This is a genomic window from Pantoea agglomerans (genome assembly GCF_020149765.1).
In the GTDB taxonomy this organism is placed as follows: Bacteria; Pseudomonadota; Gammaproteobacteria; order Enterobacterales; family Enterobacteriaceae; genus Pantoea; species Pantoea alvi.
In genome coordinates this window covers 3,983,909-4,041,018 of record NZ_CP083809.1, presented here as the reverse complement: position 1 = coordinate 4,041,018, position 57,110 = coordinate 3,983,909, and the positions used below count along the sequence as shown (strand labels likewise).

The following is a 57,110-nucleotide window of genomic DNA, read 5'->3' as shown; positions in this document are numbered from 1 at the left end:
GCAGTACCGCCGCGCTTACCGCCACGCCAAAGCTAATCGACAGCTGCTGCGTCACCGCCAGTACGCTGTTGCCGCCGCTGGCGTTCTCATCATTTAGATCGGCCAGCGTGATGGTGTTCATCGCGGTGAACTGCGTTGACATCGCCATGCCGAGAATAAACAGCGGCAGCAGTAGCAGAATGATACTTTCAGAAGGTGACTGCAGTGCAAAGCTGGCGATCAGAATGCCGATAACGACGGTGATGCCGACCAGCGTGCGGCGATAGCCGAACAGGCGCAGCACCCGGGTTACCGTCGACTTAGCCAGGATCGAGCCGATGGCCGTCGGCGCCATCATGCAGCCCGCCACCACCGCCGAGAAACCAAAACCGACCTGCAGCATTAACGGCATCAAAAAAGGAACGCAGCCGGTGCCGAGGCGCGACGCGATATTGCCGAGAATGCCGACCGAAAAGGTGCGGGTCTTAAACAGCGGCAGGCTGATCAGCGGTGCCGGGTGGCGGCGCGCATGAACGATATAAAGAAGCAGCAATATAATGCCCGTTGCCAGCACGCCCGACGCCAGCCAGGCGGAAACGATACGCTCGCCAAACAGCTCAATGCCGATCGACAGCAATACCAGCCCGGCGCCGAATAGCAGGAAACCGAGAAAATCGAAGCGACGTTTGGGCAAGGTAAAGTCCGGCATATATTTACGCGCATAGACAATGCCAAGAATGCCGACGGGAATGTTTATCAGGAATATCCAGTGCCATGTGGCGTAGGTGACCAGCAGCCCGCCAAGCAGCGGTCCCAGTATCGGCCCCACCAGGCCAGGCATGGTAACGAAGTTCAGCACCGGCAGGAGTTCACTGCGCGGATAGGCGCGCAGCAACGCCAGGCGCGCCACCGGCATCATCATTGCGCCGCCCACGCCCTGAACGATGCGCGAGATCACCAGCATCGTCAGCGATTGCGACAGGGCGCAGGCCAGCGAGCCAAGGGTAAAGAGTGACACCGCGATAATAAACACCTTACGCGTGCCGAAGCGGTCGGCAAGCCAGCCGCTGACGGGGATTAACATTGCGACGGTAAGGGTGTAGCTGATAACAGCGGACTGCATAGCCAGAGGAGAGCGATCGAGGCTGGTAGCGATAGCGGGTAGCGCAGTGTTGAGAATGGTGGCATCCAGTGCCTGCATAAAAAACGCCATGGCGGCTATCCATGGCAGACCGGCCATACTGCGCGCGGATCGTATCATCGAAAATCCTTCTATATAGGTGTCAGTAGCTGGCAAGGAATCGAAATGACAGCATAGCATCGACAAAAAATGTGACGTTGGCAATTTTCCACAATGAAAGGCTCTCTTTGCGCGCTTTTTCGCCCGGAAATGTCTGCTTTTAACTCGTTCGGTTAAAAAAAAAGCATCCGACAATTATTTTCAAAGAAATGCTTGTCAGCCTGAAAGAACTGCCTATAATGCGCCTCCACTGACACGGCACAACGGCTTACGGAATGCGGTGTTCAGGAGAGCCGGTTTACCGGGTCGCCGGATGAAATCACTGAAAAAAAGTGGTTGACTCCGAAGGAGAGTAGCGTAATATACGCCACCTCGCAGCAGCAGGCTCCGCCGCTGACTGCACCGCTCTTTAACAATTTATCAGACAATCTGTGTGGGCACTCGAGAGCAGATATCAAAAGCCTTCGGGCTTAAAAAATATCAAGCCTCACGAGTGGACACATAATGACATTCATTATGACGTTTTACAGATGAGCACCGCTTAACTTGTTTAAGCAAATCAAACTTAAATTGAAGAGTTTGATCATGGCTCAGATTGAACGCTGGCGGCAGGCCTAACACATGCAAGTCGAACGGTAGCACAGAGGAGCTTGCTCCTCGGGTGACGAGTGGCGGACGGGTGAGTAATGTCTGGGAAACTGCCCGATGGAGGGGGATAACTACTGGAAACGGTAGCTAATACCGCATAACGTCGCAAGACCAAAGTGGGGGACCTTCGGGCCTCACACCATCGGATGTGCCCAGATGGGATTAGCTAGTAGGTGGGGTAACGGCTCACCTAGGCGACGATCCCTAGCTGGTCTGAGAGGATGACCAGCCACACTGGAACTGAGACACGGTCCAGACTCCTACGGGAGGCAGCAGTGGGGAATATTGCACAATGGGCGCAAGCCTGATGCAGCCATGCCGCGTGTATGAAGAAGGCCTTCGGGTTGTAAAGTACTTTCAGCGGGGAGGAAGGCGATGTGGTTAATAACCGCGTCGATTGACGTTACCCGCAGAAGAAGCACCGGCTAACTCCGTGCCAGCAGCCGCGGTAATACGGAGGGTGCAAGCGTTAATCGGAATTACTGGGCGTAAAGCGCACGCAGGCGGTCTGTCAAGTCGGATGTGAAATCCCCGGGCTTAACCTGGGAACTGCATTCGAAACTGGCAGGCTAGAGTCTTGTAGAGGGGGGTAGAATTCCAGGTGTAGCGGTGAAATGCGTAGAGATCTGGAGGAATACCGGTGGCGAAGGCGGCCCCCTGGACAAAGACTGACGCTCAGGTGCGAAAGCGTGGGGAGCAAACAGGATTAGATACCCTGGTAGTCCACGCCGTAAACGATGTCGACTTGGAGGCTGTTTCCTTGAGAAGTGGCTTCCGGAGCTAACGCGTTAAGTCGACCGCCTGGGGAGTACGGCCGCAAGGTTAAAACTCAAATGAATTGACGGGGGCCCGCACAAGCGGTGGAGCATGTGGTTTAATTCGATGCAACGCGAAGAACCTTACCTACTCTTGACATCCAGAGAACTTTCCAGAGATGGATTGGTGCCTTCGGGAACTCTGAGACAGGTGCTGCATGGCTGTCGTCAGCTCGTGTTGTGAAATGTTGGGTTAAGTCCCGCAACGAGCGCAACCCTTATCCTTTGTTGCCAGCGATTCGGTCGGGAACTCAAAGGAGACTGCCGGTGATAAACCGGAGGAAGGTGGGGATGACGTCAAGTCATCATGGCCCTTACGAGTAGGGCTACACACGTGCTACAATGGCGCATACAAAGAGAAGCGACCTCGCGAGAGCAAGCGGACCTCATAAAGTGCGTCGTAGTCCGGATCGGAGTCTGCAACTCGACTCCGTGAAGTCGGAATCGCTAGTAATCGTGGATCAGAATGCCACGGTGAATACGTTCCCGGGCCTTGTACACACCGCCCGTCACACCATGGGAGTGGGTTGCAAAAGAAGTAGGTAGCTTAACCTTCGGGAGGGCGCTTACCACTTTGTGATTCATGACTGGGGTGAAGTCGTAACAAGGTAACCGTAGGGGAACCTGCGGTTGGATCACCTCCTTACCTGAAGATACTGCCTTTCGAAGTGCTCACACAGATTGTCTGATAGAAAGTAATGAGCAAGACGGCTGCGAAGTCGTGACGCGTTTTCGTGTCCCCTTCGTCTAGCGGTTAGGACTCCGCCCTTTCACGGCGGCAACAGGGGTTCGAATCCCCTAGGGGACGCCACTTGCTTGGTGACAGGTGAAAGGTGTCTCCACGAAATATCTCAAAACTGACGGCAACGTCGAGTTTGAGATATTGCTCTTTAACAATCCGGAACAAGCTGAAAATTGAAACGACGCCCTGCGTTCATTCCCCGTAAACAGGAATGAAAGGCAGCGCGTTCGAGTCTCTCAATAATCACATCCGCGACGTCGCAAGACGCCTGTGGGTTGTGAGGTTAAGCGACTAAGCGTACACGGTGGATGCCCTGGCAGTCAGAGGCGATGAAGGACGTGCTAATCTGCGAAAAGCGCCGGCAAGGTGATATGAACCGCTACAGCCGGCGATGTCCGAATGGGGAAACCCAGTGTGTTTCGACACACTATCGCAACATGAATACATAGTGTTGCGAGGCGAACCGGGGGAACTGAAACATCTAAGTACCCCGAGGAAAAGAAATCAACCGAGATTCCCCCAGTAGCGGCGAGCGAACGGGGAGCAGCCCAGAGTCTGAATCAGCTTGTGTGCTAGTGGAAGCGTCTGGAAAGTCGCAGGGTACAGGGTGACACTCCCGTACACGAAAGCACACATGCTGTGAACTCGAAGAGTAGGGCGGGACACGTGGTATCCTGTCTGAATATGGGGGGACCATCCTCCAAGGCTAAATACTCCTGACTGACCGATAGTGAACCAGTACCGTGAGGGAAAGGCGAAAAGAACCCCGGCGAGGGGAGTGAAACAGAACCTGAAACCGTGTACGTACAAGCAGTGGGAGCCTCTTTAATGGGGTGACTGCGTACCTTTTGTATAATGGGTCAGCGACTTATATTCTGTAGCAAGGTTAACCGTATAGGGGAGCCGCAGGGAAACCGAGTCTTAACTGGGCGTTAAGTTGCAGGGTATAGACCCGAAACCCGGTGATCTAGCCATGGGCAGGTTGAAGGTTGGGTAACACTAACTGGAGGACCGAACCGACTAATGTTGAAAAATTAGCGGATGACCTGTGGCTGGGGGTGAAAGGCCAATCAAACCGGGAGATAGCTGGTTCTCCCCGAAAGCTATTTAGGTAGCGCCTCGTGAACTCATCTCCGGGGGTAGAGCACTGTTTCGGCTAGGGGGCCATCCCGGCTTACCAACCCGATGCAAACTGCGAATACCGGAGAATGTTATCACGGGAGACACACGGCGGGTGCTAACGTCCGTCGTGAAGAGGGAAACAACCCAGACCGCCAGCTAAGGTCCCAAAGTCATGGTTAAGTGGGAAACGATGTGGGAAGGCCCAGACAGCCAGGATGTTGGCTTAGAAGCAGCCATCATTTAAAGAAAGCGTAATAGCTCACTGGTCGAGTCGGCCTGCGCGGAAGATGTAACGGGGCTAAACCATGCACCGAAGCTGCGGCAGCGACGCGTATGCGTTGTTGGGTAGGGGAGCGTTCTGTAAGCCGTCGAAGGTGTGCTGTGAGGCATGCTGGAGGTATCAGAAGTGCGAATGCTGACATAAGTAACGATAAAGCGGGTGAAAAGCCCGCTCGCCGGAAGACCAAGGGTTCCTGTCCAACGTTAATCGGGGCAGGGTGAGTCGACCCCTAAGGCGAGGCTGAAAAGCGTAGTCGATGGGAAACAGGTTAATATTCCTGTACTTGGTGTTGCTGCGAAGGGGGGACGGAGAAGGCTATGTTGGCCGGGCGACGGTTGTCCCGGTTTAAGCGTGTAGGTGTGTGTTCCAGGCAAATCCGGTTCACTTTACACTGAGGCGTGACGACGAGGCACTACGGTGCTGAAGCAACAAATGCCCTGCTTCCAGGAAAAGCCTCTAAGCTCCAGGCAACACGAAATCGTACCCCAAACCGACACAGGTGGTCAGGTAGAGAATACCAAGGCGCTTGAGAGAACTCGGGTGAAGGAACTAGGCAAAATGGTGCCGTAACTTCGGGAGAAGGCACGCTGGCGCGTAGGTGAAGGGACTTGCTCCCGGAGCTGAGGCCAGTCGAAGATACCAGCTGGCTGCAACTGTTTATTAAAAACACAGCACTGTGCAAACACGAAAGTGGACGTATACGGTGTGACGCCTGCCCGGTGCCGGAAGGTTAATTGATGGGGTTATCCGTAAGGAGAAGCTCTTGATCGAAGCCCCGGTAAACGGCGGCCGTAACTATAACGGTCCTAAGGTAGCGAAATTCCTTGTCGGGTAAGTTCCGACCTGCACGAATGGCGTAATGATGGCCAGGCTGTCTCCACCCGAGACTCAGTGAAATTGAAATCGCTGTGAAGATGCAGTGTACCCGCGGCAAGACGGAAAGACCCCGTGAACCTTTACTACAGCTTGACACTGAACACTGGTCCTTGATGTGTAGGATAGGTGGGAGGCTTCGAAGCGTGGACGCCAGTCTGCGTGGAGCCGTCCTTGAAATACCACCCTTTAATGGCTGGTGTTCTAACGTAGGCCCGTAATCCGGGCTGCGGACAGTGTCTGGTGGGTAGTTTGACTGGGGCGGTCTCCTCCCAAAGCGTAACGGAGGAGCACGAAGGTTGGCTAATCCTGGTCGGACATCAGGAGGTTAGTGCAATGGCATAAGCCAGCTTGACTGCGAGAGTGACGGCTCGAGCAGGTGCGAAAGCAGGTCATAGTGATCCGGTGGTTCTGAATGGAAGGGCCATCGCTCAACGGATAAAAGGTACTCCGGGGATAACAGGCTGATACCGCCCAAGAGTTCATATCGACGGCGGTGTTTGGCACCTCGATGTCGGCTCATCACATCCTGGGGCTGAAGTAGGTCCCAAGGGTACGGCTGTTCGCCGTTTAAAGTGGTACGCGAGCTGGGTTTAGAACGTCGTGAGACAGTTCGGTCCCTATCTGCCGTGGGCGCTGGAAAACTGAGGGGGGTTGCTCCTAGTACGAGAGGACCGGAGTGAACGCACCGCTGGTGTTCGGGTTGTCATGCCAATGGCACTGCCCGGTAGCTAAGTGCGGAAGAGATAAGTGCTGAAAGCATCTAAGCACGAAACTTGCCCCGAGATGAGTTTTCCCTGACCCCTTGAGGGTCCTGAAGGGACGTTGAAGACGACGACGTTGATAGGCCGGGTGTGTAAGCGCAGCGATGCGTTGAGCTAACCGGTACTAATGACCCGTGAGGCTTAACCTTACAACGCCAGAGGCGTTTTGTGAGACGCGAGATTTTCAGCTTGTGACGGATATATCTGCGCGGCCTGCGGGCGGCGCGGAAGACAGAATTTGCCTGGCGGCCTTAGCGCGGCGGTCCCACCTGACCCCATGCCGAACTCAGAAGTGAAACGCCGTAGCGCCGATGGTAGTGTGGGGTCTCCCCATGCGAGAGTAGGGAACTGCCAGGCATCCAACTGCGATAACCCTGACCTCACGGTCAGGGTTTTTTGCGTTTTCAGGCCCGTAAAAAGGTGCTGAGAGATCGCTCATTCAGCACGATAAATGGCGTTATGTCCTGCCTAACCAGCCGGCAATAAAGGCGGTAATCTCGTCGGGACGATTGAGATCCAGCAAGGGCACGTCGGTTTCAAAGTGGCTGTCGCTGGCGACAGCAATAACGTGCTCGTCTGTCAGCGGCAAAGCATCCCCTTTAACACCCGCACGCCACAGGATAATTTTCGGCACTGGCTCATCTTTGAATCCTTCAACCAGCACTACATCCAGCAAAGCGGGATCCATCCGACTCACCAGATAGCGTAGATCGAGGGGGGTATCCGGCGTTTCACACATCAGCGCCCAGCGCTGCGAACTGGCGACAATCACCTGATCCGCACCCGCTTTTCGCAGCAGATAGCTGTCTTTTCCCGGCGTATCGATCTCCATCTGGTGATGAGTATGCTTTATTAGCCCGGGCCGAATACCTCGCGCTTTCAACAGTGGAATCACCTGCTGCAGTAACGTGGTTTTTCCGGTGCCGCTCCAGGCGGCGATAGCCAGTAACGGCAGCGTCATAACGCGTTATCCTCAAGATCCTCAGGCGTATTCACGTTGCGAAAGGCGGCTTCATCCTGACTCAACGTCACCGCATGGCCACCCTGCTCGCGTAAAAATTGCATCAGGCGACGCTCCCCGCGCTGCAGGTAATCAGCCAGCGGCTGCGCCAGAGTGCGATGTAGTAAAGCCAGCGCAGGATGATCGCGCTCGCTTGAGCGCGCCCATACGCACAGTGTCTCTGCTCTCTGCCGCCTGAGCTGCTCCACGTAATCAGTCGGGACAAAGGGCGTATCGCAGGAACAGAAGGCTACCCATTCCGTTTGCGCGGCTTGCAGGCCGCTGAGCATGCCAGCCAGCGGCCCCGGATAGTCGGGTAAGGTATCTGAGATCACGCGACACCCGCTGGAATGATAACGATCAAGGTTACGGTTAGCGCTTATCATGACAATGTCGACTTGCGGCCTGAGCCGTTGAAGAACATGCTGATAAAGCGGGATGCCGCGAAACAGCACCAGCCCTTTATCCTGTCCGCCCATGCGACGCCCCTGTCCGCCGGCCAGAATAACGCCGGTTAATGCTGTCATGCCGATACTCCTGTTTAAAGGCTTATAACCAACCCGTTATGAGGAAAAACAGATGAATACCATCGCCTTAATGAACTGCTCGAGCTGCTGCGCCCTGCGTGGCAACAGGATCCCGACCTTAACCTGACGCAATTTTTACAAAAGCTGGCGCAGGAGTCGGGTTTCAGTGGCCCATTAAGTGAATTAACCGATGACGTATTGATTTACCATCTGAAAATGCGCGATGCCGACAAGTATGCGGAAATTCCCGGCCGACAAAAAGATTATGAAACGGATTTTAAAACTGCGCTGCTGCGCGCGCGCGGTGTGATTAAGGACGATAACTAATGCTATGCTTGGCGGCTTCCAGTAAAGACAGTAACGGATAATCCTATGGATGCCGCTTTTAACTTCCAGACGCTTAACCCTGACGCCATTCTTGATGCGCTATGGGAAACAGGACTCCGGGTTGAGTCTGGATTAACCGCGCTCAACAGTTATGAAAACCGCGTCTACCAGTTTAGTGATGAAGAGCGGCATCGCTACGTGGTGAAGTTTTATCGCCCGCAGCGCTGGAGCGCGGCGCAGATTGAAGAAGAGCATCGCTTCACGCGCGATCTGCAGACGGATGAGGTGCCGGTTGCCGCTCCTCTGCTGCTGCAGGGAAAAACGCTGCATACCCACGCGGGCTTCTTGTTCACCGTATTTCCCAGTCTTGGCGGCCGTCAGTATGAAACTGACAATGATGAGCACCTGGAGTGGGTCGGCCGCTTTCTGGGGCGCATACACCAGACCGGGCGCAAGCAGCGCTTTGAGCATCGCCCTACGATGGGGTTAGAGGAGTATCTGCATCAGCCGCGCGCCGAACTGGCGAGCAACGCTCTGGTGCCCGCTTCCCTGAAGCCAGCGCTATTGCAGGCCATCGATAAGCTTGGCGTTGCTCTTGAGCAGCGCTGGCATCACAGCTGGCAGCCGCTGCGCCTTCATGGCGATTGCCATCCAGGCAATATTCTGTGGCGCGACGGGCCGCTCTTTGTCGATCTCGACGATGCGCGTAACGGGCCGGCGGTGCAGGATCTCTGGATGCTGATCAACGGCGATCAGCAGGAGCAGCGCATCCAGTGGGATATTCTGCTGGAGGCTTATACTGAGTTCAGTGATTTTGATATTAATGAATTGTCACTGATTGAGCCTTTACGCGCCATGCGCATGGTTTATTATCTGGCCTGGGTTGCGCGCCGCTGGCAGGATCCCGCTTTCCCACGAGCGTTTCCATGGATGACGGATGAGGATTTCTGGCGCAGACAGATTTCGCAATTTACCGAGCAGGAGAAGCTGTTGCAGGAACCACCGCTACAGCTGACCCCGCAATTTTAAATAAAGAAGTCAGGAGAATTTTGCACAATGAAGAAAATTTGGTTTGCGCTGGTTGGTTTAATGCTGGCGTTCAGCGCCTCTGCTGCCCAGTTTACCGATGGTCAGCAATATGTCAGCCTGCCGAAACCGGTTGCTGGCGAACCGCAGGTGCTGGAGTTCTTCTCCTTCTTTTGCCCGCACTGCTATCAGTTCGAGCGTATTTACCATGTTGGCGAGGCTGTGAAAAAGAATCTGCCTGCTGACACCAAACTGGTTAGCTATCACGTCGACTTTTTAGGCGGCGATTTCGGTCCGGTTGTGACGCAAGCATGGGCGGTCGCAATGGCGCTGGGCGTCGAGGATAAAGTGACCGCGCCGCTTTTCGACGGCATTCAAAAAACGCAGACCATTACCGATGCCGCGAGCCTGAAAGCCGCCTTTATTAACGCGGCGGGCATTTCTTCACAGGAATATGACGCCGCCTGGAACAGCTTTGCTGTGAAAGCGCTGGTTGCGCAGCAGCAAAAAGCCGCTTCTGACCTCGATCTGCGCGGCGTGCCGGCGATGTTTATCAACGGCAAATATATGGTCAACAACGGCGGCCTCGACACCAGCTCCAAAGATAACTTTGTCGCGGACTACGCCAACGTGGTGAAATTCCTGGTCAGCCAGAAATAATAAACGCGTCTTACGCCTGAAAACGCCGACACTGTCGGCGTTTTTTTATAGTTGAAATCATTTAGCAAAATAGTCCATCTGCGTCCTTTCTAATTTAATATCCACATAAGCCACTGCCTGTGCAGAAAGGCACACCCTGTCACAGCAATAAATTAAGCTACTGATTTAAAATGACTTTATAAATCAAGCCGGCATTTTATAGCGCGGCCAGCAATACGTTATGATTTTTGCGCACAAAGTTATCCACAGAAAGATCCTTGCGATCCACGCTGGAAAAGCGTGAAAAAATCGCAGCACAGACGCCCTGCGTTCAACATTCTGCTCAAGCTGTGGCATCCTTATAGTCCAATCCCTGGCAACGAAGATTACACAGACTTATGGCGCAAATTGCAGAAAATCCCCTGATTCTGGTTGATGGCTCATCCTACCTTTACCGCGCTTACCATGCGTTTCCGCCGCTTACTAACAGCGCGGGCGAGCCTACCGGCGCTATGTATGGCGTGCTGAACATGCTGAAGAGTCTGCTGGCGCAATATAATCCAAGCCACGTTGCCGTGGTCTTTGATGCCAAAGGCAAAACCTTCAGGGATGAGCTGTTCGAGCATTACAAGTCGCATCGCCCGCCGATGCCGGACGATCTGCGCTCGCAAACTGCGCCGCTGCACGAAATGGTGAAGGCGATGGGCCTGCCGCTGCTGGCGGTAAGCGGCGTCGAGGCGGACGACGTAATCGGTACGCTGGCGCTGCAGGCGGAGAAAGAGGGCCGTCCCGTGCTTATCAGCACCGGCGATAAAGATATGGCGCAGCTGGTAACGCCCAATATCACCCTGATCAACACCATGACCAACACCATTCTCGGCCCTGAAGAGGTGGAGCAGAAGTATGGCGTGCCGCCAGCGCTGATTATCGACTTTCTGGCGATGATGGGTGACAGCTCGGATAACATTCCTGGCGTGCCGGGCGTTGGTGAGAAAACCGCGCAGGCGCTGCTGCAGGGACTGGGCGGCATGCAGTCGATTTATGACAATCTGGATAAGGTCGCAGAGCTTTCTTTTCGTGGTGCAAAAACCATGGCGGCGAAGCTGGAGCAAAACCGCGAGGTCGCCTTCCTCTCTTATCAGCTTGCCACCATTAAAACCGATGTCGAGCTTGAGCTTAGCTGCAGCGAGCTGACGGTTGCCGAGCCGGACGTCGCCGCTCTGCAGGCGTTATTCAGCCGTTACGAATTTAAACGCTGGCTGGCCGATCTGCAGGATGGCAAATGGCTGCAGGGCAAAAAGAGCAATCTGAAAGCGCAGCAGGCGCTGCCGGATGAGGCGCCTGTTAAGCCAGAGGCGACCAGCGTGCTCGCCTCTGACGGCTACGTTACTATTCTCGATCAGGCGACGTTAGACGCGTGGCTGGAGAAGCTCAAACAGAGCGATCTGTTTGCTTTTGATCTTGAAACCGACTCGCTTGATACCCTCAGCGCCAACATCGTCGGCATCGCGCTGGCCGTCGCGCCGGGCGAGGCAGCCTATCTGCCGGTAGGCCATGACTATCTTGATGCGCCAGATCAGCTCGATCGCCGCGAAGTGCTGGCGCAGCTCAAGCCGATCCTTGAGGACGGCAGCGCGCTGAAGGTGGGTCAAAATCTGAAGTACGACCGCGGCGTTCTGAAAAACTACGATATCGAGCTGGCCGGCATTAAGTTCGATACCATGCTTGAGTCCTATATTCTTAACAGCGTGGTGGGCAAGCACGATATGGACAGCCTGTCGGCGCGCTGGCTAAATCATAAAACCGTGACATTCGAAGAGATCGCCGGCAAGGGGAAAAACCAGCTGACGTTTAACCAAATCGCGCTGGAGCAGGCGGCGCACTACGCGGCGGAAGATGCCGACGTCACGCTACAGCTGCACCTGAAAATGTGGGCGGAGCTGGAAAAAGAGGCGGGGCCGAAGCACGTCTTTGAAGAAATTGAAATGCCGCTGGTTACGGTGATCTCACGCATCGAACGTAACGGCGTGCTTATCGATCAGAACATCCTGGCGCAGCACTCCAAAGAGCTGACGCTCAGGCTGGCGGAGCTGGAGCAGAAGGCGCATGAGCTGGCGGGCGAGCCTTTTAATCTCTCCTCTACCAAGCAGCTGCAGACCATTCTGTTTGAAAAGCAGGGCATCAAGCCGACCAAGAAAACGCCGGGCGGCGCGCCTTCTACCAGCGAAGAGGTGCTGGCCGAGCTGGCGCTCGATTACCCGCTGCCGAAAGTCATTCTCGAACATCGCGGCCTGTCGAAGCTCAAGTCTACCTACACCGATAAGCTGCCGCAGATGATCAACCCGCTTACCGGCCGTGTCCATACCTCCTATCACCAGGCGGTCACTGCAACAGGTCGACTCTCCTCTACCGATCCTAATCTACAGAACATTCCGGTGCGCAATGACGAGGGCCGCCGCATCCGTCAGGCGTTTATCGCTGGCAAAGGCAACCGCATCGTCGCGGCGGACTACTCGCAAATCGAGCTGCGCATCATGGCGCATCTGTCGCAGGACAAGGGGCTGCTGGACGCCTTCGCGCACGGTGAAGACATTCACCGCGCGACCGCCGCAGAAGTCTTTGGCGTTGCGCTGGATAAGGTAAGCGGCGAACAGCGCCGCAGCGCTAAGGCGATCAACTTCGGCCTGATTTACGGCATGAGCGCCTTTGGCCTGTCGCGCCAGCTCAATATCGGCGCGGGCGAAGCGAAGCGCTATATGGATCTCTATTTTGAACGCTATCCCGGCGTGCTGCGCTACATGGAAAACACGCGCGAGCTGGCGGCCAGCAAAGGCTATGTTGAAACGCTGGACGGGCGGCGCCTGTGGCTGCCGGACATTAAGTCCAGCAACGCTATCCGACGTAAAGCCGCTGAACGCGCGGCTATCAACGCGCCAATGCAGGGCACGGCGGCGGATATCATTAAGCGCGCAATGATTGCGGTGGACGACTGGCTGCAGCAGAGCAACGACGGCGCGGTCAGAATGATCATGCAGGTGCACGATGAACTGGTGTTTGAAGTGCAGGGCGATGCGGTGGAGTCCGCCAGCCAGCAGATCCGCGCGCTGATGGAAGGCAGCATGAAGCTGGACGTACCGCTGCAGGTTGAGGTTGGCGTCGGCGAAAACTGGGATGAGGCGCACTGATTGAGATCGCTCAGGCTGGCGACTAATCTTCGTCTCCAGCCCGATCTGGATATAAGAAAAAAGTTTGTTTAACCGATTCAGCGTGAGAGAAAAGCGCGCAGTTTCTAACTGCTTCTCGGTTAAGCATTTTTTTGGTAATTAAACTACAGTCAGAAGCGATTTTTGTGACGAACACATGAAAAATCATGTCGTTTGATGAAAGCTAACTACAAAAAACCCTTTGTCCGTCAGAAAAAATCAGGTAAAGTTCGAGGCGTAGGGTACAGAGGTAAGATGTTCTATCTTTCAGACCTTTTACTTCACGTAATCGGATTTGGCTGAATATTAGCCGCCCCAGTCATTTATGACTGGGGCGTTTTTTATTGGGCTTTTGCCAGACCTGCCGATGCCTTACGCCTCAGCGGAGTCGTCCTGCGCAGGCGCCAGTTCGTTAAACCAGATATCCAGTTTCTGACGCAGCTTGTCGACGCCCATCTTTTTCAGGGAGGAGAACATCTCCACCTGCACATCGCCCATAAAGGCCAATGCAGCTTCGCGCACCATATTGAGCTGCGCCTTGCGCGCGCCGGAGGCGAGCTTATCCGCCTTCGTCAGCAGCACCATCACCGGGATGCCGCTCTCTACCGCCCACTGGATCATCTGCTGGTCGAGATCTTTTAACGGATGACGGATATCCATCAGTACCACCAGGCCTTTTAGCGCTTCGCGCTTCTGCAGATATTCACCCAGCGCGCGCTGCCATTTGCGCTTCATCTCTTCCGGTACTTCGGCATAGCCGTAGCCGGGCAAATCCACCAGGCGTTTGCCGTCAGCGACTTCAAACAGGTTGATCAGCTGGGTGCGCCCTGGGGTTTTACTGGTGCGCGCCAGGCTTTTTTGGTTAGTCAGCGTGTTCAGCGCGCTGGATTTACCCGCATTAGAGCGCCCGGCGAAGGCGACCTCAATACCGGTATCGGCTGGCAAATGACGGATATCGGGGGCGCTGAGGATAAAGTGGGTAACGTGATAATTCAGTGCAGACAAAGTTTAACTCCAGAGACGAATGCGGGCATTGGCGCTGATTATACGCGTTATGGCGCAAAAGTGCCCGACAGCATCGATCGGCTGGCTTTTGTAAGATATCAGCTATAAAAGCTGCCAGTGATTACTGCTTTTATTAAAAAATTTGAAAATTTAAAATCATTATAATCAATGGCTTGAAGATATGGAGCCGTTTAAATGCGCAAATAACGCAGATGTCAGGTTGTGGGTTCCGCAGGTTGGTCTACATTATTGGGCAGTGCAGGGCAGCACCCATCAGGATGATGTGCTCAGGAGCGTCGGGACGACCGCGAGCAAAGGAAAGGATACGGTCAGGGATAGCAGACCGGACAGGGACAGGGATTCGCTCAGGAGTTGAGCAGGCGCGGGATCGACCGGGACGTTGCGAGCCAAAAGGGATTAAAAATATGATTCCTTCTGCGGAAGGTGCGAAATAAGGCGACAGCATTAGGCTGTCGCCTTTTTTCTTTGTCCGCTTTCTGCTAGATTTCGCCGCAATTCTGTTCCCTCTAGTGTCAGACGAGCTTGAGAAGAGGATACGTACATTAAGGTGCGCATCGCCGACAAAAAAGTAGCGTCAGGAGTGAGAGGGTTATACTGATACTGATTAAAACAGTGAGACCTAACATCATGAAGCAACCTGTACGCGGCGCGCACGCTAAACCGGCAAGCAAAACAAAGCGCAAATCGCGCGAAGAACTCAATGCGGCCGCACGCGATCGCAAGCGTGACAAAAAGCATCGCGGCAACGCATCTGGCAGCCGCGCCAATCCTGCTGCCAGCGCAGAAAAATCTGGCCAGGGCAGCAAAGCCAAAGATCCGCGCATCGGCAGTAAAAAGCCGATCCCGCTGGTGGCGGATGGCGCAACGGTAAGCTCGCCGGTAAAAAAAGCGGCGAAGCCGGCTGCGAAAAAAGTGCGCCTTAGCCCGGAAGAGGAACTGGCACAGCTGGAAAACAGCGAGCGTCTCGACGCGCTGCTGGATCGCATGGAGAGCGGCGATACGCTGTCAGCGGAAGAGCAGGCCTGGCTGGATGAAACCCTGGACCGCATCGATGAACTGATGGAGCAGCTCGGCATCAACATGGATGATGAGGCGGACGACGAGCAGGCAGAAGAAGATATGTATCGCCTGCTGAAAGGCAACTGAGTTTTTTGATCGGCATGCGTTCCGGCGCATGCCGCGCCAGACAGGTAAATCGTTATGTTTTGGCCTGGATCAATTTTAGCGCTGCTGCTGACATGTTATCTCATCTGGTTATTGGCTAAACTACGCCGCCTGTCGCGTCTGAAGTCTCGTTTACGTCGGGTTCAGTGCCGCCCACCTTTCCTCTCTTCTGCATCGCGACCTTCTCTCAGACGTCACCGGAAGGAGTAAGCATGTCTTTGCAACCTGTCTCCTGGGACCAGCGGCTTATTGAAAAGTACAACTACGCCGGTCCGCGCTATACCTCATACCCCACTGCGCTTGAATTCAGCGACAGCTACGGCGAGGCGGATTTTCAGCGTGCCGTGGCGCGCTATCCGGAGCGCCCGCTGTCGCTCTACGTGCATATCCCGTTCTGCCATAAGCTCTGCTATTTCTGCGGCTGCAATAAGATTGTAACGCGTCAGCTGCACAAAGCAGACCGCTATCTCGACGCGCTGGCGCAGGAGATTCGGCAGCGCGCGCCGCTGTTCCGCGATCGACGCGTCACGCAGCTGCACTGGGGCGGCGGCACGCCGACGTTTCTCAACCATGACCAGCTTTCACGGCTGGTGGCATTGCTAAGGGATCACTTCAGCCTGGCGGAGGATCTGGAGATGTCGATCGAGGTCGATCCGCGCGAAATCGATCCCGATACCATCTCGCACCTGCGTCAGCTCGGCTTTAACCGGCTGAGTATGGGCGTGCAGGACTTTAATAAAGCGGTGCAGGAGCGGGTGAATCGCGTTCAGGATGAAGAGGCGATCTTTGCGCTGATGGCGCGGGCGCGCGAGCAGGGATTTCACTCTACCAGCATCGATCTTATCTACGGGTTGCCGCTGCAAACGCCGGAGAGCTTCGCGTATACGCTGCAGCGGGTGATAGCGCTTAATCCAGACCGCATGAGCGTGTTCAACTACGCACATCTGCCGGCGCTGTTTGCGGCGCAGCGTAAAATCAAAGAGCAGGAGCTGCCGTCGGCGCAGCAGAAGCTGCAAATCTTGCAGCAGACCATCGCGACGCTGACGCAGCAGGGCTATGAATTTATCGGCATGGATCACTTTGCGAAGCCGCAGGACGAACTGGCTCAGGCGCAGCGCGCCGGGCTGCTGCATCGCAACTTCCAGGGCTATACCACGCAGGGCGACAGCGATCTGCTGGGGCTCGGCGTCTCCGCCATCAGCATGATCGGCGACAGTTACGCGCAGAACGAGAAAGAGCTAAACCGCTGGTACGACGCGGTGGCGACGCGCGGCGAGGCGCTCTGGCGCGGCGTCGCGCTTACCGCAGACGATTGCCTGCGTCGCGACGTGATCAAGACGCTTATTTGCAACTTCTCGCTCGATTTCAGCGCTATCGAAGCGCAGCACGGGATTCGCTTCTGCGACTATTTCGCGGAGGATTTAGCCCTGCTGCAGCCGCTGGTCGACGATGGGCTGGTGGAGCGGCGCGCGGGCGGTTTGCAGGTTACCGGCGCAGGCCGTTTGCTGATCCGCAACATCTGTATGTGCTTTGACGTTTATCTGCGCCAGAAGGCGCACCAGCAGCAGTTTTCACGCGTGATTTAGGCGAAAACGCGCTGGCGCGGTGTTCAGTTAAACAGGGTGACCATAATTGCGCACAGCACGGTCGCGAAGGCAGCCTGCGGCGAGTGGCCGAGGGCGCTGCCGATCGCGGCGGCATTTTGCGAAATCATGTGAAGAAAGGCATCTGTCATCGTTCATCTCCCGATAGCCGCCCGTATGATACTGAACGGCATCGGCATGTAAAGCGGGGCAAGGCGACGCTTCATGTAAAGGTCGCCCTGACCGATCGCCTGTTACTCCATGCCCAGCTCTTTCAGCTTGCGCGTGAGGGTATTACGTCCCCAGCCCAGCAGCCTTGCCGCTTCCTGCTTGTGTCCCTGCGTATGACGCAGGGCGGTAGTCAGCAGCGTACGCTCCATCTCCGGCTGCGCTTCAGAGAGCAAGTTTTGATGACCGGAACGCAGCGCGCGGTCGGCCCACTGCGCCAGCAGGGTCGCCCAGCTGTCCGGCAGCGACTGCACCGGATTTTCCGGCGTGCTGGACTCAAAGAGTTCAGGCGGCAGATCCTGAATCAGCACCTCCTGACCGGCCGCCATCACCGTCAGCCAGCGACAGGTGTTCTCCAGCTGCCGCACGTTGCCGGACCAGTGCAGTCGGGTCAGCGCCGCTTCGGTTTCCGGATGGAGGATTTTCGCCTCGACGCCCAGCTCGCGGGCCGCCACCTGCAGGAAGTAGCGCGCCAGGCGAGGAATATCCTCACGGCGCTCGCGCAGCGGCGGCAGATGCACGCGGATCACGTTCAGACGATGGAATAGATCCTCGCGGAATTTGCCTTCCTGCACCCGCAGCTCGAGATTCTGATGCGTCGCCGCAATAATGCGCACGTCGACTTTGACCGGCGCATAGCCGCCGACGCGGTAAAACTGTCCGTCGGCCAGCACGCGCAGCAGGCGCGTCTGCACGTCGAGCGGCATATCGCCGATCTCATCCAGAAACAGCGTGCCGCCGTCCGCCTGCTCGAAACGCCCCTGACGAATCTGATTCGCGCCGGTAAAGGCCCCTTTTTCATGGCCAAACAGCTCTGACTCGATCAGATCTTTTGGGATGGCCGCCATATTAAGCGCGATAAAAGGCGCTTTGGCGCGCGGGCTGTGACGATGCAGCGCGTGCGCGACCAGCTCTTTCCCGGTGCCCGATTCGCCGTTGATCAGCACGCTGATCGACGAGCGCGACAAACGGCCAATAATGCGGAACACATCCTGCATTGCCGGCGCTTCGCCGATGATATCGGTGGTTGGGCCGCTGACCGGCTGATTACGCGGCTGCTGCTGCTCCTGATAGTGGCTGATGGCGCGCTCGACCAGCGCTACCGCTTCATCAATATCGAAAGGCTTGGGCAGATAGTCGAACGCCCCTTGCTGATAAGCGCTGACGGCCGCGTCCAGGTCGGAATGCGCCGTCATAATGATGACCGGAAGCATCGGATGACGCTGTTTAATCTGTTTCAGCAGCGCCAGCCCATCCATGCCCGGCATGCGAATATCTGACAGTAAAACGTCTGGGGTTTTGCTCGAGAGCGCGTCCAGCACCTCATTGCCGCTGTCGAAAGTGGCGCAGCTTAACCCGGCTCCAGTAAGCGCGCGTTCAAGCACCCAGCGGATGGAGCTATCGTCATCGACGATCCAGACTATCCCTCGTTGCATAGAAACCTCACTGGCGAATAGGCAGATAAACCGAAAATTCGGTGTGTCCAGGCCAACTATTGAATTCAATTTTTCCTGAATGCTGATCAATCAGGCTACGGGCGATAGAGAGACCCAGGCCGGTGCCGCCTTCGCGTCCGCTCACCATCGGATAGAACAGCGTATCCTGCAGCTGAGCCGGAATACCGGGGCCGTCATCCTCAACGTCGATACGCGCCACCAGCCGATAGCGCGTGCCGTGCAGCGTAAGCTGGAAGGCGGTGCGAGTGCGTAAAATAATGGTGCCGCCCTCGTCGCCCAGCGCCTGCAGCGCGTTGCGTACCACGTTCAGCAATACCTGCTCAATCTGATCGGGGTCGTGCGGCAGCTCCGGCAGGCTGGGATCGTAATCACGCACTAGCGCGACATTCTCCGGCAGCTCCATCGACACCAGATTGACTACTCGCTCCGCCACCTGGTGAATGCTCTGCGTGATATGCATGCCTGGCTGTTGCGGGCCGAGCAGGCGGTCCACCAGATTACGCAGGCGGTCAGCCTGCTCGATAATCACTTTGGTATATTCGTTCAGCGACGGATCGGGCAGGGCGCGCGACAGCAGCTGCGCCGCGCCGCGAAGTCCACCCAGCGGATTTTTAATTTCGTGAGCGAGCCCCCGCACCAGATCGCGCGCTGCGACCTGCTGCGCATGCTGAAGCTGCTCCTGGCTAAGGCGGCGCTGGTTATCCATCGGCGCCATCTCCAGCAGAATAAACCCGTCCGGCAGCCGTTGCGCCGTCAGCGCCATCACATGCGCGCGGCCGTCAACCACCAGCGTCACTTCGCTGTCGGTAAAACCCTGGCCAGCACCCAGACTCTCGCGCATCACCTCGATATTCAGCGAAAAATAGCCGGTCAGATCGGGCAGCGGCGTGCCGAACAGTTTGCGTGAGCTTTGCGCCAGTAACTGCTGCGCCGCCGGATTGGCGTAGTGGATGACCAGATCGTCATCTACCAGCAGAACACTGTTTATCAGGGAGTTGAGAATTTGCCCCGCGTCGGGCAAGGAGCCAGTTGCCATACAGCGTTCCTCTGCACTAATTTAGTGCATTATACTCTTCCGCGCCTGTTTCCAGACGGCTGAACGATGATTTCGCGGCGAAAAAAGCCCATCCGGAGATGGGCTAAAGTTTCCACGGCAACAAAAATCTTCTGCGCCTTGCGCGTCGCCGCTGCGTTAGCAGCCTCGGGATCTATCCTGTTGCCGCCAGAGACGGCAACGCGACCGGTGCAGAATTAAAGATTAAACGCTGTAGTAGAGTTCGAACTCAACCGGATGCGGCGTCATGCGAACGCGGTCGTTTTCAACTTTACGCAGTTCGATGTAGGCATCGATGGCGTCGTCGGTGAACACGCCGCCGCGGGTCAGGAACTCGCGGTCTTCGTTCAGGGCGTTCAGCGCCTCTTCCAGAGAACCGGCAACTTTTGGAATCTCCGCTTCTTCTTCCGGCGGCAGATCGTACAGGTTTTTGTCCATTGCATCGCCCGGGTGGATCTTATTGATCACGCCGTCCAGGCCAGCCATCAGCAGAGCGGTGAACGCCAGGTACGGGTTAGCGGCCGGATCCGGGAAGCGCGCTTCGATACGACGTGCTTTAGGGCTGGCAACAACCGGGATACGGATAGAGGCAGAACGGTTACGGGCAGAGTAGGCCAGCATAACCGGCGCTTCGTAGCCCGGCACCAGACGCTTGTAGGAGTTGGTGGTCGGGTTCGCCAGGGCGTTGATTGCTTTTGCGTGTTTGATGATGCCGCCGATGTAGAACAGCGCGGTTTCAGACAGGCCGCCGTATTTGTCGCCTGCGAACAGGTTCACGCCGCCTTTAGAGAGCGACATGTGGCAGTGCATACCAGAGCCGTTATCGCCGAACATCGGCTTCGGCATAAAGGTCGCCGTTTTGCCGTAGGCGTGCGCGACGTTGTGCACCACATATTTGTAGATCTGAATTTCGTCTGCTTTCTTGGTCATGGTGTTGAAGCGGGTTGCCACTTCGTTCTGACCAGCGGTTGCGACTTCGTGGTGATGTGCTTCAACCACCAGGCCCATCTGCTCCATGGTCAGACACATAGCAGAACGGATGTCCTGCGAGGAGTCTACCGGCGGAACCGGGAAATAGCCGCCTTTCAGGCCCGGACGGTGGCCTTTGTTGCCGCCTTCGTACTCTTTACCGGTGTTCCAGGCCGCTTCGATATCGTCGATAGCAACGTGCGAGCCGGAGGTAGAGGAACCGAAACGAATGTCGTCGAACAGGAAGAATTCCGGCTCTGGCCCAAACAGCACGGTGTCGGCGATGCCGGACGCGCGCAGATACTCTTCAGCGCGTTTGGCGATGGAGCGCGGGTCGCGATCGTAGCCCTGCATGGTGCCCGGCTCGAGGATGTCACAACGGATGATCAGCGTCGGGTCTTCGAAGAACGGATCCAGAACGGCGGTCGTCGCGTCCGGCATCAGCACCATGTCTGATTCGTTAATGCCTTTCCAGCCGCCGATAGAGGAGCCGTCAAACATTTTGCCTTCTTCGAAGAAGTCAGCGTTAACCTGGTGAGCAGGGATAGTAACGTGCTGTTCTTTACCTTTGGTATCGGTAAAACGCAGGTCAACAAACTTAACTTCATGCTCGTTCATCATCGAGAGAACGTGTTCAGCGGACATACTCAACTCTCCTGGAAAGGGTCATTATCATCGTGGCGAGTGGCTGCGTCGTCTGAACCTACTGTGTCTGACCGCCATTCCCAACCAACCGATCTCGGCAAGCTCTGCAACTGTCGTGCAACTGCTGTTTTCGCTTGAAAGAGATAAAGCGAATTCTGTGCCAACTTTCTTTAACAAGGCTAAATCCCGCCTGCGCGCACCCTTTTGTTGCCAGCGCGCTGCACCAGGCTGGTAACTTTGCACCAAAAACGTGCTTCAGTGCATTTCATAAGCACCAAAAGAGTGCAAACCCCCAACTTAGTGCATTAACTGCACCGCATCCAGCGCAAATTTCCGCCATTGCAATAAACTTCAGGTGAAAAGTGTGATCGTGTTCAGTATCCCGCTTAATCCGTGTACAATAGCGCGCTATTTCTAATGCCTGAGGCAAAGTTGTGATCGAAAATTTGCGTAACATCGCCATCATCGCGCACGTAGACCATGGTAAGACCACCCTGGTTGATAAGCTGCTGCAACAGTCCGGTACCTTTGACGCGCGTACCGAAGCGACTGAGCGTGTGATGGACTCCAACGATTTGGAGAAAGAGCGTGGAATTACCATCCTCGCTAAAAACACCGCTATCAAATGGAATGACTACCGTATCAACATCGTTGATACCCCGGGACACGCCGACTTTGGTGGCGAGGTAGAGCGCGTCATGTCCATGGTTGATTCGGTGCTGCTGGTTGTCGATGCGATGGATGGCCCTATGCCGCAAACTCGCTTCGTGACCAAAAAAGCCTTTGCCCATGGTTTGAAGCCGATTGTTGTTATCAACAAGATTGACCGTCCGGGCGCGCGTCCTGACTGGGTTGTAGACCAGGTGTTCGACCTGTTCGTCAACCTGGACGCTACCGACGAGCAGCTTGATTTCCCAATTATTTACGCGTCTGCGCTGCAGGGCATCGCCGGTCTGGATCACACCGACATGGCTGAAGATATGACCCCGCTGTACCAGGCGATCGTTGAGCACGTTTCTCCGCCGCAGGTTGAAGTTGACGCGCCGCTGCAGATGCAGATTTCGCAGCTGGACTACAACAACTATCTGGGCGTGATCGGCATCGGCCGCATCAAGCGCGGCAAAATCAAGCCGAACCAGCAGGTTACCGTTATCGACAGCGAAGGCAAAACGCGCAACGGTAAAGTCGGTAAAGTGCTGGGCCACCTGGGCCTGGAGCGTATCGATACCGACCTGGCGGAAGCGGGCGACATCGTTGCGATCACCGGTCTGGGCGAGCTGAATATCTCCGATACCATCTGCGACCCGCAGAACGTAGAGGCGCTGCCGGCGCTGAGCGTCGACGAACCGACCGTGACCATGTTCTTCAACGTTAACACCTCGCCGTTCTGCGGTCAGGAAGGCAAGTATGTGACCTCACGTCAGATCCTTGAGCGCCTGAACAAAGAGCTGGTGCACAACGTTGCGCTGCGCGTTGAAGAAACCGAAGACGCAGACGCGTTCCGCGTATCGGGCCGTGGCGAACTGCACCTGTCGGTGCTGATCGAAAACATGCGTCGCGAAGGCTTCGAGCTGGCGGTATCTCGTCCGAAAGTTATCTTCCGTGAAATCGACGGCCGTAAACAAGAGCCGTTCGAGAACGTTACGCTGGATATCGAAGAGAACAACCAGGGCGCGGTTATGCAAGCCATGGGCGAGCGTAAAGGCGATCTGAAAAACATGGATCCAGATGGCAAAGGCCGCGTACGTCTTGACTACGTTATCCCGAGCCGTGGTCTGATCGGCTTCCGTAACGAATTCATGACCATGACTTCAGGTACCGGTCTGCTCTATTCCACCTTCAGCCACTACGACGACATCCGTCCGGGCGAAGTGGGCCAGCGTCAGAACGGCGTGCTGATCTCTAACGGCCAGGGTAAAGCGGTTGCCTTCGCCCTGTTCGGTCTGCAGGATCGCGGCAAGCTCTTCCTGGGCCACGGTGCGGAAGTCTATGAAGGCCAGATCATCGGTATTCACAGCCGCTCCAACGACCTGACCGTTAACTGCCTGACCGGTAAGAAGCTGACCAACATGCGTGCTTCCGGTACGGATGAAGCGACGACGCTGGTGCCGCCGGTGAAGATGACCCTTGAGCAGGCCATCGAATTCATCGATGACGACGAGCTGGTTGAAGTTACGCCGCAGTCGGTCCGTATCCGTAAGCGTCACCTGACCGAAAACGACCGCAAACGCGCGTCGCGTGGTCCGAAAGAGTAAGACGTTTTGCTCTGATAAAAAGCCCCGTTCAGCGGGGCTTTTTTATTTCTGCCGCCATTCTGATTCGCGCTATCCCGCCGTAACAGCCCAGCCTGCCGCCTGCGCGCGCTAAACCCCTATGCGTCATCTTCCATAACGGATTTTTCTCCTGCCTGTTACCTGTTCAGCCCCTGGTTTTGCCGCTAGAGTGAATGATCCAGGGAACCAGAGGAGTAACGACATGTTGTACATTTTTGATTTAGGCAATGTGATTGTTGATATCGATTTTAACCGCGTACTGGGCGTCTGGAGTGACCTCGGCCGCGTACCGCTGGCGATGTTGCAGAGTCGCTTTCAGATGGACGAGGCGTTTGAGCAGCACGAGCGCGGCGAAATCAGCGACGAACATTTCGCTGCGGAGCTGTGCGAGCGACTCGACATCGCGCTGAGCTACGAACAGTTTGTGGCGGGCTGGCAGGCGGTATTTATGGGCGCACGCGCCGATACGCTGGCGCTGATGAACCAGCTGCGCGCCGACGGGCATCGCGTGGTAATCCTCTCCAACACCAATAAGTTGCATACGGAGTTCTGGCCGACGCAGTATCCGGAAGTGCGCGCCGCGGCAGACGCCATCTATCTCTCGCAAGAGCTGGGCATGCGCAAGCCTGAGCCGCGCATCTTTGAACATGTGCTGCAGCAAGAGGGCTACCGCGCCGACCAGGCGGTTTTCTTTGACGACAACGCCGATAATATTGCCGGTGCTGAGGCGCTGGGCATCAGAAGCGTACTGGTGACCGACAGCAAAACCGTGCCGACCTGGCTGGCAAGCCACCGCTGAATGATGAGGTCGCGCCCTGTTATTTCGACCTGCCACGCGCTCTGGCTGTGGATCAGGCTGCTGTGGAAACGCATCGACGACGACAATATGACGACGCAGGCCGGTAACCTGGCCTTTGTTTCGTTGCTGGCGCTGGTGCCGCTGATCGCCGTGGTGTTCGCGCTGTTCTCTGCGTTTCCGGTCTTTTCAGAAGTCAGCGTTCAGCTGAAAAACTTTATCTTTACCAATTTCGTGCCGGCGACCGGCAACGTCGTGGAGCGCTATCTGGATCAGTTCGTCGCCAACGTGCACCGCATGACGGCGCTGGGGGCGATAGGACTGATCGTTACCGCGCTGCTGTTGATGCATTCGGTTGATACCGCGCTCAACACCATCTGGCGCAGCCATAAAAAGCGGCCGCTGGTTTACTCTTTCGCCGTCTACTGGATGATCCTGACGCTGGGGCCGCTGCTGGCCGGTGCCAGCCTGGCGATCAGCTCTTATCTGCTGTCGCTGCGCTGGATAAGCGCCAGCGGCGTTTACGGCATTATCGATCAGGTGCTGCGCGTCTTTCCGCTGCTGCTCTCCTGGTTCGCGTTCTGGCTCCTTTACAGCATAGTGCCGACGCGCAGCGTGCCGTCGCGCGACGCCCTGATCGGCGCGCTGGTGGCGGGCGCGCTGTTCGAGCTGGGTAAAAAAGGCTTTGCTCTCTATGTTACGATGTTTCCTTCATACCAGCTGATTTATGGCGTGCTGGCGGTTATTCCTATCCTGTTTCTCTGGGTCTACTGGACCTGGTGTATTGTGTTGTTAGGCGCGGAAATCACCGCGACGCTGGGCGACTATCGCCACTTAAAACAGCAGGAAAGCGAAAAAGAACGAGAGGTTGCATGATTGCGTTGATTCAACGAGTGCTTAATGCCAGCGTCAGCGTGGATCGCGCGGTGGTGGGTGAAATTGGCTCTGGCTTGCTGGTTCTGCTGGGAGTAGAAAAAGGGGATGACGAAAAGCGCGCCGAGCGCCTGGCGGAGAAGGTGCTGGGCTACCGTATTTTCAGCGACGAGCAGGGAAAAATGAACCTGAACGTCCAGCAGGCGGGCGGCAGCGTGCTGGTGGTGTCGCAGTTTACGCTGGCGGCGGATACGCAAAAAGGGATGCGCCCCTCTTTTTCCGGCGGCGCGGCGCCCGCCGAGGCGAACCGCCTGTATGAATATTTCAGCGACTGCTGCCGTCGCCAGGGCGTAACCACCGCCAACGGACGCTTCGCCGCCGATATGCAGGTCGCGCTGGTCAACGATGGTCCTGTGACCTTCTGGTTGCAGGTGTGAGTCTGGCAGCCGAGCGGCACGGGATCGGCCACGCAAGCTCTGAACGAGAGAACCACTTTATGTATCATCTTCGGGTACCGCAAACTGCGGAAGAGCTGGATATGTACTACCAGTTCCGCTGGGAAATGCTACGCAAGCCGCTGCGCCAGCCGCAGGGCTCGGAGCGGGACGGCTGGGACGCGCTGGCGCATCATCAGATGGTGGTGGACGAGCATGGCCAGCCGGTGGCCGCCGGACGTCTCTATATCAACGCCGACAATGAAGCGTCGATTCGCTTCCTCGCCGTCCATCCGTCGGTTCAGGGCAAAGGGCTGGGCACGCTGGTGGCGATGACGCTGGAATCGGTGGCGCGGCAGGAGGGCGTGAAGCGCGTGACCTGCGCCGCGCGGGAAGACGCGGTCGAGTTCTTCGCCAAGCTGGGCTATCTCAATCAGGGAGAGATCACCGCGCCGCAGACTACGCCGGTGCGCCACTTCCTGATGATTAAGCCGGTGGTCACGCTGGACGATATTCTGCACCGCGCCGACTGGTGCGGGCAGCTGCAGCAGGCCTGGTATGACAATATCCCGCTCAGCGAGAAGATGGGCGTGCGCATTTTGCAGTTTACCGGGCAGAAATTTATCACCACCATGCCGGAAACCGGCAACCAGAACCCGCACCACACGCTGTTCGCTGGCAGCCTCTTCTCGCTGGCGACGCTCACCGGCTGGGGATTGATCTGGCTGCTGCTGCGCGAGCGCCACCTTGGCGGCACCATCATTCTCGCGGACGCCCATATTCGCTACAGCAAACCGATCGCCGGACGTCCGGGTGCAATTGCCGATATCGGCTCGATGAGCGGCGATCTGGATCGGCTGGCGCGTGGCCGAAAAGCGCGCGTGCGTCTTGAGGTCGAGCTGTTTGGCAATGAAGAGCCGGGGGCGGTGTTTGAAGGGGTCTATATCGTACTGCCTGCCGATCCCGACGAACCGCTGGAAGAGGGCGGTTCCGGCGCGCGCATCAACTAAACCCTCAGGGCCGAATCATCGGCCCTGAGAGGTCCTTTATTTCACTTCGCCCGCCTGCATCTGCTGCTGAACCTGCTGCGTATCGGTGCGCAGCGAGAGCGAGCCGTTCGCCGAGGCGCTCAGCGGCGTGCCCGCCTTCAGCGAAGCGTTGAGCTGAAGCTGGAAATTGCTGGGACCGCTCGCCGGCAGCGCAGGCCAGCCCCAGTTTTGCAGCACGCTGGCAGGCACCGCCTGGCCTTTCAGCGTCAGCGCCACCGGGCGATCCGGCTGCTGGCCGACGCTGGCCGATCCCTCCAGAAGCCCGTTGCCGCTAAAGGCGCTCATCTCCGTGATCTGAATCTGCCGATCATCGGCGATAAGCGACAGCGACGGGTGACGCAGGTCGGCGCGGTTAAAGGTTGCTTCGGCGGCATTAAGGCTCAGCTTGCCTGACCAGATCCCCCACTGATGCTGACGCGCCAGCAGCAGATTTTCGCCGCTGCCCTCCAGCGAGGTCATCTGAAACGGAAACGCCGGATTGATATCGATAATCAGGTTGCGGCTGGAGGTGAAGCGGCGCACTTCCAGCGAGTCGAGCCAGCCCGGCAGCGCCGCCTGCCAGCGATCGCGCCAGCTCTCCGGCAGGGTATATTCCAGTCCGGCGACCGCCAGATTGTTCAGCGTCAGACGCTTGTCGCTGCGGCTCCAGCTGCCGTCAGCGCGGATCACGCCGTTGACCCAGCGTGAGCTGAACTGGGTAAGCGCGATGCCCTGCGGCGACAGATCGAGATTGAGGATCGGATCGTTAAGCTCGAAGCGGCCGTTGATAAAGTTGCTGGCGTTCAGCGACAGGGAACCGTCGTCGCTGCGCCAGTCGTCCCCCTGCCACGTAAGGTTTTTCAGCGTCAGATCGAGATCGGTGACCGCCCAGTCTGGACCCTGAAGGCGCGCGTCGGTCATATCGAGGCGGTTAATGGTGACGGAAGGCAGCGCCTGAATCGGGCGCAGAAAATCCGCCAGGCTCTGGGCGGTTTGCAGGCGAATATCGTTGAGGCGAAGCTGGCGGATCAGCCAGTTGCCCTGGGCGTCGCGCTCGGCGCTGCCGGTCATTGAACCGCGCGCCAGATCGGCACCGACGTTGCTGAACAACATACGGCCCTTCGTGACGCTGCCCTGAATCAGCACGTTAGCGCCTGACACCTTGTTGAGCGTCATAGTGCCGGCGCTCATCTGAAACTGCGCGTCGCTGCCGAGCATGCTCTTCGCCGTAGGGATCCACGGCATAATGCCGCCGTTTACCTGCTGGGCCGCCAGCGGCAGCGGCGTCTCTAGACTGTCGATGCGCATATTGTTCAGCTGCAGGCGTCGCGCCTGGAAAGGCAGGGCGTTGCCAGGCGTCAGGTTCGCCAGGTTCACCACGCCGTCGCGCAGCTCGATGCTGCCGAAATTCAGCGGGTCGCTGAACTGCAGCAGGGCGAGCCCGAGATCGACGCGCTTCGCCACCACCGCGGCCGGCTGGCCGTCGTGGCCAAAGCTGAAGTTGTCGAGAATGATGTGCGAGGGCGAGGAGAAGTTATGCTCTATCTTGCTGAGGGAGAGATGCCAGGCGGTTTTATCGCTAACGTAGCGGCTGAACCAGCCTGCGCCCCATTGCGTCTGCAACAGAACGTAGATCACCACCAGGCTCAGCACCAGCAGTAACAGTACCGTAAGAAAAAATTTTCCAAGAAATTTCATTGTATCCATCCCGCCATCTTTCCGGTCAGTGCTTGTTATGCCTGAATTACCGTTGTAGCTCAACAGCCTGGATGTAAATACGAATAAATAGCAGAGGCGGGCCGCAGCCCGCCGGAGAGGTTACTTTTCCTGGGGGAAGATCAGGTTGAGCACGATGGCGGTGATGCCGCCAGCGGCAATGCCGGAAGAGAGCAGGGTCTTCAGCCAGTCAGGCGCGAACTGCAGGATCAGCGGCTGCTGCGATACGCCCAGCCCGACCGCCAGCGACAGGGCGATAATCATAATCGCGCGGCGGTTCAGCGGCTCGCGCGACACGATGCGCACGCCGGACGCGGCAATGGTGCCGAACATCACGATGGTCGCGCCGCCCAGCACCGGTTCCGGAATATGCTGCACGAAACCGCTTACCGCCGGAAACAGACCCAGCACGATCAGCATCAGCGCCACCACAAAGCCGACGTAGCGGCTGGCAACGCCGGTCAGCTGGATCACGCCGTTGTTCTGGCCGAAGCAGGAGTTGGGAAAGGTATTGAACAGCGCAGAGACAAAGGAGTTCAGCCCGTTCGCCAGCACGCCGCCTTTCAGGCGCTGCATATAGAGCGGGCCGCTGACCGGCTGCTCTGACACGTCCGAGGTGGCGGTAATATCGCCGATCGTCTCCAGTGACGTGACCATAAACACCAGCATCAGCGGAAGCAGCAGGTTCCAGTCAAAGCCCAGGCCGTAGTAGAGCGGCGTCGGCACCGCCATCAGCGGCTGGCTGGTCGACGCGACGGTTTGCGGCAGCATATCCATCAGCCAGGCGGCGAGATAGCCGATCGCCATGGCGATAACCAGCGACGCGACGCGCAGCCAGGGGTTGCGCTGGCGGTTGAGCACAATAATCACCGCCAGCACCAGGCCCGCCAGCAGCAGGTTCTTCGGCGCGCCGAAGCTGTGATCGTTCATCGCCGCGAAGCCGCCGCCAATGGAGGTCAGCCCGACCTGAATCAGCGACAGGCCGATAATCATCACCACGATGCCAGAGACCAGCGGCGTAATAATGCGGCGCGCCAGGTGAAGCACGCGCGACAGCAGCATCTCGGTACAGGAGGCGACCATCAGGGTGCCGAACAGCGCCGCCATCATGGTTGGCACGTCGGCGCCGCCGTTTTTCAGCGCCATGCCGCCCATAATCAGGGGGGTAACGAAGTTAAAGCTGGTGCCCTGAATCGACAGCAGGCCCGAGCCGACCGGACCCCAGGTTTTGATTTGCAGCACGGAGGCGACGCCGGAGGCGAACAGCGACATGCTGATAATGTGCTGCGTATCCTGCGCAGGCAGGCCCAGCGCCTGACAAATCAGCAGCGCGGGCGTGATCACCGCCACGAACATCGCCAGCAGATGCTGACCGGCAGCAAACAGCGTTTGCGGCAGCGGCGGGCGATCATCAAGGCGGTAAATCAGCTCGCTCTGGCGCGGCGTTGTCGGTTGATGAAGTGTGGCGTCTGGTTGATTAACGGACATAAAGTGGCTTCCCAATCTGCGAAGAGGGGGATTTTAAACCGCTGCGGGCTGAAAGCAATCGTTTGCCAGCCTTTTGTTGCGCGTGCGCAGGCAAAAGCGCTGCCGGGGCAAACAGAGGAGGATTAAACGTTGGTATAGCGCGCGGTTTCCGGCAGCCAGCGCTCAATCAGCGCCTGTGCCTGTTCAGGGTAGTGCTGGTGGATATGGCGCGCCACGCGCTGCACTTCCGGCACCATCGCCTGATCGCGCAGCAGATCCGCGACCTTGAATTCAGCGTTGCCGGTCTGGCGCGTGCCGAGCAGTTCGCCAGGACCGCGGATCTCCAGATCGTGCTGGGCGATGACGAAGCCGTCGTTGCTGTCGCGCAGCACCTGCAAACGACGCTGCGCGGTTTTGCTCAGCGGCGCTTTATAGAGCAGCACGCAGTGCGATGCCACCGCGCCGCGCCCGACGCGCCCGCGCAGCTGATGCAGCTGCGCCAGGCCCAGGCGTTCCGGGTTTTCAATAATCATCAGGCTGGCGTTAGGCACGTCGACGCCGACTTCAATCACCGTGGTCGCCACCAGCAGCTGCATCTCATTGGCCTTAAAGGCCGCCATCACCGCCTGTTTTTCCGCAGGCTTCATGCGGCCGTGTACCAGACCGATATTCAGGTCGGGCAGCGCGACTTTCAGCGCTTCCCAGCTCGCTTCCGCGGCCTGCGCCTCCAGCAGATCGGACTCTTCGATCAGCGTACAGACCCAGTAAGCCTGGCGACCTTCCTGGCAGGCGTGACGCACGCGCGCGATAATGTCGTCGCGGCGGCTGTCGGGGATTGCAACGGTGGTAACCGGCGTACGGCCTGGCGGCAGTTCGTCGATGGTCGAGGTGTCGAGATCGGCGTAGGCGGTCATCGCCAGGGTACGTGGAATCGGCGTGGCGGTCATAATCAGCTGATGCGGATGAAAGCCCTGCTCTTCGCCTTTCTCCCACAGCGCCAGCCGCTGATGCACGCCGAAACGATGCTGCTCATCAATAATCACCAGCGCCAGGCCGTTGAACTGCACCTGCTCCTGGAACAGCGCATGGGTACCGACCACCATCGCCACCTGGCCGATGGCAATCGCCTCCTGCTGCGCCTGACGCGCTTTGCCTTTCTGCTTGCCAGCCAGCCAGCCGACCTCGATGCCGAGCGGCGCGAACCAGCTGCGGAAGTTATTCGCGTGCTGCTCTGCCAGCAGTTCGGTGGGTGCCATCAGCGCCACCTGCTTGCCGTGCGCAATAACGTCAAGCGCCGCCAGCGCCGCAACCAGGGTTTTACCGGAGCCGACGTCGCCCTGCACCAGGCGCATCATCGGAAAATCGTTGGCCAGATCGCGCTCAATCTCCTGTACCACGCGTTTTTGCGCGTTAGTCGGGGAGAAGGGCAGCGCCGCCAGCAGTTTGTCGCTCAGGGTGTGGCGCGGCGTCATCGGCAGCGCGTAATAGCGCTGCGCCCCGGCGCGCACCGCCAGCATGCTGAGGTTGTGCGCCAGCAGCTCTTCGAGGATCAGGCGACGCTGCGCCGGATGACGGCCGTGCTCCAGCTCGCTCAGGCGCAGGTCCGGCGGCGGGCGATGCAGCGTGCGCAGCGCTTCCGGCAGGCTAATCAGCCCCTGCGCCAGCTCCTGCGGCAGCAGCTCCGCGATCGGCACGCTCTCCAGCAGCGTCAGCGCCTGATCGGTAAGGCTGCGCAGCGTGGCCTGACGAATGCCTTCGGTGGTGGGATAGACCGGCGTCAGGGTCTCTTCCAGCGTGACCGGGCTCTGCTCGCCCTGAACGCGATATTCAGGGTGAATAATTTCCGCGCCGCGCTGGCCGCGCTTGATCTCGCCGTAGGCGGTCACGCGACGGCCTGGCGCCAGGCTGTTCTTCATTCCGGCATTGAAGTTGAAGAAACGCATGGTCAGCACGCCGCTGCCGTCGCTGATCTGACACACCAGCATGCGGCGTCTGCCAAAGGAGATGTCGGACTGCAAGACTTCGCCCTCTACCGTCGCCCAGATGCCGGGCAGCAGATCGTTGATAGCGTAGAGCTGGGTGCGGTCTTCGTAGCGTAGCGGGAGGTGGAGCAGCAGATCCTGAATGGTATGCAGGCCGAGCTTAGCCAGCTTCGCCGCCTGACTGGCGCCGACGCCGGTCAGGGTACTGAGCGGAATGGCATCCAGCAGGCGGCCTTTCATTTCTTTTTCCCCGTGGCCTGCATACTGGCCCACCAGTCGGCGTCAGCTTCCACTTCGCCCAGCGCGTTGATATGCGGATAGGGCAGGCCTTTCTGCTTTGCCACGCGCGCCAGCACCGGATAGCCGCCTTCGAACAGCAGCCGCTGCTGCTCCTCTTCATCCAGCAGGCTGTGCTGACGCTGGTACATTCCCGCATTCTGCCGCTGGCGCTGCGCTTCATACAGGATCAGCGCGGAGGCCACGGAAACGTTGAGCGACTGCACCATACCGACCATCGGGATAATAATATCGCGGTCGGCCAGCGCCAGCGCTTCGGCGGTGATGCCGGTTTTTTCCTGGCCCATCAGAATGCAGGTCGGGCGCGTGTAGTCTATTTCGCGGAAATCGACCGCTCTGGCCGACAGGTTGGTCGCCAGCACCTGCATGCCGCGATCTTTCAGGTGGGTAACCGCCTGGGCGATATTGCGATGCGTTTTGACCTTTACCCAGCTGTTGCTGCCGGCGGAAGCGGAGACCATAGTGCGCATCCGCTCGCTGGGCCAGACGGCATGTACTTCATGAATGCCCACCGCATCCGCCGTGCGGATCACCGCCGATACGTTGTGCGGCTTGTGTACCTGTTCCATACAGACGGTGAGGTCGTGCTGGCGCAGCGCCAGCATCTCCTGAATACGAGCAAAGCGTTGGGCATTCATGCGCTAATTACGGTTACGGTGGACTTTGATCACGTCCGGCATTACGCGGATTTTGCGCATAATGTTCGCCAGATGGACGCGATCGCGCGCGGTCAGGCGGATAAAGGCGCTGTAAACGCGGCCGTCGCGCTCTTCGGTATTGAGACTCTGGATATTCGAGCCTGCGGTATTGATCGCCGCCGTCAGGTTCGCCAGCGCGCCCTGATGGTTAAACATGTCGACCTTTATTTCCGCCACGAACTCCTGATCGGTGACCTTATCCCACTCCACCGGCATGAATTTTTCCGGCTCTTTCTGGTAGCCGCGAATATTGCGACAGGATTCGTGATGCACCACCAGCCCCTTGCCAGGGCTGACATGGGCCACGACAGGATCGCCGGGAATGGGGCGGCAGCACTTGGCGAAGGTGATAAGGACGCCGTCCGCGCCTTTGATCGGCAGCTTGCCGCGTTTGCTGCTGCTCGGCGGCGTGGCGCTGGTTGACTGCAGCAGGTTCTTCGCCACCACTACGCTCATGGCGTTGCCGAGGCCAATCTCCGCCAGCAGGTCGTCCAGCGACGTCAGCTTCATGCGATCCAGCTCTTGCTTGATATTCTCGGGCGGGATCTCTGCCAGCTTGCGGCTGCCGCCGAGCGCGTGGCTCAGCAGACGACGGCCGAGATTAACGGAGTCTTCGCGCTTGAGGTTTTTCAGCAGCTGACGAATTTTGGCGCGCGCTTTGGAGCTGACGACAAAGTTGAGCCAGGCGGCGTTGGGACGTGCGCCCGGCGCCGTGATAATTTCTACGGTCTGCCCGCTGGTGAGCGGCTGCGACAGCGGATAGGGCTGGCGATCGACGCGCGCGCCGACGCAGGCGTGACCAATATCGGTATGTACCGCATAGGCGAAGTCCACCGGCGTTGCGCCAGCCGGCAGTTCAACGATGCGGCCTTCCGGCGTAAAGACATAGATCTCATCAGGGAAGAGATCGGATTTTACGCTCTCAATAAATTCAAAAGAGCTGCCCGCGCTCTGCTGCAGCTCCAGCAGGCTTTGCAGCCAGCGCTGGGCGCGGATCTGCGCGGTCGTGCCGCTTTCGCCCGCCTGTTTATAAGCCCAGTGCGCGGCGACCCCCATCTCTGCCATCTGATCCATATCTTCGGTACGGATCTGCACCTCAACCGGCACGCCGTGCGGTCCGATCATGGAGGTGTGCAGCGACTGATAGCCGTTGGCTTTGGGGATAGCGATATAATCTTTCATACGGCCTGGACGCGGTTTGTACAGGCTGTGCATCTGACCGAGCACGCGATAGCAGGTGTCCACATCCTTCACGATCACGCGGAAAGCGTAGATATCCATGATGGAGTGAAAGCGCTGCTCTTTCAGCGTCATTTTGCGGTAGATAGAGTAGAGATGTTTTTCACGGCCGCTGACGCGACAGGGAATACCCGCTTCCTGCAGACGCCCGTCGATTTCGGACAGGATCTTCTGAATCATCTCTTTGCGGTTGCCGCGCGCCGCTTTCACCACCTCTTTAATCACGCGATAGCGATTCGGGTAGAGCGCCTCAAAGCCCAGCTCTTCCAGCTCGGTTTTCAGGTGATGGATACCCAGGCGATGCGCCAGCGGACTGTAGATCTCCAGGGTTTCCAGCGCGATGCGGCGTCGCTTGTCCGGACGCAGCGCGCCCAGCGTGCGCATATTGTGCGTGCGATCGGCCAGCTTGATGAGGATGACGCGGATATCCTGCACCATCGCCATGATCATCTTGCGGAAGTTCTCTGCCTGCGCCTCTTTCTTGTCGCGGAAGGTGAGCTTATCCAGCTTCGATACCCCTTCCACCAGCTCCGCCACGCTTTTGCCGAACAGCTGCTCCATATCCTGATAGGTGGCCGGCGTGTCTTCAATCACGTCGTGCAGCAGCGCGGCCATCAGCGTTTCATGGTCGAGCTTCATCTCCGCCAGGATGCAGGCGACGGCAACAGGATGGGTAATGTAGGGCTCGCCGCTGGAGCGTGTCTGTCCCTCGTGAGCATCACGTGCGACAAGATACGCTTGCTGGAGGCGCTTGATTTGCTCCTCCGGCAGGTATTTTTCAATCAGCTGATTGAGGCTTTCAAACAGATACAAGGTTGGCCTGCAGGTTGCTGTTAACGACGACCTTCAGCGATAGCGGTAACGGCCTGTAATTCAGCGGCTTCCTGCTCTTGCTGTTCCTGACGATCGCGCACGTCAAGGATCTGGTTAGTGATCAGGCCTTCTTCGATTTCGCGCAGGGCGATAACGGTGGCTTTATCGTTCTCTTCCGGAACCAGCGGATCTTTGCCGCCTACCTGCATCTGACGTGCACGACGTGCAGCGACCAACACCAGGTCAAAACGGTTACCAATTTTTTCTACTGCGTCCTGAACGGTTACGCGTGCCATAGGTGTGCTACTCCACAGATGAAGAAATGACTGGGCATAATACTGAAACTGACTTCAGACTGCCAATAGTTTGCTGATTAAAGCATCGTGGCGCGCCTTCTGGCGCCCCATGCGCAGGCGTTCAGCGCGGATGATGGTCTTCAGATCTGACAGCGCCAGATCGAAATCATCATTGATAATTAAATAGTCGTATTCGGCGTAGTGGCTCATCTCGGAGACCGCCTGCGCCATGCGGCGGGCAATCACCTCTTCGCTGTCCTGGCCGCGACCGCGCAGGCGGCGATCCAGCTCATCCTGCGAAGGCGGCAGCACAAAGATGCTGCGCGCGGCGGGCATTTTCGCACGGATCTGCTGCGCGCCCTGCCAGTCAATATCGAGGAACACATCGACGCCGGTCGAGAGCACCTGCTCAATCGCCTTACGCGACGTACCGTAGTAGTTGTCGAAGACCTTTGCATGCTCGAGGAAGGCGTCTTCCGCGATCATCGCTTCAAATTCATCTTTCGAGACGAAGTAATAGTGTTCGCCATGGACTTCGCCGGGACGCATGCCGCGGGTGGTGTGAGAAACAGACACCTGCGTATCGTACAGCGGTTGTGTCTTCAGTAACGCCTGAATCAGGCTGGATTTACCCGCGCCGCTGGGGGCGGAAACAATAAAAAGCGTGCCTTGAGCCATGGTCTTCTTGAATTGAGTAAAGAGCGGAGTCGATTTCCTGCACAGTATACACGGCTTAAGGCCGTCACGCAGCGTTTGCGCATGACGCTGCGCTAAATCTTTTGCGGCGCGGCGCGTAAAACAGCGCTTATCGGCCTGCAAAAGGCGTCTTTTTCTGCCTGCGCCGTTCCGTTCTCTCTCTTTGACTCTCGCTCTGCAGCTGCCGTGCCGCTTCAATAGGCGAAACCTTGAGGAGGCATATGATGAAAACGAGGTTACGCCAGCTGCTGTGCCTGCTGCTACTGGCTGCCGGTTCAGCGCAGGCGCTTTGCCCGGCATGGACGCCTGCGCGCGCCGGAGATGAAATCGCCCGCCTGCAGCAGCAGCTGCAGCGCTGGGACGACGCCTACTATCGCGACGGCAAAAGCCTGGTCAGCGATGCGGACTACGACACGCTGCTGCAGCGGTTGAAAAGCTGGCAGCGCTGCTTCGCGCCCACCCGGCCCGTTTATGCGTCTCAGCTGCCTGTCAGCGGAAAAGCCGCGCATCCGGTCGCGCATACCGGCGTCAAAAAATTACGCGATAAGCTGGCGCTGGCGTACTGGATGCAGGATCGGCGGGATTTATGGGTGCAGCCGAAAATCGACGGCGTCGCGGTAACGCTGGTTTACGAGGCGGGAAAGCTGGCGGCGCTCACGAGCCGCGGTGATGGCCTGCACGGCGAGTCCTGGCTCTCGAAAGCGGCCTGGATTCCCGCGATTCCGCTGAAGATTGAGAGCGATGCGCCGCGGGTGGTGTTGCAGGGTGAACTCTTTCTGAAGATGACCGATCATCAGCAGTCGCGCGACGGCGGCAAAAACGCCCGGGCGCAGGTGGCGGGCGCGCTGATGAGTCAGACGCCAGGTCCGCTGCTGGCCGATATCGGTCTGTTTATCTGGGCGTGGCCGGATGGGCCGGCCACAATGACGGAGCGTTTGCAACAGCTTGCCGCCTGGGGACTAACGCTGGCGCAAACGTGGAGCCAGCCCGTACGCGACGAGGAGGAGGTCGCGGGCTGGCGCGATCGCTGGTTCAACGCGCCGCTTCCCTTCGCAACTGACGGCGTGGTGGTGCATCAGGGGATGCGTCCCGCCGGAAAAAGCTGGATGCCAGGGGAAGGCGACTGGGCGGTCGCGTGGAAATTTCAGCCGCCGGACGTTACCAGCGAAGTGCGGTCAGTGGACTTTACAATCGGCCGCACCGGCAATATCACCGTGGTACTCACTCTTCAGCCGGTGGCTCTCGACGACAAAATCGTCCGTCGGGTAAACATCGGCTCGCTGCGGCGCTGGCGCACATGGGACGTTATCGCAGGCGATCAGGTGGCCATTAGCCTGGCGGGCCAGGGCATCCCGCGTCTGGAAAGAGTGATATGGCGAGTCGCCAGACGCGACTACCCGCAGCCGCCGGATGCGGAAAGCTTTACGCCACTCAGCTGCCTGAGCGTTACGCCCCGCTGCCGCCAGCAGCTGCTGGCGCGTCTGAGCTGGCTGAGTCAGAAATCGGTGCTGAATATTGCCGGCGTGCAGCACAGCACCTGGCTGCGGTTGCTGGAGAACCGCGCCATGTCGCATCTCTTCTCCTGGCTGACGCTGACGCCAGAGCAAATCGCCCAGAGCTCAGGCATCAGCCCGACGCGCGCACAGCAGCTCTGGCACCGGTTCAACCTGACGCGCCAGCAGCCGCTGCGCCGCTGGATCGGCGCGCTAGGCATTCCGCTTCCCCGGCGCGCGCTAAACGCTTTGCCGGATATGACATGGGATGAGGTGCAGCAGCGCGACGTGCAGCAGTGGCAGGCGCTGCCGGGCGTCGGCGCGATCCTGGCGCAGCGCATTCACGCGATGCTGCAGGACGCGCGGGTGCAAAAGCTGATCGCCTTTCTGCGACAGCAGGGCATCCCGGACGAGGTCAGTGTTCCGGGTGGGGATAGTTGAAAACGGGCAGGCCGAGCCGAAAGCGCAGCGCCAGCAGGCGCGCCAGAAAACCGAACAGCAGGGTAATAATTACCACCGCCTCATGCGCCAGCGAGGTTTTCAGCAGCAGGATATAGATCCAGCCGGAGGCGAAGGCGATGCCGGCATAGAGCTCTTTCTGAAACACCAGCGGAATACGGTTACAGAACATATCGCGCAGCACGCCGCCAAATACGCCGGTGATCACCGCGGCGATAGCGGCAATAATCATCGCATGGCCGCTGTCCAGCGCCACCTGCGCGCCGATAATTGAGAAGACCACCAGGCCCAGCGCATCCAGCACCAGGAAGACTTTGCGCAGGTGGTTCATTAGCGGCGCAAGCCAGGTAGTAAGCACGGCGGCGGCGGCAACAATCATGATGTATTCCGGATGCTTCACCCAGCCGAGCGGGTAGTGACCCAGTAAAATATCCCGCACCGATCCGCCGCCAATCGCCGTTACCGAAGCGATGATAATGACGCCGAACAGATCCATTTTGCGTCGTCCGGCGGCCAGCGCGCCGGTCATGGCTTCCGCCGTAATGCCGATAATATAGAGGACGGTTAATAACATAGCGGGCTCCAGAGGGTGGGCGGCAAGGCTACGGGGTGAGTTTAATGTCAGCAACCGAAATGGCTCAGGCGATCGCTCTACATCAGTTTAACTTATGGCGGCCTGCGGAAAAACGCTGATGTAGCAGCAAAGGGAACGCACCGCTGCGGCAAAATGATAAGAAAAGCGAATTGCTATAACAGCGGGTGATGAAAGCAAGAGTGCTGTAAAGCCAGCAGGGAGAGGATAAAAGGCGCGGTTTAGCTGGTCAGGCCTGTTTGCGGCAGAAATAAAAAATTAGCCCAGATAAGTCGGCTGGATAAAAAAGAAAAAAGCGTGCTGTCGCCAGCACGCGAACGCATCTTTTTAGATGCCCAGAGCCCACCATACAGACTTATTTTTATTATGCGATTCTTGCGCGAATGCGGCTGTAATCTTTGAGATTAAAACGATATTCCGGCTGAAAGCTCGCGCGGCCGTAATAGCAGTAGATCAGCATACGTACGGAGGCCATTGCCAGATAACCCCAGATGGCACACAGCACCGACGGCGTCAGCCAGACGGTAAATAAGGTCACGCCAAGTCCAAAAAGCACCGACAGCGTTTCAGTAAAGGCGATGCGGGTATATTGTTTTTCGCGCTGTAAAATGGCGCGATAATGCTGTCCCTGCGGAATAATAATAAAAACAACAGAGGCCATTTCCAGCATAATAGCCAGTTCAGGCTGCTGCAGGTAGTTGCCAATTAAATCGCTGCCGGTAAAGAGCACGGCGAAAATAACCAGGCTCAGCAGCATATTTCCCCAGTAAAGCATCGACTGCTCGCGCACTGACAGGGTGCCACTGCGGATCAGCGCATTTGAAAAGCTGCGGTCAGCCAGCGTATCGATGACCAGCAGCCCGATAATGGCGATTGCCAGCAGGTTTAGCTCGTTAGCCTGCAGAATTTGCGCCAGTAAAGAGAGCTGAAGTACCCCGATGCCGATGATTTTAATTGATGAAAGAATCGACCACTTTGCGCCAGAAAAGCTTCGTTCACGTATCGCCATGATATGCTCGTTAGGTACAGGTACCGAGTAAAGTGTGACGCATGAAATAGCAGGCTATTTCACACCAGTAATTAATGCCATTCGCCTGCGCGAAGTCCAGACGCAGTACGCCAGGCCTCACCTGTTATTATTGATTCAATGCGATGGATTTCTGAAACGTAAATAATTTCCCCGTTATTATTATTATCCCGGGACAGGGCCGTCTTTTCTGTGGTTAACAGAAAAGCGGCCAGGTCCTGGGCAAATCCTTTTATATTTTTATATTCTCCAGCCAGCATCCTGCCGGCGATCTCAACAAGTTCATCTTCTGACAGCAGAGCCATAGTTGAGCAGTCCATTTTTTATTTCCTGGTGTTGTTATTTTAAGTGTTGCTGTGTGTGTGGCTAATTTATACCTCGTTTTTTTTAAATTCACACCATAAGAAAACTCCGATAACGCCGCTGCAGAAATAAATGGTTTCACTCTTTGCATGAAATTTTTTTAACTTCCGTTCTAAAGGTTTATTAATCGTTGTGCAGTAAAAAGCGCAAACCGTGGGGATAAAAAATGCGCAGGCGCTGAGAATGCATGTATTTCAGGCGTTACAGCGAAGCGGTAGCGCCCGCTGTCCAGGAATTTTCCCGGATAACGGGCTTTAACGAATCTGTTGTGAATGAGGAAAGTTGCTTATGAAAAACGGAAAAGCGCTTATGCGTTTTTATCAAACTTTTTTCACTTTTCTGAGCCGAAAGGCCCAGCCATGACTAAAGATCGGCGGCTTCTTCGCCGTTTTTACCGGGTAAGCAGGTTATTAAGGCGGGCAAGATCGCTTCTTACCCATTCAATATCCTGAGAAAATTTTTCGTCAGACATAAGCGGCTGGCGATAAACCACCATGACAACTTCAGCGCCCTGTTCATTCGCCACCACGCGCATCGGCATATAAATCTCTTTACCAAAGCCGCTGTCAATCCAGTGATCCATCACGCCGAACGGATTATGCGGCGTAAAGCGGAGCTTTACTGAACCTTCAGGCCCGCGGGCGCGCCAGTAACCGTTCTCCTGCTCCAGCGTGCTGCTGCTCAGCCCGGAGGCCCATCTGGCGAAATATTCCGGCTTCCAGATGGTTTCATATAAATCTAACCAGTTACGCGCAATGGTCTGACTGACAATCTGAGACAACAGCATGCTACCTCCGGAACCGGGTGAAAAAGGCATTAAAGCATGTCGGATGCAGCGGGAGAATCACGCGCAGCCAGAAGTGTGGCGCAGACGGGATTTCATCCGGCTGGGCTGCCGGGAGTCGTCAGAGAAAACGGCCGCGCGCCTCAATCGGCTGGATCTCTGCGCGGCCATCGGCGTGACGCAGCACATAGCTGTCTGACTGCGCCATAACCGCGCAGCTGTGATTGGGATAAATACGCAGCAGGGCGCCGACGCGGGGCGCGCTATCCTGCCAGACGATAAACCCATGCTCTTCCGATAGCTTGCTGACCTCATAGCAGACGCCGTTTTCATCGACGGCAACGCCGAAGCCGCTGGCATTGGTGCCGTGCGGTCCCTTGTCCGAGCTCAGCATTTTGGATCCGGCATCGATAATGGCGAAATGGCGATTTACCGCCACCACGCGGACGATCACGCTCAGTGCCAGCTCGTCAACGCGGCTCAGGCCGAGACGGCAGGCGGTCAGATCGAGCAGGGCATAATTCCCCGGCCGGATCTCATCGGTCCCCTCGGCCACCGGCGCGGCGAGCGCGGTGGGCGTCGCGCCGACGGAGACAGGGCAGTTGGCAAAACCAGCAGCGCGCAGCTGCTCTTGCACATGCTGCATCAGTCGCACCTCCTGCAGAGCGATCTCCGCAATAGCGTCACGATCCCCCGCGCCGTAGGCGTGCCCGGCGTGCGACACCAGACCAGCGAAGCGCAGTCGCGCCGCCTGGATAGCCTGTGCCACCCTTAGCGCGTCGTCGCGCTGCGGATCGACGCCAATGCGATGCAGCCCGACATCAACCTTGATCGCGACGCCAGCATCGGCATCAGGCTGCTGGCGCAGCGCTTCGGCAATAGCGGCTACGCCGTGCGGCGCATCGGCAATCAGCGTAACCTTCGCCTGATGCTGCGCCGCCAGCGTCAGCAGCGGCGCGATGCTTTCAGCGCGAATCACCGGGTAAGCCAGCAGGATGTCGCGCTCGCCGCCGCGAATAAAGACTTCGCCTTCGCTCGGTTTGGAAACGGTGATGCCGCATGCGCCCAGCGAACGCTGGCGGCGGGCGATATAGAGGCTTTTATGGGTTTTGATATGGGGACGCAGCGTAACGCCCGCGCGGCTGGCCTTCTCCTGCATCGACAGCAGATTGGTTTCCAGCCTTTGGGCGTCAATTTCAATATAGGGCGTCAGGCGATCGTCAGGCAGAGGACGTTGCCAGCGTTGATTCATATCCATACGAGGTTCCTGCACAAACAGACAGAACCCCATCATTCAGCAATCTGCGGCGGGATGCCAGCCGCAGATAGCGAAAACCGCATCATGAGGGTTGTCATGATGCGGAGTCAGTTAAACGTAGAGCGAGGCTTCACCTGGTGGGCGGGTTTTGAAGCGGCGATGCAGCCACAGATACTGCTCCGGGGCACGCAGAATCTGGCTTTCGATGACCTTATTCATATAGGCGGCGGCGGCAGCTTCATCGGTGTGCGGGTAGTTTTCCAGCTCGGGATCGATAATCAGCTGATAACCGTAGTTATCGGGGTTGCGGATCAGCGAGATGGTCAGCATTGCCGGATTCGCCAGGCGCGACAGAACGAAGGTACCGTTGGTGGTCGCGGCTTTCTCAACCGCGAACAGCGGCGCAAAGACGCTGCCTTTCGGGCCGTAATCCTGATCCGGCGCAAACCACACCGATTCACCTTTCTTCAGCGCGTGAACCATACCGCGCAGATCGCGCCGATCGATCATCGCTTTGTTGGAGCGCATACGGCCTTTGGTCTGCGCCCACTCCATCGCCCGGTTGTTGTGCGGGCGATACATCGCCATCATCGGCTGACACAAACCGCTGATGCGGCCGCCCAACTCCAGCGACATAAAGTGTACGCCGATAACCATTACGCCGCGCTTCTGCTCCATGGCAGAGTGCAGATGGTGCAGACCCGTCACGTCGAACAGTTTTCTTACCGCGCGATCGGACCAGAACCATGCGATGCCGGTTTCCAGCAGCGCCATACCCAGCGAAGCGAAGTTGCCGGAGATCATGCGTTCCAGGTCATGTTCAGCAATGCCGGGAAAGCAAAGCTCAATATTGCGTCGGGTAATGCGTTCCCGCCGCTTGAGGAAATGGCGAGAAAGCGTGCCGGCATTGGCGCCGAGACGCATCAGAAGAGGATAAGGGAGCTGAACCAGCAGCCACAGGATGCCCAGACCAAACCAGGTTAACCAGTAACGCGGATGCAGCATTGAACGGCAGAAAGCTCCGGTCTTTTTCATAGCGCACCTTTATGTGATGAGTGTATGTATCGCATAAAGAAGCACTTCCATAAGTTCCCCAGGCGCTACAGCTTGTAGTCATTCGGACCGGCACATTAGCAAAAAGTGCCGCGAAAGAAAGTGAAACTGCGGAATCATATAGAGATAAATGTTTCATTGAGCGGGTGATTATCGTGGAGAGCAGTAACCGGCTGGATAAAATCGATAGAGCAAACAAAAGGTTGGGATAGAGGAAAAGCGGTAGACCAGAAATGGCATATTCACATTCAGAGTGGTCTGGAAATGAAAGTTTATGTTTATTTACGCAGAATTTACGCAGGGGAGCGGGAAACCTGGCTAAAAGCTCGCCCGTAGGCGAGCGCTTGTTACAGCAGGCGTCAGAGGTTATTCGATATTCTGAATCTGCTCGCGCATCTGCTCGATCAACACCTTCAGTTCAATCGCCGATGCGGTGACGTCTGCGTTGATTGACTTCGACCCCAGCGTATTCGACTCGCGGTTGAACTCCTGCATCATAAAGTCGAGGCGGCGGCCGACGGCCTCTTTTTTGCCCAGAATGTTATAGGTCTCTTTAACATGCGCTTCGAGACGATCCAGCTCTTCCGCAACGTCGATGCGCTGCGCCATCATCACCAGTTCCTGTTCGAGACGGTTGTTTTCCAGCTGCACTTCCGCCTCTTCCAGCTTCGCCACCAGACGCTCGCGCTGCCATTTCAAAATCTCAGGCATCTGGGCGCGTACTTTCGCCACTTCCTGCTTCACGCCCTCAAGACGCTGTTCAATCATCCCTTTCAGCGCGGCGCCTTCGCTTTCGCGCGCCACGATAAAGTCATCCAGCGCGCCGTCCAGCGCGCTCAGCAGCTGGGCGTTAATCGCGTCGAGATCCTGTTCCTGCGCTGACATCACGCCAGGCCAGCGCAGAATATCCATTGGATTAATGGCGCCTTCGTCGCTCTGCATCTTCACCCAGTTGGCGGCCTGCACCAGCTGCTTCGCCAGGGTTTCGTTCAGCATCAGTTCGCCCTGCGCGCCCGGATCGGCGTCGAAACGCAGGTTGCACTCAATTTTGCCGCGCGTCAGACGCTGACGAATGCGTTCGCGGATAACCGGCTCCAGGCTGCGAAACTGCTCCGGCAGACGGATATAGGTTTCAAGATAACGCTGGTTAACGGAGCGGAGTTCCCAGGCGGCGCTGCCCCAGGTGCCTTTGGCTTCGCGGCGGGCGTAAGCGGTCATACTGCGGATCATAATCGGCTACTCTTTGTCAGAAATTATGCAGCAAGTATAGCGACACCCGCCGCGCGCTAACAGGCATAAGCGCAGGTGGGTGCGAATAACGAAACATTTCCGCTTTTGCGGACAGACACTTATAGTGGCCGCTGACCCTTTTAATAAGGATTCTGCCAATGTTCCGCTCTGTAGCCCTTTCCGTGGCGCTGGCCGCGCTGCTGGCCGGTTGCCAGGCACCGCGCTCGCCCGCGCCGCCGACCAAACCGATTGCCGTGTGCGCTGGCGGCGAAATGATGATGCAGACCACGCTGTGGTTCGGCCTCAGCAAACCGCAGGGCGGAATGGTGAGCCGCTACGACTGGCAGCAGTTCCTCGATAAAGAGGTCACGCCGCGCTTCAAGGCGGGACTCAGCGTTTACGACGCCAGCGGGCAGTGGCTGGAGAAAAGCGGTAAGCTGGCGCGCGAGCCGAGCAAAGCGCTGATGCTTATTCACGGCGTGGAGAATGGCGTAAACGACGATATCGAAGCGCTGCGCACCCTTTATAAGCAGCGCTTTGGCCAGGAGTCGGTGATGCGCGTCGACGCGCCGGTGTGTGTGGGCTTCTGAGTAAAACGGCGGCTGGAAGGCCGCCGTACAACCCTTAAATAAAGAGGCCGGCGAAAGCTGCCGACAACAGGCTCACCAGCGTGGAGCCGTAGACCAGCTTCCAGCCGAACCGCGAAACCACGTTGCCCTGCTGCTCGTTCAGTCCCTTGATTGCGCCAGCAACGATGCCAATTGAGGCGACGTTGGCGAACGACACCAGAAATACCGAAAGAATGCCCAGCCCACGCGGCGTCATGCCGGCCGCCACCTTCTGCAGCTCAATCATCGCCACGAACTCATTCGCCACCAGCTTGGTCGCCATAATGCTGGCGGCCTGCAGCGCATCGGCGGCGGGAATACCAATCAGCCAGGCGAAGGGATAAAAGAGATAGCCGAGGATCTGCTGAAAGCTGTAGCCGAACAGCGCGCTGAACAGCGCATTCACTGCAGCAATCAACGCGATAAAGCCGATCAGCATCGCCAGGATAATCATCGCGACCTTAAAGCCCGCCAGAATGTACTCGCCGAGCATCTCGAAAAAGCTCTGCTCTTCGTGCAGCTTGTCGAGCTGAATGGCCTGTTCATCCTGCGCTTTGCCGGGATTGATAATCGAAAGAATAATAAAGGTGCTGAACATATTGAGCAGCAGCGCCGCGACCACATATTTCGGCTCGATCATCGTCATATAGGCGCCGACGATAGAGAGCGACACGGTGGACATCGCCGTCGCGGCCATGGTGTAGAGGCGCATCGGCGGGATATCGCCGAGGATGCCTTTATAGGCGATAAAGTTCTCGGACTGGCCAAGGATCAGCGTGCTGACGGCGTTGAACGACTCGAGCTTGCCCATGCCGTTCACTTTCGAGAGCAGCGTGCCCACCAGCCGAATCAGCAGCGGCAGGATGCGCCAGTGCTGCAGAATGCCGATAAGCGCCGAGATAAACACGATGGGGCAGAGCACGCCGAGAAAGATAAAGGCCATTCCTTGCTTGCTCATATTGCCAAAGACGAAGTCGGTGCCCTGTGCGGCGAAGGTTAGCAGCTTCTCAAAAAAGCCGCTAAAGGCGCCGACCGCCGCCTGTCCGCTGACGGAGTGCAGGAAAAACCAGCCCAGCGCGGCTTCTACTACCATCAGCTGCACGATATAACGCAGGCGTATCTGTTTGCGGTCATGACTGACCAGCAGCGCAAGGGCAAAAATCACCGCCAGCGCCAGCATGAAATGAAGAATTGAGGTCATACTTTTTATTTTTCAGTGAGTGAGGAAGGCGCATTTAGCCACAGACCGCGCGGAAATTCATCTGCCGCTGCGTCATCCCGTCAGCAAGACAGGGGACGAGGAAGTCCGTATAATGCGCAGCCAATTCATTTCAGCCGGAGATTACCATGCGTCCAGCAGGCCGAAGCGCACAGCAGGTGCGTCCCGTCACCCTGACCCGAAACTACACCAAACATGCCGAGGGCTCAGTATTGGTGGAGTTCGGCGAAACCAAAGTGCTCTGCACGGCTACCGTGGAAGAGAGTGTCCCGCGTTTCCTGAAAGGCCAGGGACAAGGATGGGTAACCGCCGAATATGGCATGCTGCCGCGCTCTACCCATAGCCGCATGGCGCGCGAAGCGGCCAAAGGCAAACAGGGCGGACGCACGCTGGAAATTCAGCGTCTGATTGCCCGTTCGCTGCGCGCGGCGGTCGATCTCAAAGCGCTGGGCGAATTCACCATCACGCTGGACTGCGATGTGATTCAGGCTGACGGCGGCACGCGTACCGCGTCGATTACCGGTGCCTGCGTGGCGCTGGCCGATGCGCTGAACAAGCTGGTGGCGGACGGCAAGCTGAAAGCTAACCCGATGAAAGGCATGGTGGCGGCGATCTCCGTTGGCATCGTCGATGGCGAAGCGCGCTGCGATCTGGAATATGTGGAAGACTCCGCCGCTGAAACCGACATGAATGTGGTTATGCTGGAAGATGGCCGCATGATCGAAGTGCAGGGCACGGCGGAAGGCGAGCCGTTCAGCCATGAGGAGTTGCTGTCGCTGCTCGCACTGGCGCGCGGCGGCATTGAAGAACTGATTCAGGCGCAGAAAGCGGCGCTGAACAACTGATTTACCAGGCGACCAGAGAGTCGCCTTTTTTTTGCGAGAGGAGTGAGAAATGAAAGCCTGGCAGCGTCAGTTTATTGAATTCGCCCTGAACAAGCAGGTGCTGAAGTTCGGCGAATTTACCCTGAAGTCTGGCCGTAAAAGCCCCTATTTTTTCAATGCCGGCCTGTTTAACAGCGGTCGCGATCTGGCACTGCTGGGCCGTTTCTATGCGCAGGCGTTAGTCGACGGCGGCGTGGATTTCGATCTGCTGTTTGGGCCTGCCTATAAAGGCATTCCTATCGCCACCACCACCGCCGTGGCGCTGGCCGATCACCATGACCGCGACGTGCCTTACTGCTTTAACCGCAAAGAGGCGAAGGACCATGGCGAAGGGGGTCTGCTGGTGGGCAGCCCGCTGGCGGGACGCGTTATGCTGGTGGATGATGTGATCACCGCCGGCACGGCGATCCGCGAGTCGATGGATATTATCAATGCGCATAACGCCACGCTGGCGGGCGTGCTGATTTCACTCGATCGGCAGGAGCGCGGACGCGGCGATATTTCAGCGATTCAGGAGGTGGAGCGCGACTATAAATGTCAGGTGACCGCCATCATTACCCTGAAGGATCTGATTAGCTACCTGGAAGAGAAGCCGGAAATGGCGGACCATCTGGCGAAAGTACGCGCCTATCAGAAAGAGTACGGTATTTAACGCCGATAGCTTCCCTTTCCCGCTCGGGAAAGGGAAGCCAGCCCGGTACGCAGCCTACACCAGCTGCGCGGCCAGCAGCGGCCAGCGGATATCGAAGTCGGCGGTCGGCCGAAAACGGAATTCCGAGCGCACGTAGCGCGACAGAATGCCCTCGCAAAAGGCCAGCAGCTGGCTTGCCAGCAGCGCCTCATCTGTCTCAAAGCCTTCACCTTCACGCATTCTGCGTTCGCGCATCACCTGACGCAGCTGTACTTCAATACGTTCAAACAGCTGATTGATACGACCCTGCAGGCGATCCTGCTCAAACATCAGCGCGTGGCCGGTCAGAATACGGGTCAGCCCGGGATTACGCTCACCAAAGCCCAGAATCAGCTGCACGATAAGACGCAGGCGCGCCATCGTCTCTTTTTCATCTTTCAGGATCAGATTGATGCGGGTAATCAGACTGTCTTCAATAAACTCAATCAGGCTGTCGAACATGCGCGTTTTGCTGGGAAAGTGGCGATAGAGCGCCGCTTCAGAAACGCCGACGTTTGCCGCCAGCTTGGCGGTGGTAATACGCTGGCTGCCGTCACTCGACTCCAGCATTTGTGCCAACGCCTGCAAAATTTCTTCGCGACGGTTCCGTTTGGCGAGTTTTTTTTCTGCCATGACCTTAAAAACCCCTGAAATTCACCTTAAACAGGCACATCTTCCTGTCAGCCCTAAGCGCGCGCTTAAGGCTGATAAGAAATAAACAGATGGTTAAGCAAAAATGGGCGTTACTGGCGGCCTGAATGGCCGAAACCGCCTTCTCCACGGGCACTGGCGTCGAAATCTTCCACCAGGTTGAACTCTGCCTGAACGACCGGTACAAAAACCAGCTGGGCAAGACGATCCCCGGGCTGCAGCGTGAAGCTCTGCTGACCGCGGTTCCAGACCGATACCATTAGCTGGCCCTGATAATCGGAGTCGATCAGACCCACCAGGTTGCCCAGCACGATGCCGTGCTTATGACCCAGGCCGGAGCGCGGCAGGATAACCGCCGCCAGGCCGGGATCGCCAATGTGAATCGCCAGGCCAGTTGGCACCAGCGTGGTCATGCCTGGTGCGATCTCCAGCGCGCTATCCAGGCAGGCGCGTAGATCGAGCCCGGCGGAACCAGAGGTCGCGTAGGCAGGCAGCGGAAACTCCGCGCCCACGCGCGCATCAAGAATCTTTACGTCGATTTTTTTCATCATAAAGGCGGACAATCTCGTCTAATAAATGTTGGCCAAGGAGCGTCTTATCGCTGAGCGGTAAGCGTTTTTCTCCTTCCTGCCAAAAAAGGTGAAGCGCGTTGGTATCGCTATTAAATCCCTGTCCGGCTTTCGCCACGTCGTTGGCGCAGATCAGGTCCAGATTTTTTCTTACCCGTTTTTGTCGTGCGTATTCTTCCACATTCTGGGTTTCAGCGGCAAATCCAACCACGTAAGGGCGGTTCTGCTGCATCGCGGCGACGCCCGCCACGATATCGGGGTTTTTTATCAGCTGGATAGTGACGGCATCATCTCCGCTGCCCTGTTTTTTCATCTTTTCCGCCGCGACGGTGGCGGCGCGATAGTCCGCCACGGCGGCGCTGGCGATAAAAATATGCTGCTTCGCCGCCTCTGCCATCACGGCGGCCTCCATCTCCAGCGCGGAGGTGACGTCGATACGCCTGACCGCCGTCGGCGTCGGCAGCGTCACCGGACCGGTCACCAGCGTCACGCTGGCGCCGCGGCTGGCGGCAGCGGCGGCGATAGCGAAGCCCATTTTGCCGGAGCTGTGGTTGCTGATATAGCGCACCGGGTCGAGCGCTTCGCGCGTCGGACCGGCGGTGATCATAATATTGAGATGTTGCAGATCGTTGACGGGCGACGCCCACTGCGCCGCATGGTCGACAATCGCCAGCGGATCGAGCATGCGGCCGGGGCCGACGTCGCCGCACGCCTGGCTGCCGCTGTCCGGCCCCCAAATCAGCAGGCCGCGCGCCGCAAGCTGCTGCAAATTATGCTGCGTGACGGCGGCGCGATACATCTGCTGGTTCATCGCCGGCACTACGGCGACGGGCGCGGCGGTAGCAAGGCAGGCGGTGGTCACCAGATCGTTGGCCATACCGGCGTTCAGGCGGGCAATAAGGTCGGCTGACGCCGGTGCCAGCACCACCAGATCCGCCCATTTCGCCAGTTCGATATGGCCCATCGCCGCTTCGGCGGCGGGATCGAGCAGGTCTTCGAATACCGGATGGCCGGAAACAGCCTGCAGGCTGAGCGGCGTAATAAAGGCTTTGGCGGCGGGGGTCATCATAACGCGCACCTCGGCGCCGCGATCGCGCAGGCGACGCACCAGTTCGGGCGCTTTATAGGCCGCGATACCGCCGCTCACGCCAAGCAGAATTTTTTTTCCGGCTAATCCCATCATGCTGTAGGCCTCATTTCGCTGGATGCCGCGTCAGGCGCGGCTGGGTGGCAGGACTCTATCATAAAACCGGCCCCGCACCTTTTCACCTCCTGCGTTTGCGAGCCGCCTCGTAAATCCGGCAGAAGTTACTGGTTAAGTATACAGTATTTGACCATGATGTCGTCAACGGCAGGAGGCATTTATGGAGAGTATGGCACCACGGGAGAAACTGCGGCAGATGGGCGCCGAGGCGCTAAGTGACGTCGAGCTGCTGGCGATCTTTCTGCGCACCGGTACGGTCGGCGCGAACGTCATGGCGCTGGCGCAGCAGCTGCTGCAGCGGTTCGGCTCGCTTTATCACATTATGACCGCGACGCCGGCGGAGTTCGACACGATAAAAGGGGTTGGCGATGCCAAGCTGGCGCAGCTGCACGCCATTGCTGAACTGGCGCGGCGCTTTTTTGCCAGCCAGATGGCGCAGGAGGACGTTATGGCGAACCCGCAGGTAACGCGACACTATCTGCAGAGCGTGCTGGCGCATCAGGAGCGGGAGATCTTTATGGCGCTGTTTCTGGATAATCAGCACCGCGTGTTACAGGCGCAGAAGATATTTATGGGCTCTATCAACAGCGTCGAGGTGCATCCGCGCGAAATCGTGCGTGAGGCGCTGAAGCTTAACGCGGCGGCAGTTATTCTCGCGCATAATCATCCCTCCGGTATGGCGGAGCCGAGCCGCGCCGACCGCAACATTACGCATAAAATCAGCGCGGCCTGTACCCTGCTCAATATACGTCTGCTCGATCATCTGGTGATCGGTCACGGCGAATATGTCTCTTTTGCAGAGCGCGGCTGGCTGTGAAAAGCCAGACCCGGCAGGTGCGGATGGCGGGTTTTTGCACGATCTTCAGGGATCTTTATCTGTTCGGGACTTGAGCACTTGCGCTGAGCGGCGTATACTACGCCACCTTTGAGAATCTCGGGTTTGGCGTTTGGGCCAGCTTAGCGGGTTCACATGGAACTCGCCTGGCGGGCTATGAGCCTGACGAGGCGGCCAAGACCTAGTTTTTAAAGCTCGAGCTGATTTGATTTTTGGAGAATAGACATGTCACGAGTCTGCCAGGTAACTGGAAAGCGTCCGGTGACCGGTAACAACCGTTCCCACGCAATGAACGCGACGAAACGCCGTTTCCTTCCGAACCTGCACTCACACCGTTTTTGGGTTGAGAGCGAGAAGCGCTTCGTTACTCTGCGTGTATCTGCTAAAGGTATGCGTGTTATTGATAAAAAGGGCATCGATACGGTTCTGGCCGAAATCCGCGCCCGTGGTGAGAAGTACTAAGGAACTGAATCATGGCTAAAGGTATTCGTGAGAAGATCAAGCTGGTTTCCTCTGCTGGTACAGGTCACTTCTATACCACCACGAAGAACAAACGTACTAAACCTGAGAAGCTGGAACTGAAAAAGTTCGATCCGGTTGTACGTCAGCACGTGATCTACAAAGAAGCCAAAATTAAGTAATTTTGGTGTTCTGTGAAAAACCCGGCTTCGGCCGGGTTTTTTGTTTTTGCCGCTTTTTGAGGAGAGTACATGCCGGAATTACCCGAGGTCGAAACCAGCCGACGCGGCATAGAACCGCATCTGGTGGGCGAAAAAATTTTACATGCGGTGGTGCGCAATAGCCGCCTGCGCTGGCCGGTGTCGCAGGAGATCCATGCGCTCAGCGACCAGCCGGTGCTGAGCGTGCAGCGCCGCGCCAAATATCTGCTGCTGGAGCTGCCGCACGGCTGGATAATTATCCACCTCGGCATGTCCGGCAGCCTGCGCGTGCTGCCGGAAGAGCAGCCCGCCGCGAAGCATGACCATGTCGATTTAGTGATGAGCAACGGCAAAGTGCTGCGCTACACCGACCCGCGCCGCTTTGGCGCCTGGCTATGGAGCACCGATCCCGAAGGCAGCAACGTGCTGGCGCATCTGGGGCCAGAGCCGCTCGGTGATGCTTTTAGCGGCGACTATCTCTATGAGAAGTCGCGCGGCAAGCGCACGGCGGTGAAGCAGTGGCTAATGGACAACAAGGTGGTGGTGGGCGTCGGTAATATCTACGCCAGCGAATCGCTGTTCACTGCCGGGATCCTGCCCGATCGTCCGGCAATGAGCCTGAGCAATGAAGAGGCGCAGCGTCTGGCCGCGACGATTAAAGCAGTGCTGCTGCGGTCGATAGAGCAGGGCGGTACCACGCTGCGCGACTTTTTACAGAGCGACGGCAAGCCGGGCTATTTCGCGCAGGAGCTACAGGTTTACGGCCGCGCTGGCGAACCCTGTCGCGCCTGCGGCACGCCGATCGTCAGCGGCAAGCACGGGCAGCGCAGCACCTACTGGTGCCCCAACTGCCAGCATTAATCAGGCCAGCTTCGCCTGCAGCGCCTGCAGCACGTGCGGCGGCAGAAAGGCGCTAACATCGCCGCCGTGACGCGCCACCTCTTTGACCAGCGAAGAAGAGATAAAGGAGAAGCCTTCAGTCGGCATCAGGAACACGCTCTCCAGCGTTGGCAGCAGATGGCGGTTCATCTGGGCGAGCTGCAGCTCATACTCGAAGTCGGAAACCGCACGCAGGCCGCGTACCAGTACGTTGGCCTGCTGCGCCCGGGCGAAGTTCGCCATTAAATCGCTAAACCCCACCACCTCAACGTTTGGCAGATGCGCCACCATCTTTTGCGCCAGCCCGACGCGCTCATCCAGCGTAAACATCGGTTTTTTACTCGGGCTGGCGGCGACCGCCAGCACCACCCGATCGAACATCCGCGCGGCGCGCGTCACGATATCAAGATGGCCAAGGGTAACGGGATCGAAGGTGCCGGGATAAATCGCTTTTGTGCTCATAGGCGGCCTTTGTCTGCGGCATGATTCAGCGCCCACAGCGCGGAATATTTGTTGAAGGTGTACTGCGCGTTGACCACGGCCAGAATCCAGCCCTGTTTGCCGTCAAGGAAGCCCGCGCGCAGCAGAAGCGTTTTCAGAAAGGCGCCCAGCGTATGGGAAAAGAGCGAAAAGAGGCCGCAGCGCTTGCCGCGCTGATGACGCTCCTGCGCCCAGGCGGCGGCGTAGGCCAGCTGCTTCTGCTGAAATACGATCAGATCGCGGCAGGTCAGATGCTGCAGATCGCCCTGCAGCCGCACCACCGGCGCGCCCTGCGTTTCCAGCGACTCGTGCACCAGGTTGTCGTTATAGCTCAGCGCGCGCGGATAGAGGCGCATAACGCGATCGGGATACCAGCCGCTGTGGCGCATAAAGCGGCCGAGAAAGAGGTTGCTGCGGTTCAGGCTGTAGACGGTCGCGGTGGGCGGCTGCGACAGAACCGCCTCAATGCTGGCACGCAGCGTCGGCGTCACGCGCTCGTCGGCATCGATCATCAAAATCATTTCGCCGCTGGCGTAGCGCTGGGCGCGCTGGCGCTGTTTGCCGAAACCGGCCCACGCCTCGGCGTGATAGACCTTAGCGCCAGCCTGGCGGGCGATCTCAGCGGTCTCGTCGCTGCTGCCGGAATCCAGCAGGATAATCTCGTCCGCCCAGCTGACCGAGGCGAGACAGTCAGGCAGCAGCGCCGCTTCATTTTTGGCGATCATCACCACAGAAAGGCGTTGGCGAGCGGTCATCAGTGGGCCCGTGGCGGTAAATGGGGTTCAAGCAGCTGCAGCAGACGCTGCAGCGCACCCTGATTCTGGTGCAGCACCTCGACCGCGTGACGGCCGTAATAAAGACGGTAATCCTCATCCTGAAGCAAATTGGTCACCTCTTTCTCCAGCGATATCACGTCGGTCACGGTAATCAGGCCCTGCGCCTGCTGCAGCCTGGCGCAGATATCCTTGAAGTTCCAGATATGCGGGCCCATCAGCACCGGAATGGCGTGCGCGGCCGGCTCCAGCGGATTATGTCCGCCGCGCTCAACCAGGCTGCCGCCGACGAAGGCGAGGTCGGCAATGCCATACAGCAGCATCAGCTCGCCCATGGTGTCGCCGATCACTACCTGCGTTGAGCCAGAGGGAATTTCGCCGCTGCTGCGCAGGATAAAGCTGAAGTTGCGTTTTTGCGTCAGGTTACGCGCGTCGTTAAAGCGCTCCGGATGACGGGGCACCAGAATCAGCAGCAGATCGGGAAAGGTTTGCAGCAGGCGGCGATGCGCATCCAGCACAATCGCCTCTTCCCCTTCATGGGTGCTGGTGGCGATCCAGACTGGACGGCGCGGTGCCCACTGTCGACGCAGCGTCACCGCTCTGGCGGCCAGTTCGGGCGTGACGGAAATATCGAATTTCAGGCTGCCGGTCACCGCCAGCTGCGAGCGTTTCAGGCCCAGCGCCAGAAAGCGGTCGGCATCTTCCGCATTTTGCGCGGCGATCAGGGTAATGCGCTGCAGCAGGTCGCGCATAAAGCCGCCCAGCTTGCGATAGCCCTTAGCGGAACGCTCCGACAGGCGCGCATTGGCGATCACCAGCGGGATCTGACGCTGATGCAGGATGCGGATAATGTTAGGCCACAGCTCGGTTTCCATGATAATCACCAGGCGTGGATTGACGGTATCGAGGAAACGGTTGATGGCACCAGGCAGATCGTAGGGCAGATAAACGTGATGAACATCTTTACCGAATGCCGACTGCGCCCGCTCCGAGCCGGTCGGCGTCATGGTGGTGACGGTAATCGGCAAGGTCGGATAGCGGTGACGCAGCGCGCGCACCAGGGGGATCGCCGCCAGGGTTTCGCCGACGGAGACCGAATGCAGCACGATGCCGTCCGGCTCCACCTTCCCCGTGCAGTAGCCGTAGCGCTCAGCCCAGCGTTTACGGTACGCCGGCGCTTTACGGCCGCGCAGCCAGAGGCGCAGCCAGATGAGCGGCTGAATGAGGTAGAGCAGAACGGTATAGAGGGTTGTCATAGTTATCTTTTCGACAGCCTGGCAGAAAAAATTTCACATAAATCAATCTATGTTACCAGAAAGCCCAGATACGCTCACCACTTTGTCAGCGACGCAGCAAGACCTGCTGATAAAGGGAAGTCAGCGAATGCGCCAGACGCTGAGGCCCGTAAGGCTCGATTCTGCGCCTTGCAGCTTCCCCTAAACGCGAGTCAGCCGAAAGCGCCGGTATCGCCATAATCGCCTCATTCAACGCCTTGATATCTAACGCATCGCATACGAAGCCTTCCTGACCAGCGGTAATAAATTCCGCGCCGCCGCAGCCGGTGCTGGTGATCACCGGCAGGCCGCAGGCCATCGCCTCCAGTACCACATTAGGAAAGGGATCGTAGAGCGTTGGCAGCAGCAGCCCGTCGGCGGCGTGGTAAAAGGGCTGCACATCCTGCTGCACCCCGACGAACCGCAGCCGATCCAGACAGTTCAGCTGGTTGGCGAGCTGCTGATAGCGAGACAGCTGCTTGTCCTGGCCAACCACAATCAGATAGCGGTCGCTGTTCGCCAGCGCCTCGATCGCCGCCTTTAACCCTTTGCGCTCAAAGCCGGAACCAACGTAGATAAGTACCGTGGCGCTCTCCGGCAGCTGCAGCTGTTGACGCGTCGCATGGCGGCTCGCCTCGCTGGCGGGCTGGAAGCGCTGAGCGTCAATGGCGTTATGAATAACGTGGATTTTCTCTGCGCTGAGCGAAAAGCAGCGCAGAATGTCGCGTTTAACCATCTCCGAGTTGCAGATCACCGCCTTCAGAGAGGCGGCGTTGAACATTTCCGCTTCTGCACGCAGCACGTAGCGATGATAGGGGCTGAGCGCGGCGCTCAGGCGCTGCCACGGCGAGACGATGCGCGCCCGCTGCTCCAGCCAGACGCGATGCACGCCATCACCGGCGCGAAAAATATCGCAGCCTGCGATGCGCTCGTGGCTCTGAACGATATCGAAGCGCTCTTTTTCCCAGCAGGCGCGCGCCGCGCGCGCAAACCCGCGTTCGCGCGAGATCCGCCCCAGCTTAGGCGGATTGCAGATGTGCAGATGCCAGTCGGGATTCGGCGTGCCCTGCCAGCTGCGCGTGATGATATTGAGATCCAGCTGCTCGCTGCCGAGCGCTTCCAGCGCACGCGAGATAAAGCGTTCGGCGCCGCCGTCAGGACGATATTTCTGGCGGACGATCGCCAGGCGTAATTTAGTCATGGAGGAAATTCCTTGCGGCCTCGACCACATCATCCACCGGAATGGCGCTGAGATAGCGCTCGCGGGTGTTGGTATCGATGGAGTCGGGATTGGGCAGCGGGCCGTAATCGCCAGCCCAGATAACGCGATTGTTTTCGCCCCACGGCCGCCAGAACTGAAGCTTGGTTGGCCCGAACAGCGCGATGCAGGGGGTGTCGAGCGCGGCGGCCATATGCATCGGCGCGGAGTCTACGCCGATAAAGAGCCGGGCGCGATCGATCAGCGCCGCCAGCTGCGGCAGCGTAAGCTGGCCCGCCAGCGACACCAGATGCGGCGTGGTGCAGAGCGACTGGATGCGCGCGATCATCGCCATCTCATGCTTGTCGGGTGCGGCGGTCAGCACCACTTTACGGTTCGCCTGCGCCAGCTGGTCGATGGTTGCAGCCACCTTCTCCTCTTCCCAGCACTTAAAATTCCAGCGCGAGGTTGGCTGAAAGACGATAAACGCGGCGTCGACGCGCTGTTCAGCCAGCAGTGCATCGACTTTTTGTCCGTCGACGGCGCTGTAGTGCATCGAGGCGCGCGCCCCCTGCGGTGAAATGCCGAGCGGCGTCAGCGCCGACATATTCTGCTCCACCGTATGCAGCTGATTATGGTTGCTGGTCGGCACCAGACGGTTGTGGCAGAGCCGCCAGAAGGCGTTGTTGCGCTTATTGAATGCGAAGCCAATACGCAGCGGCGCGCCGCTGGCCAGGGTGATCAGCGCGCTGCGCCACTGGTCGGCGAGATTGATGACGATGTCGTAATGAGCGGCGCGCACGGCGGCGAGCAGGTCGCGCTCGTGGCGCAGTTTGCGCCAGCTTCCTTCCTGCTTCCACTTGCGATCGATAACGTGCAGCTGGCGAATGGCCGGATGCGCCTCCAGCATTGGCCGCGTCTCTTTATAGAGCAGCACGTCGATATTAGCCTGGGGATAGCGCTGGCGCAGCGCGTTGATAACCGGCGTGGTAAGCAGCATATCGCCGTGGTGGCGCAGCTTAATCAGCA

Annotated in this window: 49 protein-coding genes, 1 tRNA gene, 3 rRNA genes and 1 pseudogene (2 of these 54 running past the window's edge); 23 read left to right on the top strand and 31 right to left on the bottom strand. The window is 57.8% G+C overall.

Translation table 11 applies throughout. The annotated features are described in order from the left end of the window. Positions 1-1,240, bottom strand: partial view of a multidrug transporter subunit MdtD gene (mdtD, locus tag LB453_RS21925; RefSeq protein ID WP_103797072.1) — the 5' portion only. It extends 164 nt beyond the left edge of the window; only the first 1,240 of its 1,404 coding nucleotides appear in the window; its start codon is at positions 1,238-1,240; the stop codon falls past the left edge of the window. 546 nt (positions 1,241-1,786) lie between these two features. Here mdtD and LB453_RS21920 point away from each other — a divergent pair. The 4 genes from LB453_RS21920 (at position 1,787) to rrf (ending at position 6,820) form a co-directional block, all read left to right on the top strand. Then, positions 1,787-3,328 (top strand): 16S ribosomal RNA (locus LB453_RS21920). Between the two features lie 90 nt (positions 3,329-3,418). Continuing rightward, positions 3,419-3,493, top strand: a tRNA-Glu gene (locus tag LB453_RS21915). A 212-nt stretch (positions 3,494-3,705) separates the two neighbouring features. Then, positions 3,706-6,612 (top strand): 23S ribosomal RNA (locus tag LB453_RS21910). A 92-nt stretch (positions 6,613-6,704) separates the two neighbouring features. Next, a 5S ribosomal RNA gene (gene rrf, locus LB453_RS21905) occupies positions 6,705-6,820 on the top strand. Together the 16S, 23S and 5S rRNA genes with 1 tRNA gene alongside form the textbook arrangement of a ribosomal RNA operon. Positions 6,821-6,920: 100 nt before the next feature. Here the strand turns inward: rrf and mobB are convergent. Then, positions 6,921-7,424, bottom strand: a complete 504-nt coding sequence (mobB, locus tag LB453_RS21900) for a molybdopterin-guanine dinucleotide biosynthesis protein MobB (RefSeq protein ID WP_103797551.1) — start codon at positions 7,422-7,424, stop codon at positions 6,921-6,923. Then, positions 7,421-7,990 (bottom strand): molybdenum cofactor guanylyltransferase MobA, encoded by a 570-nt coding sequence (mobA, locus tag LB453_RS21895; RefSeq protein WP_103797552.1) that lies wholly within the window; start codon positions 7,988-7,990, stop codon positions 7,421-7,423. Before mobA ends, mobB begins: the two co-directional genes overlap by 4 nt. A 75-nt stretch (positions 7,991-8,065) precedes the next feature. On the opposite strand from mobA, the gene LB453_RS21890 reads away from it, so the two are divergent. The 4 genes from LB453_RS21890 to polA all read left to right on the top strand — a co-directional run bounded on the left by LB453_RS21890 (position 8,066) and on the right by polA (position 13,167). Further along, positions 8,066-8,317: a YihD family protein gene (locus LB453_RS21890; RefSeq protein WP_224481785.1), complete on the top strand. Its 252-nt coding sequence runs from the start codon at positions 8,066-8,068 to the stop codon at positions 8,315-8,317. A 45-nt stretch (positions 8,318-8,362) separates the two neighbouring features. Then, the gene (locus tag LB453_RS21885; protein ID WP_103797554.1) at positions 8,363-9,346 is read left to right on the top strand and encodes a serine/threonine protein kinase; all 984 of its coding nucleotides are present in this window, start codon (positions 8,363-8,365) and stop codon (positions 9,344-9,346) included. Between the two features lie 27 nt (positions 9,347-9,373). Beyond that, on the top strand, positions 9,374-10,003 hold the full coding sequence (gene dsbA / locus LB453_RS21880) for a thiol:disulfide interchange protein DsbA (protein WP_103797555.1): 630 nt from the start codon (positions 9,374-9,376) through the stop codon (positions 10,001-10,003). 377 nt (positions 10,004-10,380) lie between these two features. Next, complete coding sequence (polA, locus tag LB453_RS21875) at positions 10,381-13,167, top strand: DNA polymerase I (RefSeq protein WP_103797556.1); 2,787 nt, start codon at positions 10,381-10,383, stop codon at positions 13,165-13,167. 390 nt (positions 13,168-13,557) lie between these two features. On the opposite strand, the gene yihA is transcribed toward polA, so the two are convergent. Beyond that, positions 13,558-14,190: a ribosome biogenesis GTP-binding protein YihA/YsxC gene (yihA, locus tag LB453_RS21870; protein WP_103797557.1), complete on the bottom strand. Its 633-nt coding sequence runs from the start codon at positions 14,188-14,190 to the stop codon at positions 13,558-13,560. A 648-nt stretch (positions 14,191-14,838) separates the two neighbouring features. Here yihA and yihI point away from each other — a divergent pair. Continuing rightward, a complete protein-coding gene (yihI, locus tag LB453_RS21865) occupies positions 14,839-15,357 on the top strand; it encodes a Der GTPase-activating protein YihI (RefSeq protein ID WP_103797582.1) in 519 nt (172 codons plus the stop codon). Positions 15,358-15,587: 230 nt separating this feature from the next. Then, positions 15,588-16,961 (top strand): oxygen-independent coproporphyrinogen III oxidase, encoded by a 1,374-nt coding sequence (gene hemN, locus LB453_RS21860; protein ID WP_103797559.1) that lies wholly within the window; start codon positions 15,588-15,590, stop codon positions 16,959-16,961. Positions 16,962-16,984: 23 nt separating this feature from the next. On the opposite strand, the gene LB453_RS21855 is transcribed toward hemN, so the two are convergent. From LB453_RS21855 to glnA, 4 genes are all read right to left on the bottom strand, one after another. Beyond that, the gene (locus tag LB453_RS21855; protein WP_146053879.1) at positions 16,985-17,110 is read right to left on the bottom strand and encodes a YshB family small membrane protein; all 126 of its coding nucleotides are present in this window, start codon (positions 17,108-17,110) and stop codon (positions 16,985-16,987) included. A 102-nt stretch (positions 17,111-17,212) separates the two neighbouring features. Continuing rightward, a complete protein-coding gene (gene glnG, locus LB453_RS21850; RefSeq protein WP_103797560.1) occupies positions 17,213-18,622 on the bottom strand; it encodes a nitrogen regulation protein NR(I) in 1,410 nt (469 codons plus the stop codon). 7 nt (positions 18,623-18,629) lie between these two features. Next, the gene (gene glnL / locus LB453_RS21845) at positions 18,630-19,679 is read right to left on the bottom strand and encodes a nitrogen regulation protein NR(II) (RefSeq protein WP_103797561.1); all 1,050 of its coding nucleotides are present in this window, start codon (positions 19,677-19,679) and stop codon (positions 18,630-18,632) included. Between the two features lie 222 nt (positions 19,680-19,901). Further along, positions 19,902-21,311, bottom strand: coding sequence for a glutamate--ammonia ligase (gene glnA / locus LB453_RS21840; protein WP_103797562.1), 1,410 nt, complete (start codon positions 21,309-21,311; stop codon positions 19,902-19,904). Positions 21,312-21,745: 434 nt separating this feature from the next. Here glnA and typA point away from each other — a divergent pair, with 434 nt between their 5' ends. The 5 genes from typA (at position 21,746) to fabY (ending at position 26,697) form a co-directional block, all read left to right on the top strand. Further along, on the top strand, positions 21,746-23,566 hold the full coding sequence (gene typA, locus LB453_RS21835; RefSeq protein WP_033792919.1) for a ribosome-dependent GTPase TypA: 1,821 nt from the start codon (positions 21,746-21,748) through the stop codon (positions 23,564-23,566). Positions 23,567-23,786: 220 nt separating this feature from the next. Beyond that, complete coding sequence (gene yihX / locus LB453_RS21830) at positions 23,787-24,383, top strand: glucose-1-phosphatase (protein WP_103797564.1); 597 nt, start codon at positions 23,787-23,789, stop codon at positions 24,381-24,383. A 3-nt stretch (positions 24,384-24,386) separates the two neighbouring features. Then, the gene (locus tag LB453_RS21825) at positions 24,387-25,256 is read left to right on the top strand and encodes a virulence factor BrkB family protein (RefSeq protein ID WP_103797583.1); all 870 of its coding nucleotides are present in this window, start codon (positions 24,387-24,389) and stop codon (positions 25,254-25,256) included. Beyond that, positions 25,253-25,690 carry a D-aminoacyl-tRNA deacylase gene (dtd, locus tag LB453_RS21820; protein WP_103797565.1) on the top strand — a complete coding sequence of 146 codons (438 nt, stop codon included), beginning with the start codon at positions 25,253-25,255 and terminating at the stop codon, positions 25,688-25,690. Before LB453_RS21825 ends, dtd begins: the two co-directional genes overlap by 4 nt. Before the next feature lie 59 nt (positions 25,691-25,749). Continuing rightward, positions 25,750-26,697 carry a fatty acid biosynthesis protein FabY gene (gene fabY / locus LB453_RS21815; RefSeq protein ID WP_103797566.1) on the top strand — a complete coding sequence of 316 codons (948 nt, stop codon included), beginning with the start codon at positions 25,750-25,752 and terminating at the stop codon, positions 26,695-26,697. Between the two features lie 36 nt (positions 26,698-26,733). On the opposite strand, the gene LB453_RS21810 is transcribed toward fabY, so the two are convergent. From LB453_RS21810 to gmk, 7 genes are all read right to left on the bottom strand, one after another. Beyond that, complete coding sequence (locus LB453_RS21810) at positions 26,734-28,413, bottom strand: AsmA family protein (RefSeq protein WP_103797584.1); 1,680 nt, start codon at positions 28,411-28,413, stop codon at positions 26,734-26,736. A 120-nt stretch (positions 28,414-28,533) separates the two neighbouring features. Beyond that, positions 28,534-29,919, bottom strand: a complete 1,386-nt coding sequence (locus tag LB453_RS21805) for a nucleobase:cation symporter-2 family protein (RefSeq protein ID WP_103797567.1) — start codon at positions 29,917-29,919, stop codon at positions 28,534-28,536. Between the two features lie 122 nt (positions 29,920-30,041). Further along, positions 30,042-32,120 carry an ATP-dependent DNA helicase RecG gene (gene recG / locus LB453_RS21800; RefSeq protein WP_103797568.1) on the bottom strand — a complete coding sequence of 693 codons (2,079 nt, stop codon included), beginning with the start codon at positions 32,118-32,120 and terminating at the stop codon, positions 30,042-30,044. After that, on the bottom strand, positions 32,117-32,815 hold the full coding sequence (gene trmH, locus LB453_RS21795) for a tRNA (guanosine(18)-2'-O)-methyltransferase TrmH (protein WP_103797569.1): 699 nt from the start codon (positions 32,813-32,815) through the stop codon (positions 32,117-32,119). The genes recG and trmH overlap by 4 nt, the downstream gene beginning before the upstream one ends. Before the next feature lie 3 nt (positions 32,816-32,818). Next, the gene (spoT, locus tag LB453_RS21790; RefSeq protein ID WP_103797570.1) at positions 32,819-34,927 is read right to left on the bottom strand and encodes a bifunctional GTP diphosphokinase/guanosine-3',5'-bis pyrophosphate 3'-pyrophosphohydrolase; all 2,109 of its coding nucleotides are present in this window, start codon (positions 34,925-34,927) and stop codon (positions 32,819-32,821) included. Between the two features lie 20 nt (positions 34,928-34,947). Then, a complete protein-coding gene (gene rpoZ, locus LB453_RS21785; RefSeq protein WP_013511051.1) occupies positions 34,948-35,223 on the bottom strand; it encodes a DNA-directed RNA polymerase subunit omega in 276 nt (91 codons plus the stop codon). A 54-nt stretch (positions 35,224-35,277) separates the two neighbouring features. Further along, complete coding sequence (gmk, locus tag LB453_RS21780; protein WP_103797571.1) at positions 35,278-35,901, bottom strand: guanylate kinase; 624 nt, start codon at positions 35,899-35,901, stop codon at positions 35,278-35,280. Between the two features lie 242 nt (positions 35,902-36,143). Between gmk and ligB the strand changes: the two are divergent. Further along, positions 36,144-37,887 (top strand): annotated as a pseudogene (gene ligB, locus LB453_RS21775) (NAD-dependent DNA ligase LigB); the annotation flags it as partial. Here the strand turns inward: ligB and LB453_RS21770 are convergent. The 7 genes from LB453_RS21770 to LB453_RS21740 all read right to left on the bottom strand — a co-directional run bounded on the left by LB453_RS21770 (position 37,828) and on the right by LB453_RS21740 (position 44,178). Continuing rightward, positions 37,828-38,445: a trimeric intracellular cation channel family protein gene (locus LB453_RS21770; protein WP_103797572.1), complete on the bottom strand. Its 618-nt coding sequence runs from the start codon at positions 38,443-38,445 to the stop codon at positions 37,828-37,830. The pseudogene ligB and the gene LB453_RS21770 sit on opposite strands and share 60 nt — an antisense overlap. A gap of 382 nt (positions 38,446-38,827) precedes the next feature. Beyond that, on the bottom strand, positions 38,828-39,472 hold the full coding sequence (locus tag LB453_RS21765; RefSeq protein WP_103797573.1) for an oligosaccharide flippase family protein: 645 nt from the start codon (positions 39,470-39,472) through the stop codon (positions 38,828-38,830). A 71-nt stretch (positions 39,473-39,543) separates the two neighbouring features. After that, complete coding sequence (locus tag LB453_RS21760; RefSeq protein WP_224481578.1) at positions 39,544-39,795, bottom strand: hypothetical protein; 252 nt, start codon at positions 39,793-39,795, stop codon at positions 39,544-39,546. A gap of 449 nt (positions 39,796-40,244) precedes the next feature. Continuing rightward, positions 40,245-40,640, bottom strand: a complete 396-nt coding sequence (locus LB453_RS21755; protein ID WP_103797575.1) for a polyketide cyclase — start codon at positions 40,638-40,640, stop codon at positions 40,245-40,247. Between the two features lie 118 nt (positions 40,641-40,758). After that, a complete protein-coding gene (locus LB453_RS21750) occupies positions 40,759-41,895 on the bottom strand; it encodes an alanine racemase (RefSeq protein ID WP_103797576.1) in 1,137 nt (378 codons plus the stop codon). A 111-nt stretch (positions 41,896-42,006) separates the two neighbouring features. Next, a complete protein-coding gene (gene lpxP / locus LB453_RS21745; RefSeq protein WP_224481577.1) occupies positions 42,007-42,930 on the bottom strand; it encodes a kdo(2)-lipid IV(A) palmitoleoyltransferase in 924 nt (307 codons plus the stop codon). A gap of 384 nt (positions 42,931-43,314) precedes the next feature. Then, complete coding sequence (locus tag LB453_RS21740) at positions 43,315-44,178, bottom strand: YicC/YloC family endoribonuclease (protein ID WP_033754290.1); 864 nt, start codon at positions 44,176-44,178, stop codon at positions 43,315-43,317. A 158-nt stretch (positions 44,179-44,336) separates the two neighbouring features. Here LB453_RS21740 and LB453_RS21735 point away from each other — a divergent pair, with 158 nt between their 5' ends. Further along, positions 44,337-44,768, top strand: a complete 432-nt coding sequence (locus tag LB453_RS21735; RefSeq protein WP_103797578.1) for a DUF3574 domain-containing protein — start codon at positions 44,337-44,339, stop codon at positions 44,766-44,768. A 34-nt stretch (positions 44,769-44,802) separates the two neighbouring features. On the opposite strand, the gene LB453_RS21730 is transcribed toward LB453_RS21735, so the two are convergent. Continuing rightward, positions 44,803-45,987, bottom strand: coding sequence for a NupC/NupG family nucleoside CNT transporter (locus LB453_RS21730; RefSeq protein ID WP_103797579.1), 1,185 nt, complete (start codon positions 45,985-45,987; stop codon positions 44,803-44,805). A gap of 146 nt (positions 45,988-46,133) precedes the next feature. On the opposite strand from LB453_RS21730, the gene rph reads away from it, so the two are divergent. Together rph and pyrE are read left to right on the top strand one after the other, a co-directional pair. Continuing rightward, entirely contained in the window at positions 46,134-46,850 is a 717-nt protein-coding gene (rph, locus tag LB453_RS21725) for a ribonuclease PH (protein WP_103797580.1), read from the top strand. 49 nt (positions 46,851-46,899) lie between these two features. Then, the gene (gene pyrE, locus LB453_RS21720; RefSeq protein ID WP_033754300.1) at positions 46,900-47,541 is read left to right on the top strand and encodes an orotate phosphoribosyltransferase; all 642 of its coding nucleotides are present in this window, start codon (positions 46,900-46,902) and stop codon (positions 47,539-47,541) included. Between the two features lie 54 nt (positions 47,542-47,595). On the opposite strand, the gene slmA is transcribed toward pyrE, so the two are convergent. The 3 genes from slmA to coaBC all read right to left on the bottom strand — a co-directional run bounded on the left by slmA (position 47,596) and on the right by coaBC (position 49,962). Beyond that, positions 47,596-48,192, bottom strand: coding sequence for a nucleoid occlusion factor SlmA (gene slmA / locus LB453_RS21715; RefSeq protein ID WP_048782857.1), 597 nt, complete (start codon positions 48,190-48,192; stop codon positions 47,596-47,598). A 110-nt stretch (positions 48,193-48,302) separates the two neighbouring features. Then, the gene (gene dut / locus LB453_RS21710; protein WP_146053880.1) at positions 48,303-48,761 is read right to left on the bottom strand and encodes a dUTP diphosphatase; all 459 of its coding nucleotides are present in this window, start codon (positions 48,759-48,761) and stop codon (positions 48,303-48,305) included. Then, the gene (gene coaBC / locus LB453_RS21705) at positions 48,730-49,962 is read right to left on the bottom strand and encodes a bifunctional phosphopantothenoylcysteine decarboxylase/phosphopantothenate--cysteine ligase CoaBC (RefSeq protein ID WP_224481576.1); all 1,233 of its coding nucleotides are present in this window, start codon (positions 49,960-49,962) and stop codon (positions 48,730-48,732) included. The genes dut and coaBC overlap by 32 nt, the downstream gene beginning before the upstream one ends. A gap of 181 nt (positions 49,963-50,143) precedes the next feature. Between coaBC and radC the strand changes: the two genes are divergently transcribed. The 4 genes from radC (at position 50,144) to mutM (ending at position 52,338) form a co-directional block, all read left to right on the top strand. Beyond that, a complete protein-coding gene (gene radC / locus LB453_RS21700; RefSeq protein ID WP_103797306.1) occupies positions 50,144-50,800 on the top strand; it encodes a RadC family protein in 657 nt (218 codons plus the stop codon). A 243-nt stretch (positions 50,801-51,043) separates the two neighbouring features. After that, positions 51,044-51,280 (top strand): 50S ribosomal protein L28, encoded by a 237-nt coding sequence (rpmB, locus tag LB453_RS21695; RefSeq protein WP_010616494.1) that lies wholly within the window; start codon positions 51,044-51,046, stop codon positions 51,278-51,280. An 11-nt stretch (positions 51,281-51,291) separates the two neighbouring features. Continuing rightward, a complete protein-coding gene (gene rpmG / locus LB453_RS21690; protein WP_001051798.1) occupies positions 51,292-51,459 on the top strand; it encodes a 50S ribosomal protein L33 in 168 nt (55 codons plus the stop codon). A gap of 69 nt (positions 51,460-51,528) precedes the next feature. Continuing rightward, a complete protein-coding gene (gene mutM / locus LB453_RS21685) occupies positions 51,529-52,338 on the top strand; it encodes a bifunctional DNA-formamidopyrimidine glycosylase/DNA-(apurinic or apyrimidinic site) lyase (protein ID WP_103797305.1) in 810 nt (269 codons plus the stop codon). Here mutM and coaD read toward each other — a convergent pair whose 3' ends face one another. The 5 genes from coaD to rfaQ form a co-directional block, all read right to left on the bottom strand. Beyond that, positions 52,339-52,818 (bottom strand): pantetheine-phosphate adenylyltransferase, encoded by a 480-nt coding sequence (gene coaD, locus LB453_RS21680; protein WP_103797304.1) that lies wholly within the window; start codon positions 52,816-52,818, stop codon positions 52,339-52,341. Then, on the bottom strand, positions 52,815-53,591 hold the full coding sequence (locus tag LB453_RS21675; RefSeq protein WP_103797303.1) for a glycosyltransferase family 2 protein: 777 nt from the start codon (positions 53,589-53,591) through the stop codon (positions 52,815-52,817). Before LB453_RS21675 ends, coaD begins: the two co-directional genes overlap by 4 nt. Then, complete coding sequence (gene waaA, locus LB453_RS21670; protein ID WP_103797302.1) at positions 53,591-54,865, bottom strand: lipid IV(A) 3-deoxy-D-manno-octulosonic acid transferase; 1,275 nt, start codon at positions 54,863-54,865, stop codon at positions 53,591-53,593. Before waaA ends, LB453_RS21675 begins: the two co-directional genes overlap by 1 nt. Positions 54,866-54,950: 85 nt before the next feature. Continuing rightward, a complete protein-coding gene (locus LB453_RS21665) occupies positions 54,951-56,084 on the bottom strand; it encodes a glycosyltransferase family 4 protein (protein WP_103797301.1) in 1,134 nt (377 codons plus the stop codon). Next, on the bottom strand, positions 56,077-57,110 hold the 3' portion of the coding sequence (gene rfaQ / locus LB453_RS21660) for a putative lipopolysaccharide heptosyltransferase III (RefSeq protein WP_103797300.1). Its footprint extends 43 nt past the window's final position; 1,034 of the gene's 1,077 nt are visible here — the last part of the coding sequence; its start codon lies beyond the right edge, outside the window; its stop codon occupies positions 56,077-56,079. The genes LB453_RS21665 and rfaQ overlap by 8 nt, the downstream gene beginning before the upstream one ends.

What these genes read in the sequence shown, in the direction of transcription:
- mobB (WP_103797551.1), bottom strand. Translation starts at nt 7,424, where the DNA reads ATGACGCTGCCGTTACTGGCTATCGCCGCCTGGAGCGGCACCGGAAAA.
- mobA (WP_103797552.1), bottom strand. Translation starts at nt 7,990, where the DNA reads ATGACAGCATTAACCGGCGTTATTCTGGCCGGCGGACAGGGGCGTCGC.
- LB453_RS21885 (WP_103797554.1), top strand. Translation starts at nt 8,363, where the DNA reads ATGGATGCCGCTTTTAACTTCCAGACGCTTAACCCTGACGCCATTCTT.
- dsbA (WP_103797555.1), top strand. Translation starts at nt 9,374, where the DNA reads ATGAAGAAAATTTGGTTTGCGCTGGTTGGTTTAATGCTGGCGTTCAGC.
- polA (WP_103797556.1), top strand. Translation starts at nt 10,381, where the DNA reads ATGGCGCAAATTGCAGAAAATCCCCTGATTCTGGTTGATGGCTCATCC.
- yihI (WP_103797582.1), top strand. Translation starts at nt 14,839, where the DNA reads ATGAAGCAACCTGTACGCGGCGCGCACGCTAAACCGGCAAGCAAAACA.
- hemN (WP_103797559.1), top strand. Translation starts at nt 15,588, where the DNA reads ATGTCTTTGCAACCTGTCTCCTGGGACCAGCGGCTTATTGAAAAGTAC.
- LB453_RS21855 (WP_146053879.1), bottom strand. Translation starts at nt 17,110, where the DNA reads ATGACAGATGCCTTTCTTCACATGATTTCGCAAAATGCCGCCGCGATC.
- glnG (WP_103797560.1), bottom strand. Translation starts at nt 18,622, where the DNA reads ATGCAACGAGGGATAGTCTGGATCGTCGATGACGATAGCTCCATCCGC.
- glnL (WP_103797561.1), bottom strand. Translation starts at nt 19,679, where the DNA reads ATGGCAACTGGCTCCTTGCCCGACGCGGGGCAAATTCTCAACTCCCTG.
- glnA (WP_103797562.1), bottom strand. Translation starts at nt 21,311, where the DNA reads ATGTCCGCTGAACACGTTCTCTCGATGATGAACGAGCATGAAGTTAAG.
- yihX (WP_103797564.1), top strand. Translation starts at nt 23,787, where the DNA reads ATGTTGTACATTTTTGATTTAGGCAATGTGATTGTTGATATCGATTTT.
- LB453_RS21825 (WP_103797583.1), top strand. Translation starts at nt 24,387, where the DNA reads ATGAGGTCGCGCCCTGTTATTTCGACCTGCCACGCGCTCTGGCTGTGG.
- dtd (WP_103797565.1), top strand. Translation starts at nt 25,253, where the DNA reads ATGATTGCGTTGATTCAACGAGTGCTTAATGCCAGCGTCAGCGTGGAT.
- fabY (WP_103797566.1), top strand. Translation starts at nt 25,750, where the DNA reads ATGTATCATCTTCGGGTACCGCAAACTGCGGAAGAGCTGGATATGTAC.
- LB453_RS21810 (WP_103797584.1), bottom strand. Translation starts at nt 28,413, where the DNA reads ATGAAATTTCTTGGAAAATTTTTTCTTACGGTACTGTTACTGCTGGTG.
- LB453_RS21805 (WP_103797567.1), bottom strand. Translation starts at nt 29,919, where the DNA reads ATGTCCGTTAATCAACCAGACGCCACACTTCATCAACCGACAACGCCG.
- recG (WP_103797568.1), bottom strand. Translation starts at nt 32,120, where the DNA reads ATGAAAGGCCGCCTGCTGGATGCCATTCCGCTCAGTACCCTGACCGGC.
- trmH (WP_103797569.1), bottom strand. Translation starts at nt 32,815, where the DNA reads ATGAATGCCCAACGCTTTGCTCGTATTCAGGAGATGCTGGCGCTGCGC.
- rpoZ (WP_013511051.1), bottom strand. Translation starts at nt 35,223, where the DNA reads ATGGCACGCGTAACCGTTCAGGACGCAGTAGAAAAAATTGGTAACCGT.
- gmk (WP_103797571.1), bottom strand. Translation starts at nt 35,901, where the DNA reads ATGGCTCAAGGCACGCTTTTTATTGTTTCCGCCCCCAGCGGCGCGGGT.
- LB453_RS21770 (WP_103797572.1), bottom strand. Translation starts at nt 38,445, where the DNA reads ATGTTATTAACCGTCCTCTATATTATCGGCATTACGGCGGAAGCCATG.
- LB453_RS21765 (WP_103797573.1), bottom strand. Translation starts at nt 39,472, where the DNA reads ATGGCGATACGTGAACGAAGCTTTTCTGGCGCAAAGTGGTCGATTCTT.
- LB453_RS21760 (WP_224481578.1), bottom strand. Translation starts at nt 39,795, where the DNA reads ATGGCTCTGCTGTCAGAAGATGAACTTGTTGAGATCGCCGGCAGGATG.
- LB453_RS21755 (WP_103797575.1), bottom strand. Translation starts at nt 40,640, where the DNA reads ATGCTGTTGTCTCAGATTGTCAGTCAGACCATTGCGCGTAACTGGTTA.
- LB453_RS21750 (WP_103797576.1), bottom strand. Translation starts at nt 41,895, where the DNA reads ATGGATATGAATCAACGCTGGCAACGTCCTCTGCCTGACGATCGCCTG.
- lpxP (WP_224481577.1), bottom strand. Translation starts at nt 42,930, where the DNA reads ATGAAAAAGACCGGAGCTTTCTGCCGTTCAATGCTGCATCCGCGTTAC.
- LB453_RS21740 (WP_033754290.1), bottom strand. Translation starts at nt 44,178, where the DNA reads ATGATCCGCAGTATGACCGCTTACGCCCGCCGCGAAGCCAAAGGCACC.
- LB453_RS21735 (WP_103797578.1), top strand. Translation starts at nt 44,337, where the DNA reads ATGTTCCGCTCTGTAGCCCTTTCCGTGGCGCTGGCCGCGCTGCTGGCC.
- LB453_RS21730 (WP_103797579.1), bottom strand. Translation starts at nt 45,987, where the DNA reads ATGACCTCAATTCTTCATTTCATGCTGGCGCTGGCGGTGATTTTTGCC.
- rph (WP_103797580.1), top strand. Translation starts at nt 46,134, where the DNA reads ATGCGTCCAGCAGGCCGAAGCGCACAGCAGGTGCGTCCCGTCACCCTG.
- pyrE (WP_033754300.1), top strand. Translation starts at nt 46,900, where the DNA reads ATGAAAGCCTGGCAGCGTCAGTTTATTGAATTCGCCCTGAACAAGCAG.
- slmA (WP_048782857.1), bottom strand. Translation starts at nt 48,192, where the DNA reads ATGGCAGAAAAAAAACTCGCCAAACGGAACCGTCGCGAAGAAATTTTG.
- dut (WP_146053880.1), bottom strand. Translation starts at nt 48,761, where the DNA reads ATGATGAAAAAAATCGACGTAAAGATTCTTGATGCGCGCGTGGGCGCG.
- coaBC (WP_224481576.1), bottom strand. Translation starts at nt 49,962, where the DNA reads ATGATGGGATTAGCCGGAAAAAAAATTCTGCTTGGCGTGAGCGGCGGT.
- radC (WP_103797306.1), top strand. Translation starts at nt 50,144, where the DNA reads ATGGAGAGTATGGCACCACGGGAGAAACTGCGGCAGATGGGCGCCGAG.
- rpmB (WP_010616494.1), top strand. Translation starts at nt 51,044, where the DNA reads ATGTCACGAGTCTGCCAGGTAACTGGAAAGCGTCCGGTGACCGGTAAC.
- rpmG (WP_001051798.1), top strand. Translation starts at nt 51,292, where the DNA reads ATGGCTAAAGGTATTCGTGAGAAGATCAAGCTGGTTTCCTCTGCTGGT.
- mutM (WP_103797305.1), top strand. Translation starts at nt 51,529, where the DNA reads ATGCCGGAATTACCCGAGGTCGAAACCAGCCGACGCGGCATAGAACCG.
- coaD (WP_103797304.1), bottom strand. Translation starts at nt 52,818, where the DNA reads ATGAGCACAAAAGCGATTTATCCCGGCACCTTCGATCCCGTTACCCTT.
- LB453_RS21675 (WP_103797303.1), bottom strand. Translation starts at nt 53,591, where the DNA reads ATGACCGCTCGCCAACGCCTTTCTGTGGTGATGATCGCCAAAAATGAA.
- waaA (WP_103797302.1), bottom strand. Translation starts at nt 54,865, where the DNA reads ATGACAACCCTCTATACCGTTCTGCTCTACCTCATTCAGCCGCTCATC.
- LB453_RS21665 (WP_103797301.1), bottom strand. Translation starts at nt 56,084, where the DNA reads ATGACTAAATTACGCCTGGCGATCGTCCGCCAGAAATATCGTCCTGAC.